Consider the following 57671-nt stretch of genomic DNA (forward strand, 5'->3'; position numbering starts at 1 on the left):
TCCGACGACGGCGACGGCGACGACGGCGGCATCTCGAACGGCAGCCTGGCTCTCGCAGGTCTCGCGCTCGGCAGCCTCGCGTTCGGCATCCTGAGCTAGCTGACCCCAAGACACCGAAGGCCCCGCCGCTTGGCGGGGCCTTCGGCCGTTCGATCGGACTTCCATTCGTTCGGGGCACGGAACCTCCGACCGCCGTTGTCCGGCAGTTCATCCGGATGTCACCAGAACTCCGTTCCCGACTTCTACGGTGCGTGCGTTGCCGGCAACCTACCGCCGGTATCCGTACTCGACCTCGGGAGTCCAACGGTGAACCTGAAACCCCTCGCGTTGTTCGTCAAGCACGACGGAATGTCGTCGCGTGCCACGATCACCTGCCAGTACAAGTGTGGAAATGCCTGTGCCCACGATGTTCCCAACACCTCGGATGGGGAGTACTTCGGCGACATCGTTCGTGCCGCCGTCTCACGTCGCGGCGTCCTGCGTGGGGGAGCGGCGACGGTTCTCGCTGTCGGTGCGGGCGCTGTCCTGCCCGGTAACGCTGCAGCCGCGCCGGGCTGGCTCGACTTCGGATCGCTCGGTACAGGTTCCGCTTCCGGATCGCTCTCGGAACCGCCGGTCCCGGGCACTGTCTTCGCACCCGTGGCGCCCAACGAGGAGGACGCCGTCGTCGTTTCCGACGGATACGAGCAGGCTGTGGTGATCCGTTGGGGTGATCCGATCTTCGACGACGCCCCGGCGTTCGAGTTCGACAACCAGACCGCCGAGGCCGCCGTAAAGCAGTTCGGGTTCAACAACGACTTCGCGGGCCTGCTCCCGATCCCGGGTCAGCCGAACGCCTACCTGCTGGTGGTCAACCACGAGTACACCACTGAGCCGTCGATGTTCCGTGGCTACAACGCCGAGAACCCCACCGAGGAGCAGGTGCGCATCGGCTGGGCCAACCACGGCCTGTCCGTCGTCCAGGTACAGGGCGAAACGGGCTCCGGCAGGCTGACGCCACAGTTCGGTCAGTACAACCGACGCATCACCGCACTCACCGAGTTCGTCATCACCGGTCCCGCCGCGGGCAGTGCACTGCTGAAGACGTCGTCCGATCCCACCGGTACCCGGGTGAAGGGCACACTCAACAATTGCGCTGGGGGTGTAACACCCTGGGGCACAGTGCTTTCTGGTGAGGAGAACTTCAACCAGTACTTCGCCAACGGCGCACAGGTGGCCGATCCGACTACCTCGGCCCGTCTCGAGCGCTACGGCATCAGCGGCAACGCATCGCGCCGGAAGTGGGAGTGGTTCGATTACCGTTTCGACGTCGCGGCCGAGCCCAATGAGGTGAATCGCTTCGGCTGGGTCGTCGAGGTCGATCCGTGGGACCCGGAGTCCACGCCGGTCAAGCACACCGCCCTCGGACGCTTCAAGCACGAGGCGGCGACCATCCACGTCACCGACGACGGCACTGTCGTGGCGTATTCCGGCGACGACGAGCGCTTCGACTACATGTACAAGTTCGTGTCGTCCCGCAAGATGCAGCCCGGCCACAGCCGAGCAGCGATGCGGCACAACATGACCCTGCTCGACGCCGGCACCCTGTACGTCGCGAAGCTCAGCGGAAACGAACCCGACGCCATCGACGGCTCGGGAACGCTCCCGCCATCGGGCGTGTTCGCCGGGACGGGGCAGTGGATTCCTTTGCTGCGCACCGGCGAGGACGGCAGTGGCGAGTCGCTGGTCGACGGGATGACCGCCGACGAGGTCGCGGTGTTCACGCGTCTGGCGGGGGACAAGGTGGGTGCCACCAAGATGGACCGCCCCGAGGATTTCGAGCCCAACCCGCGCACCGGCAAGGTGTACGTCGCGCTCACGAACAACTCGAAGCGCGGGGCCTCGGGCCGGCCGCCGGCCGACTCCGCGAACCCGCGCAACAACAACAAGAACGGCCAAGTCCTCGAGATCGACGACCAGCACGCCGGCACGTCGTTCACGTGGAATCTGCTGCTGGTGTGCGGTGACCCCGCCACCGCCGACACCTACTTCGGCGGTTTCGACAAGTCGCAGGTCAGCCCCATCTCGTGCCCGGACAACCTGGCGTTCGATCCGTACGGCAACCTGTGGATCTCCACCGACGGCAACGCCCTGAAGTCCAACGACGGCCTGTTCTCCGTCGTGCTCGAGGGGGAGCGTCGCGGCGAGACGAAGCAGTTCCTCACGGTGCCGGTCGGCGCCGAGACGTGCGGCCCGATCATCGACGACAAGCGCGTCGTCGTCTGCGTCCAGCACCCCGGCGAGACCGACGATGGGAGCATCGACTCGCCGTCGTCGCACTGGCCTGACGGCGGTAGCGCTCAGCCGCGGCCATCCGTCGTTGCGGTGTGGAAGTCCGGTGGGGGTCAGATCGGGCTGTGACGTCCGAGAAGCCCCCAATGGCTGATGGGGTGGGAGTCGCGTCTCCCACCCCATCCCTGTGTCGTATCTCCGTGTCGGGCTACGCCTGCTCGGCCGCGTGCGCACCGACGAAGTCGGCGATGGAGGGGTTGCGGCGGAGGGTTTGCCCGCCACTCACGTGCAGAACCTGACCGGTGACGAAGCTCGATTCGTCACCGGCCAACCACGCCGCCGCATTCGCGACGTCCTCGGAGACACCGACCCGTCCGAGCGGGATCTCACGAAGATAGAGAGACCGGATCGGCGGGTAGTTCAGCCCGCCCGCCGACATCGGGGCGTCCGCGACGCCGCCGGGTGCGATGGAGTTCGCCCGGATTCCGCGGTGCCCGTACTCGTTGGCGATGCAACGGATGACGTGGTCGATTCCCGCCTTGGTCCCCATGTATGCGGCGTGGTTCTCGAACATGATCGACGCGGTGACCGACGAGATCTGGATGATGGACCCGCCGTCCGTCATGTTCCGCACCAGGCGCTGGAAGAACTGGAACGGTCCGACGAATTGGGTAGCCGCCATCCTCTCGAGGTCGTCCTTCGACGTCTCCTCGAAGGGTGCGAGCAGCCCCCACCCCGTCGCGTTGACGCCCACGTCGATGCGTCCGAACAGGTCTCGCGCAGTGGCGACGAGCGAATCGAGATCCTGCTCCGAGGTGATGTCGCACTGGTGCCACTGGGCGCCGATCTCTTCGGCCACCGACACGAGCGCGTCCTTGCGCCGTCCGGCGATCAACACCGCGGCGCCGTCGTCGACGAAGCGGCGGGCGATGGCGTGTCCCATGTTGCCCGGTGTCACACCGAGGACGATGGCGGTCTTGCTGCTCAATTGGTTTGTCATGCCGTCGACTGTTCCCGATTGATGGGCCGCAACGCCAGACCGAGTCGTCAGCTGCCGAAGAAGTTGTTTGCGTACGCGTCGAGGTCACCCATCGCGCCGCTGTAGACGTTCAGGTCGACATTGGCGGCGACTCCCGGGATACGGCCGCTGTCGGTGTACTGCCAGAACGCCCAGTTCGTCCATCCACCAGGCAGCGGGCCAGGAGCGTTTCCACCGTTGTAGTCCGCGATCCACAGCGGGTAGTTCGAGAACTCGGTGGTGTTGGCCATCGCGGTGCGCCAGAAGTAGGGATACGTGTAGATGATCGGTGTACGGCCCGTGAGGAGCTGGACCGTGTTGAGGTAGCGGCGGGTCCAGTCGATCAACTGCTGCGGCGCCAGGCCACCGGTGGTCTCGATGTCGAGCACGGGCGGCAGCCCGCCCAGCTGGTTGACCGCCAGTGCGTTGGCCGCAAAGAAGGCCGCCTGCGCCTCGGGGGATGTCGACGGGTCGGCGTAGTGGTAGGCACCACGCGCGACGCCGGCGATGCGCATCGCGAACGAATCCTGCGCGAAGTACGGGTTCGTGTAGTACAGGCCCTCGGTGGCCTTGACCAACCCGAACTCGTATCCGGCCGCGCGCACCTGGCCCCAGTTGATCGGCGCACCGCCCGGGTGCTGCCAGGAGGCCACATCGACACCCGGGCTGGCCGTAGCGACCGCGGGAGCCGTCAACGTCAGTGCCCCAGCCAGGAGAAGTGCAGCGGCACGTGGTATAGAGCGATGGAGGTTGCTCGGCATTGCCGAAGACTAGACGACGCAAATACCGAACGAGCGGATTTCGAGCGGAATTCAGAATTGTGCCAGCAAGTTCTCAGCATTCCCAAATAGTTCTCAGCATTCTCAAAACCGGGTAATTGTTTTAAACCGGGTGATCTTTCTAAATCGCATGCTAACCGAGCCAGTCCAGTACCGCGGCCGCCGTCCAGGACTGCTGCATGCTCCCGAGCGGATCCCCGGTGAACGGTTCGTAGTACTCAGCGAAAGTCCCGTCCGCGGCCTGCCGCAACCCCTCCGCGCGCAGCATCGACGACCGTTCCGCCCACCCGCGCCGCGCGAATGCCCACGAGAACAGCCACGTCATCACCGGCCAAACCGGGCCACGCCAGTACTCGCGGGGACGGAAGTCGGCGGAAACCGGCGATGTGGACGGCGGAACCGCATACCGCAGGTCGGGATGGGTACAGAACTTCGGGCCCTCGAACGTGCGCAACAGCGCCCGCTCCGTGTTCCGGTCCAACCCGCCACACAGCAGGGGCGCGAACATCGCGATCGTCTCGGTCTCGATCCACCGCCCACCGCGCACATCGAAATCACGTGCAGTCCCGTTCCGCTCGTCCGTCGTCATGACGACACCCGCCCGGAATCGGTCTGCCCAACAGTGCAGTTCGCGCACATCGGCATGTGGGCGCGAGTGTTCCTCGCCGATCACCGCGAGCACATCGCACGCAAGTGCGAAGATCGCGCTGACGAAGACGTCCTCGACCGCGAAGCTCATCTTGTCGGCCAGCGCCTCGTCGTCGTAGTTGACGCTCGCCATCTCCTCGAGTAGCCACAGGTACCGGTCGTACTCGCCGTCGGTGGGACGTTGCGCGGTGTCGGTGACGACCGAAACGTCCTCGCGGCGGTAAGGCGGCACCGGACCCGGAATCACGTTGGCATACACGGCATCCCATCGGGGTGAGTTGTCCATACCGGATTCCCACCCGTGATAGATCGTGATGCGCCCGTTCCCGTCCCGGTCCCGCGCGTGCGCGAGCCAGCGGTGCCAACGCATGAGGTCGGCCCAGCGACGGTCGAGGAACTCCTCGGCGACCGCCCGGGTGCTGCGCCCGTGCCGGCGGGCGTGGTCCAGGATTCGCTGCACCGCGATCGCGTGCACCGGTGGCTGAGTGATGCCCGATGTGTCGACGTCGACCGGCGCGTGGGCGGCCAGCTCCCGAGACCTCCAGCGGCTCGGACCCGGGAAGTACCCGTCGCCGCCGTTCGCGAAGACGATGTGCGGAATCATCCCGTTGTCCCACTGCGCCGAGAGCAGCGTGTCGAGCTCGGTGACCGCGCGTTCGACGCTCAGGGGCGCCAACCCGACGGCGACGAACGCCGCATCCCAGCTCCACATGTGTGGATAAAGGCGGGGCGCGGCCGTGGTCATCGTCCCCAGGTCGTTGCCGCGTAGCAGGTACGCGGCACGCGCCGCGAGCTGGGTCGGCGTGAATCCGGGGTCGATCATCGTCCTATTCTGCGACTCACCCGGCGAACGCGCGTGTAAAGGCGAGCAGATCGTCGACCGGCCACGTGTTGACCACCCGGTCCACGTCGACTCCGCATCGGATCGCGCGTTCGCAGCCGAGCCCCTGCCATGCGAGCTGGCCGGGCGCGTGCGCGTCGGTGTCGATCGCGAACAGACACCCGACGTCGACTGCCAGATCGATCAGCCGACTGGGCGGATCCCGCCGTTCGGGTCGGCAGTTGATCTCGATCGCCACATCGTGGTCCCGGCAGGCCTGGAAGACCCGCTCGGCGTCGAACTTCGACTCTGGGCGGGTGCCGCGCTTCCCCTCGACGAGGCGGCCGGTGCAGTGACCGAGCACGTTCACCCGCGGATCTCGGACGGCACCGAGCATCCGACTGGTCATCTCGCCCCGATCCGCTCGCAGATGCGAGTGGACGCTCGCCACCACCACGTCCAGTTCGTCCAGCAGACCCGAATCCTGGTCCAGCGCACCGTCGTCGAGGATGTCGACCTCGATGCCGGTGAGAATGCGCAGCGGTGCCATCTCGAGGTTCAGGTCGTGCACCACCGCAAGCTGGTCCCGCAGACGCTCCGCGGACAGCCCGTTCGCGACCGTGAGCCTGGGGGAGTGGTCGGTGAGCGCGCAGTACTCGTGGCCGAGCGCGGCAGCAGTGTGCATCATCTCGTCGATTGGACTGCCGCCGTCGGACCAGTCCGAGTGCACGTGCAGGTCCCCGCGCAGCGCCGGTTGCAGCGTGCCGCCGTACCCGATCGGCTGTGCCGCATCGCGCAGTTCCAATAGGTATTCGGGTACGTCTCCGGCCATGGCCTGCTCGACGATCGCCGCGGTCTTCGCACCCAGACCCGGAAGAGCGGTCCAGCCGCCGGTACGTTGACGCGACAGGCGCTGTTCGGCGGTCAGTCCCGCCACGACGTCCGCGGCGCGGCGGTAGGCGCGCACCCGATATGTGTCGGCCCGACCGCGCTCGAGCCAGAACGCGACCTCCCGCAGTGCCTCGACCGGCCCCGGATTCGCCATGTCTCCATGGTGCCTCCGGGGCCGGCGGGAACATCCCTATTCGTCTGTGACGGTCAGGGTGACCTCGATGTTGCCGCGCGTGGCGTTCGAGTACGGGCACACCTCGTGCGCCTTCTCGGTGAGCGCGAGGGCCTCGCCGCGTTCGAGGTGCGGCAACGAGACCTCCAACGTCACTGCCAGTCCGAAGCCCCCGGAATCGTTGGGGCCGATACCGACCCGTGCGCCGACCGCGGAATCGGTGGTGTCGGCGCCGGCCTGGCGGGCCACCAGCTGCAGCGCGGAATGGAAGCACGCTGCGTATCCGGCTGCGAACAGCTGCTCGGGGTTGGTGCCGTTGCCGCTGCCACCCATCTCCTTCGGGATCGCAAGATCCAGGTCGAGCCGTCCGTCGGACGTCGCGGCGCGGCCGTTGCGGCCCTCACCGGTTGCCAGTGCTTCGGCGGTGTAGAGGATGTTCATGGTGCCTCTTCTCGATCGTCGTTCGATGGTGTGCCCGACTCGGCCGCGTGCATATTGCGACCGATGTTCAGGAGGACGCCACGAAGGTCCTCCAGCTCTGGGGCAGCAAGCCCGGTGGCCCGCGCAAGGCGGGTCGGGATGTCGGAGGCCTGGGCACGCATCGCGACACCCGACTCGGTGAGCCGGATAGTCACCCGCCGCTCGTCGGTGACTAGCCGCCGCTTCTCGATCAGCCCGGCAGCCTCGAGCCGCTTGAGCAGCGGTGACAGCGTGCCGGTGTCGAGTTCGAGCGCATCACAGATCTCCTGGACGCCGCGACCGTCCTTCTCCCACAGCACCAACATCACCAGGTACTGCGGGTAGGTGATGCCCAGCTCGGCGAGCAGAGTCCGATACACCGCGGTGGTGGCGCGCGACGCCGAGTACAGCGCGAAGCACACCTGCCGGTCCAGAGCGAGGTCGTCGGTCACGGCGACTAATGTAGACCACAATTCTGTTGTGCACAATATTGTTCGACGCTTCTGGGTGTTTGGTGACAACCTGAGGATTTGATGACATCCTGATAAGGGACTGCCCACGACGAATCGAAAGGCAGGACCAATGAGGCAGAAGTTCAGGAAGAGCGCCCGGGTGGTCGCGGTTGCCGCAGCCATAACCCTCGCGACCGGCCTCGGCAGTGCGGCCACCGCATCCGCCGCCGAGATCGAATCGACTCCCTCGGTGCCCAACACCCAACCCCAGCAGCGAAGTGGACCCGATCCCTTGCTGCTAGAGGAGGGGCTGCTACTCGAGCAGGCTCCGCTGCTAGGCGGGCTAGGCGGGTTCGGCGGAGGCGGGTTCGGGGCCGTGCCGTTCGGCGGAATGCCGTTCGGCGGATTCCTCTTGTAGGCGAGGCGCGCGCCCGGGTGCAACACGCACCGGTCCATTGATCATCGGTCTACGCTGACGGCATGACGCCTCAGCGGCCGACAACTCTTCTCACCGGTGGAAGCCGCAGCCCGGGCGCCGGCATCGCCCCTGAGCTCGCCTCCGACCACCAATTGATCCTCGTTGGACGCAGCGCCGAATCGCTCGAACCGATCGTGAGGGAATCGACCCCGTCGCGGACGCCGGACTGAACAAACTGAACACGGGACTGCTGCCCAAGCTGACGACTCGAAGGCAGGGACGAATCGAAAGGCAGGGATCATGAGGCAGAAGTTCAGAAAGACCGCCCGAGTGGTCGCAGTAGCCGCCGCCCTAACCCTGGCGAGCGGTCTAGGCGGCGCAGTCACCGCATCCGCAGCTGAGTTGGAATCGACTCCGTCGGTGCCCGGTACCCAATCCGAGCAGAGTGGACCCGATGCGTTGCTGCAGGAGGAGGGGCTACTCCTCGAGGAGGGGCTGATCCTCGACGATGGTGGCGGGCTGTTCTTTGGGCCCGGTGGCGGGCCCGGCGGTGGCACGAACTTCGGGTTCCCGCTGCTGTAGGCAAAGCACGCGCTCCGGGTGCAAGCGACACCGGTCGGTTGATCATCGGTCTACGCTGAAGGTATACCGCCTCAGCGTCGGATGACCCTTGGCATCGGTGGAAGCCGCGGCCTGGGTGCCACCCTCGCTGACGAATCGTAAAGCAGGGACGAATCGAAAGGCAGGGGATCATGAGGCACAAGTTCAGGAAGAGCGCCCGGATGGTCGCGGCCGCAGCCGCCCTGACCCTGGCGATTGGTGTCGGTGGTGTGGCCACTGCATCCGCCGCCGAGGTCGAATCGACTCCCTCGGTGCCCAACACCCAACCCCAGCAGCAAACCGGACCCGGTCCCTTGCTGCTAGAGGAGGGGCTGCTACTCGAGCAGGGTCCGCTACTCGGCCTGCTGTAGGCAAACCGCGCGGCCCCGGCTGCGAACGACACCGGCGGTTTGATCATCGGTCCACGCTGACGGCACGCCGCCTCAGCGTCCGATAGCCCTTCCCACGATGGAAGCCGCGGCCCGGGCGCCACCATCGCCCCGAGCTCGCCTCCACCGACCGATTGATCTCCGTTGGACGCAGCGCCGAATCCCTCTACCCGATCGCGAGGGAATCGACCCCGACGCCGAACTGAACAAACTGAACACGGGACTACTGCCCGCGCTGACGACTCGTAAGCAGGGACGAATCGAAAGGCAGGGGATCATGAGGCAGAAGTTCAGGAAGAACGCCCGGGTGGCGGCGGTAGCTGTCGCCCTAGCCCTGGCGACCGGTGTCGGAGGTGCGGCCACCGCATCCGCCGCCGAGTTCGAATCGACTCCCTCGGTGCCCGGCACCCAACCCGAGCAGGGTGGACCCGATGCCTTGCTGCTGGAGGAGGGCCTGCTACTCGAGGACGAGCTGATCCTCGACGAGGGTGCGGGGCTGTTCTATGGATTCGGGATCGGCGGCGATGGCGTGAACTTCGGGTTCCCGCTGCTGTAGGCGAAGCACGCGCCCCGAGTGCACGCGACACCGTCGGTTGATCATCGGCCTGCGCTGATGGCAAACCGCCTCAGCGTCGATAGCCCTTGTCAGCCCTGGTCACCAACGGAAGCGGCGGCCTGGGTGGCATCCGCGCTGACGAATCGAAAGGCAGGGACGAATCGAAAGGCAGGGACATGAGGCACGAGTTCAGGAAGAGCGCCCGGATGGTCGCGGCCGCAGCCGCCCTAACCCTGGCGATCGGTGTCGGTGGTGCGGCCACCGCATCCGCCGGCGAGTTCGAATCGACTCCCTCGGCACCCAGCACCCAACCCCAGGAGCGAACCGGACCCGATCCCTTGCTGCTCGAGGAGGGGCTGCTACTCGAGCAGGCCCCGCTGCTCGGCTTGCTGTAGGCAAACCGGGCGGCCTCGGCTGCGAGCGACACCGGCAGGTTGATCATCGGTCTACGCTGACGGCATGCCGCCTCAGCGTCCGATAGCACTTGTCACCGGTGGAAGCCGCGGCCTGGGCGCCGCCATCGCCCGCGAGCTCGCCCCCACCCACCAGTTGATCCTCGGTGGGCGCAGCGCCGAGTCGCTCGAACCGATCGCGGGGGAATTGGCCGCGGCACCGTGGCCAGTCGACCTCACCGACTACGCGGCCGTTGAGGAGGCCGTCGCCGAGATCGACCGGCTGGACGTGTTGGTACACAACGCGGGCGTCGCCGAGTTGGGGACCATCGAGGAGACGTCGGTCGACACTTGGCGTTGGACGTTCGAGGCCAACGTCATTGCCGTCGCCGAACTGACCCGGCTACTGTTGCCCGCGCTGCGGGCGTCATATGGGCATGTGGTGTTGATCAACTCAGGTTCGGGCCTGCGCGTGAACGCAGGCTGGGGCGCGTACGCGGCGAGCAAGTTCGCGCTGCGCGCGTTCGGTGACGCCCTGCGGCTCGAAGAGCCGGCGCTGCGGGTGACGTCGATCCACCCAGGACGGATCGACACCGATATGCAGCGCGCACTCGTCGCGACGGAAGGCGATGAATACGACGCCGACCGGTTCCTCACTCCGCAGACTGTGGCGCGCGCCGTCCGCAACGCCATCGAAACGCCAGGGGACGCACACCCCACCGAGATCGTGTTGAGGCCGATACCGCGTCGGAAGTGACCACAGAGGGCAGTGATCCCGACTCGCGGACACTCCCGACAATCCGCCTAAGCACGCTGTTCGGCACCTCGGCGGTGCTAGCGTGCCGCGCATGCCAGGAAATCGGGGGGGATTCCGGGACAGAATGGTCGTCACCATGCTCGCGGTGATCTTGGTGATCGGGGGCGGGGCGATCGGGGGTGGCTCGACGGGCACGGCTGCGGCCCAGTCGATCGGCAGCACCGGCAGCGCCGGTGGAGAGGGTTCGGTCGGCACCGGCTCCTGGACGGACGGAACCGGCTCGGACGGAACCGCATCGAACGGCACCACCTCTGTCACCGGCTCACTGGGGACAGCGTCGTACGCCAGATCGCCGCTGGGCTCCTGGATGCCGGGCGTGGTCGGCTCGTTGATCTCGGAACCTGATCTTGACCCACCGGGACTCGAGACACTCCGCGCGGAGATGATGCCCTCCCCGTTGGGTGAACCCTTCTTCGACGAGTACCCGCCTGGATTGGATGCGATGGAAAACGGCGAGGTCATCGAGACCCGCGACGTGACGCCGGTCGCACGGCAACTCCTGAGCGAACCGGTACGCGAGGTCCGGCAGTTCAAGGTGAAGACCACCGACGCGGCCGACGAGCCGTCGTTCGCGACCGCGACGCTCATCGTCCCCGCCGCTCCGTGGCCCGGTCCCGGTCCCCGACCGGTCGTGGTGAACAACGTGCCGATCAACGGACTCGGGCGAGCCTGCACGCCCTCGTACACCCTCGCGCACGGCATCACCCCGTCGACGAACCCCTACGAACGACTCCGGCCAGTCACGACGCAGGCAGAACAACGCGGTTACGCAGTGCTTATCACCGATCACGAAGGCCCCCGGATGGCCTACGGGGAACCAATCGTCGCCGGACGCGCGATCCTCGACACCATCCGCGGCATGCGAAACCTGTACCCGGCGGAGTTCGGCGACAGCAAGCTCGCGTTGACCGGCTACTCGGGGGGTTCGATCGCCACGCACGGGGCGGTCAAGCTGATCGACTCGTACGCACCCGAACTCGCCGACGATATCGTCGGCGCCGCACTCGGGGGACTGCCGGCCGACTTCGAGATGCTCGGGCGCACCATGAACGGCAATCTCGCCAGCGGGTACTTCCTCGCCGCACTCTTCGGGGTCATGCGGGAACACCCCGAGACCCTCCCGTTGATCAACGATCTCGGACAGCGCCTGCTCATCTCGTCCCTGAAGGACCAGTGCATCAGCGATCTCGCCCTCCTGGGCGTCCTGCACATCCCGGTAGAAGCCCTCGCGAACGTCAAGAGTGCACTGAATACTCCTGTCGCACACGACATCTACACGGACCTGAAAATGGAGGACCTCAAGTCCGGCACCCCGCTGTACATATTCCACGGCGGGCAGGAGTTCTGGGTCCCCGTACTGGGCGCGCGCAACCTGTTCGACGAGCAGTGCGGGTATGGAGTCGACACTGTGTACCGGCAGGTCCCCGGTGAGCACATCATCGCCCCGTTCACCGGCACCCCCGGCGCGTTCGACTGGATCGACGCCCGGCTTGCCGGAGAACCCGCACCATCCGACTGTTGAAACGTCTCCGACGAACAGAGCACCACCGACGGGTTCCATCACCCGCTCACTGCGCGTGACGGAACCCGTCAGCGGTTACCTCTAGAGAACGACGTTGACCATCTTGCCGGGAACGACGATCACCCTGCGGGGGTCCTTGCCGTCGAGCAGCGCGACGATCTTTTGGTCCGTCAGAGCGACCTTCTCGATGTCCTCACGGGCGGCGTCGACCGCGACGTTGATGCGGCTGCGGACCTTGCCGTTGACCTGGATCGGATACTCGACGGTGTCCTCGACCAGCCACTTGTCGTCGGCGGTCGGGAACGGTCCGTGCGCGAGCGACTCGGAGTGACCCAGACGCGACCACAGCTCCTCCGCTAGGTGCGGCGCGACCGGACCCAGCATGAGCACCAGCGGCTCCACCGCTGAGCGTGGCGCACCTGCCGGGTACTCCTTGGTGAGGTGATTGGTGTACTCGATCAGCTTGGCGACGGCGGTGTTGTCGTGCAGCGCCGCGTAGTCCGCGCTGACACCGGCAATCGCCTTGTTGAGCGCACGCAGCGTGTCCTCCGACGGTTCGGCGTCGGTGACCCGCACATCACCGCTCTCCTCGTCGACGACTACACGCCATGCGCGCTGCAGGAAGCGGTGCGCACCGATGACGTCCTTCGTCGCCCACGGCCGGGACGTGTCCAGCGGCCCCATCGCCATCTCGTAGACGCGCAGGGTGTCGGCGCCGTACTCGTCGCAGATCTGGTCCGGCGAAACGGAATTCTTGAGACTCTTGCCCATCTTGCCGTACTCGCGCTTGACCTCGGCGCCCTCGTAGAAGAACTTGCCGTCCTCCTCGGTCACCTCGGCCGCCGGCACGTACACGCCACGCTCGTCGGTGTACGCATACGCCTGGATGTAGCCCTGGTTGTAGAGGCGGCGGTACGGCTCACTCGAACTGACATGACCCAGGTCGAACAGGACCTTGTGCCAGAACCGTGCGTACAGCAGGTGCAGCACCGCGTGCTCGACTCCGCCGACATACAGGTCGACGCCACCGGGATCGTCGGGGCCGTGGATGTCTGGACGCGGACCGGTCCAGTAGGCCTCGTTCTCGGAGGCGACGAACTGCTCGTTGTTCGTCGGGTCGATGTAGCGCAGTTGGTACCACGAGCTGCCCGCCCATTGCGGCATCACATTGGTGTCGCGGTGGTAGATCTTCAGCCCGTCGCCGAGATCCAACTCGACATTGACCCACTCGGCCGCCTTCGCGAGCGGGGGAGAGGGCTCGGACCTGGCGTCGTCCGGGTCGAACGACACCGGCGCATAATCCTCGACTTCCGGAAGTTCCACCGGCAGAGCCGATTCCGGTAGCGGATGCGCGACGCCCTGGTCGTCGTACACGATCGGGAACGGCTCGCCCCAGTAGCGCTGGCGCGCAAACAGCCAGTCGCGCAGCTTGTACTGGATGGTGCCCACGCCGAGACCATCCGCCTCGAGCCGCTCGATGACCGCCTCCTTGGCATCCGCGACGCCACGGCCGTTCAAGTAGTCGGAGTTCACGAGCGGTCCGTCGCCAGTGAACGCGGCCTTGGACAGGTCGCCTCCCTTGATGACCTCGACGATGTCGAGGTCGAACGCGGTCGCGAACTCCCAGTCACGCTGGTCGTGGCCGGGGACGGCCATAATCGCACCGGTGCCGTAGCCGGTGAGCACGTAATCGGCAATGAACACAGGTAGTTCGTGGCCGTTCACCGGATTCACGGCGTGGACGCCGAGGAAGACGCCGGTCTTCTCCTTGCTCTCCTGGCGTTCGAGATCGCTCTTGGCCGCGATCGAGGCACGGTACGCCTTGACGGCCTCGGCCGGGGTGGACTTGCCGCCGGTCCAGCGCGGGTCGACACCGTCGGGCCACTCGGCCGCCACCAGCCGGTCCACCAGCTCGTGCTCGGGCGCCAGCGTCACGTACGTGGCACCGAAGAGGGTGTCGGGACGAGTGGTGAACACCTCGATGTCGATGTCGTGGCCGGCGGTGCCCGATCGCTCGTCACTCCGCTCGCCCCGCACCGCGAACTTGACCTGGGCTCCGTACGAGCGCCCGATCCAGTTGCGCTGCATGGTCTTGACCTTCTCGGGCCAGTCCAGGTGCTCGAGGTCGTCGACGAGACGGTCCGCGTAGGCGGTAATCCGCATCATCCACTGCTGCAGTTGCTTCCGGAACACCGGGAAGTTCCCGCGCTCGCTGCGACCGTCTGCGGTGACCTCCTCGTTGGCCAGCACCGTCCCCAGGCCCGGACACCAATTGACCATCGAATCCGAATGGTAGACAAGGCGGTACGAGTCGAGCACCCTGCTGCGCTCGACAGCGTCCAACGAGGCCCAGCTGCGTCCGTCGTCCAGAGTGCGTTCACCCGAGGCGAATTCGGCTTCGAGCTCGGGGATGCGACGCGCCTTGCCTTGCGCGGTGTCGTACCAGGCGTTGTAGATCTGCAGGAAGATCCACTGCGTCCAGTGGTAGAAGTCGACATCCGTCGTCGCGACGCTGCGACGCTCGTCGTGACCGAGACCCAGACGGCGCAGCTGACGCTGCATGTTCGCGATGTTGGTCTCTGTCGTCGTCCGCGGATGCGTGCCCGTCTGCACCGCATACTGCTCGGCCGGCAGACCGAACGCGTCGTAGCCGAGGGCGTGGAGGACGTTGTGGCCCTGCATCCGGTGGTAGCGCGCGAACACGTCGGTGCCGATGTAGCCGAGCGGGTGCCCGACGTGCAGACCCGCACCAGAGGGGTACGGGAACATGTCCTGCACGAACAGCTTGTCGGCGGGCACATTGACGGCGTCCCCCGTCGCATCGCTCGCCTGCGGCGCCAGCGGACCCACCGGGTTGGGGGCATTGAACGTCCCCCGCTCGCTCCACAGCTCCTGCCAGCGCCGCTCGATACGGCCGGCGAGTTCGGCTGTATAGCGGTGCTGCGGCGTCGAGTCGTCGGTCGATGCGGCTTGCTGAACTGGCTCGGTCAATGTGGTCGCTATCTACTTGGATGACGGAAATTCCGCAAACCAGGGTAAAGGCTGGTCGGCCCCGGGGGCACATGCCCGTCGGACCGGGCTTATCGTGGATGCGTGCTCATTGTCGCTGTCGTCCTGTTCTTCGCCGCTGTCGGCCTCGCCGCGCTGGGCATCGCCGGACTGACCGGTCGGCTCAGTCGCAACCGCTGGGCCGGGGTGCGTACCCCCGAATCGCTCCGCGACGACGAGGCGTTCGCGCTGGCCAACAAGGTCGCAGCACCCACGATACTGGCGTCCGCCGTGGTCCTGGGGATCGGCGGTGTCGCCGCCACCCTGCTCGACGGCATCCTGCCGATCTTCGCGGTGAGCGTCTCCGTCGTCGCCGCCCTCCTCACCGCCGCCGTCGGCGGCACCCTCGGCTCACGCGCCGCCGGTGCACTGCCCGAGGAGACCAGCGGTTGCGGCACCTCGTGCGGCGCCTGCAGCCTCCAGGGCGCCTGCGAGCCTGCCTGACTGGTTGAATTTCGAGTGTGACCACCCCGCCAACCGGCCCGCGTGTCGTCGACCACGCCGGCGCCATCTTCGGTCTCGCCGTTCCGGTGCTGGCCGCGGCCGCGGGCGTCGCGGTGACATACGTCCTCGAACCCCGCCTGCCCGAACTGATTGCCACCCCCTGGTCCGGTAGCGCGCCGGAAGCCCTCGTGAGCCCCACCACGAGCGCATGGTCCCTCGCGGCGATCGTGCTGATCGTCGGCGGCGGCTGCGGCGCCATCGCCGCACTCGCCCAGGCCCGGCTGATGATGCGCCGGATCATGTTGCTGCTCGGGCTGACCATCGTCGGGGGTCTTCTCGCCGCCGCCGTCGCGACGACCGTGCGGCAACTCGATGCAACGACGGTGGTCGACGCGCCCCTGCACGTCGGCGCGATCGGTCTCGGCCTCGCCGTCGGCGCCATCGTGGGCTTGGTCGGCGCTTCGCTGTTGCGCGACCATCGCGTCCGTACCACCGCCACCGAGGCACCGGCGGCGGATCTGCCCCGGGGCGCCGTCGAGTTGCCCATCACCGGCCAGGTCGGGATGAGCGCGGGCGAACTCGCCGCCACGGGCGCGGCCCTCGTCGCACCGGCGGCGCTGGTGTGCTGGCTGGCGGACACATGGTGGCCGCTGGGCATGTACCTGCCGTTCGTGCTACTCGCGATGACAATCCTGCAGTTCCGCCTCGTCGTCGACGCGGAGAGCATCCGCGTGCAGAACATGGGCATGTCGGCGATCGAGTACGGCACCGAAGAGGTGCTCGGCGCGAAGGTCGCGCAGGTGCGCCCGTTCCAGGACTTCGGCGGCTGGGGCTTCAAGTCGAAGGGGCGCGGCGACCAGGGCGTCGTCACACGCACGGGACCGGCCGTCGTGATCACCTTCGCGTGCGGCGATCGACTCACCGTCACCACGCCCCGGGCCGAGGAGATCGCCGGGGCCCTCAACACCCTCGCCGACCAGCGCCTGACCCGGTCCTGACCGCCGCCGCGCGACCGCCCGATGGCTTGAACGCCGTACGGCACCGTGCTGCGGGCCTGGTCCTGGAACGTATACCGTTTGACGGTGAAGTTTCTGAACAGGCTCTACATCGACGGCTTCATCCTTTCGATCGCGGCCGTCGCGATCCTCGGGAGCCTGTTCCCCGTCTCCGGCACTGGCCAGACGGTGCTGGACTGGACCACCAAGATCGCGATCGGACTCCTTTTCCTGCTCTACGGCGCGCGACTGTCCCCCGCCGAGGCACTGCACGGTCTCAAGCACTGGCGACTGCACTCGGTGGTGCTCGCTGCGACTTTCGTGCTGTTTCCGCTCATCGGCCTGGCGCTGCGGATCCTGGCGCCGACCGTGATCAGCGACGACTTGTACACCGGCATCCTCTACCTGTGCCTGGTGCCGTCGACGGTTCAATCGTCGATCGCGTTCACCTCGATCGCGCGGGGCAACGTCGCAGGCGCGATCGTGAGCGCGTCACTGTCCAACCTTCTGGGGGTCTTCGTCACCCCACTGCTGGTGATCCTGCTGATGAGCACGACCGGTCAGGCCACCGTCGACCCCTCCTCGGTGATCGACATCATGCTGCAGTTGCTACTACCGTTCATGGTCGGACAGCTCATTCGGCCGCTCGTCATCGACTGGCTCATGAGGCACGCCGAACCGACCAAACTCGTCGACCGCGGCTCGATCCTGCTCGTGGTGTTCTCGGCGTTCAGCGTTTCGATGGCGGACGACATCTGGAGCACCGTGACCGCTATCGAGATCGTTGCCGTGGTGGCGGTGTGCGTGTTGATCCTCGCGGCGGTGCTCGGGATCACCGCGTTCGCCGGTGCGAAGCTCGGATTCTCCCTGCCGGACCGCATCGTCATCATCTTCTGCGGCTCCAAGAAGAGTCTGGCGACAGGCCTGCCGATGGCGTCGGTGCTGTTCGCGGGGCAGCCCATCGGTCTGATAGTGCTACCACTGATGATCTTCCACCAGATCCAGTTGATCGTGTGCGCCGCGCTCGCGCAGCGGCTCGCCAAGCGCTCGGATCCCGAGGCCGTCACCTCCTGACCGAACCGTGAGTTCACGCCCGCCTGAGCGATGGCTGCGGTTCAATGAGTGCGGGCGCGCCTGCGCTGTTCAGGTGCGCGCTGTTCGGGTGGTCCCAGGCAGCTGTGTATCGGAGGCGAGCATGAGCGAGAACCATCACCATCGCGAACCCCAGGACGTCATCGCGCCCGCCTACACGGGTCGACTCGAGACGAACCCGGTTCCCGCGCTTCGCCTGCCCCACGATTCGATGGACCCACGGGCCGCCCACCGGTTCATCCACGACGAACTGATGCTCGACGGCAGTTCTCGCCTCAACCTCGCGACGTTCGTGACGACGTGGATGGACCCCGAGGCCACAGCTCTGATGGCGGAGACGTTCGACAAGAACCTCATCGACAAGGACGAGTATCCGGCGACGTCGGCCATCGAACAGCGTTGCGTCAACATGGTCGCCGCGCTGTTCAACGCACCGGGGCTGTCGGACACCGATCCGGGGGCGGCAACCGGCGTCTCGACGATCGGCTCGAGCGAGGCGGTGATGCTCGCCGGGCTGGCGATGAAGTGGCGCTGGCGGCAGGCGCGCGAGGGCGCCGGACGGGACGCGTCCAAGCCGAAACTGGTGATGGGCAGCAATGTTCAGGTGGTCTGGGAGAAGTTCTGCCGCTACTTCGACGTCCAACCGGTATACCTGCCGATGGAACCGGGCCGGTATGTGATCACGCCCGAACAGGTGACGGCAGCGGTCGACGAGAACACCATCGGCGTGGTCGCGATTCTCGGAACCACCTACACCGGCGAACTCGAACCGGTCGAGGAGATCGCCCTGGCGCTCGACGAACTCGCCGCGGGCGGCGGCCCCGACGTCCCGGTACACGTGGACGCCGCCAGCGGCGGATTCGTAGTCCCCTTCGTGAATCCGGATATGTTGTGGGACTTCAGGATTCCTCGTGTCGTGTCGATCAACGTGAGCGGTCACAAGTACGGCCTCACCTATCCCGGTATCGGGTTCGTAGTCTGGCGCGATCCCGAACACCTACCCGAGGAACTGGTCTTCCGGGTCAACTACCTGGGTGGCGACATGCCGACGTTTACTCTCAACTTCTCGCGGCCGGGAAGCCAGCTCGTGGGGCAGTACTACAACTTCCTGCGGCTGGGCCACGCCGGGTACCGGCGCATCATGAGGGCTCTGCGTGGTACCGCAATGTGGTTGAGTGACAGGCTCTCCGAGGCAGGCGACTTCCACGTCATCAGCGATGGCTCGGCGATCCCGGTCATCGCATTCGAACTCGCCGAGGAGCTGGGCTTCACCGTCTTCGACATCTCCCACGAGCTGCGTTCCCGCGGCTGGCAGGTCCCCGCCTACACAATGCCCGCCGCCGCCACGGAAGTAGCGGTACTGCGCATCGTCGTACGCGAGGGCTTCAACGCCGACCTCGCCCGTCTGCTGTTCGATGACATCGTCACGGTCTGCGGCTACCTTCGCCGGGGCGCCGCATACCGCCCGGAGGCTCGACACTTCGCGCACTGACCCCGCCGGGTGGTAATCCTGGACGGTTACAACAAGGTTCGTGGACGATGAAGCTGCGACATTGCACTAGTTCGGGGAGGATGGGATGCAATGGGTGTAATGATCTTCGTAGCAGCCGTATTGGCTGGAGCCATCATTCTCGACCAGTTCGGTCTGTGGGCGGAACGTCGTGGATGGATCTATTGGCGAAAGAAGAAGGGGACTGGCGGCTCGCCGGGAGCGCTCGAGTACATGAACACCCTGTTCTCCCCTTCGACACAGAACGTCGTGGAGGAACGAGAAAGCAAGAGGGTGACCCGAGTCGATTTGGCAACAGGAGACGAGCTGGATCTCGACTCGCCCACTGTATTTCTAGAGATGCGCGAGTGGGAGAGAGAATCAGATAGCCCTCGTTCGTCCGAGCGTTGAACAAGATCTCAGGGGTTGACGTGAAGGCGGTGGGGGAGACCCAGGTCCGGTCGGGACGCCGTCAGTTCAGGTCGATATCGACCGGGTGCGTCGCGAGCAGCGTCAGCGGCATGGGCTGCCGGCGCAGCACCTGACCCCAGACGTCCACACGGGGCGGACTGACGATGTCGGAGGCCAAGGCCGACAACACGATCCAGTCGTCGTTCTCGATCTCGGAATCGAGCTGACCGAAAGTCCAGCCTGCGTAGCCGGCGAAGACCCGCAGCCCGTCGATGGCGGGGGAGATCTGCTCGGGGTCCGCATCGAGGTCGACAATCACGACACGACCGTCGACGCGGCGTAGCCCGGGAACACCGGTGACATCAGCACCGGTCCGGAGCGTTGCCAGGCACAGCGCGGCATCACGTGTGACCGGACCACCGACATAGATCGACTTCGGGTCGGCGGCTAGGCCGGCCCACTGCGGCAGCACCTCCTGTACCGCGGTGTCGCTGCGGCGGTTGATGACGACACCGAGGCTGCCGGCGTCATTGTGCTCGATCATGTACACGACGGTCCGACGGAACGTCGGCTCGAACAGATCGGTTGACGACACCAGCAAACTGCCCGGCCGTACCACAGGCTGTGCCGACGCCGTTCGGTCCTCAGGTTCCTCCGAGTGCGCCACCGGGTCATCATCTCATCGACGACGCCCCGGCGGGAGATGGGAATCGCGTCCGACGGCTCACGCCTTCACCGGACAGGCGGCGGTACGGGGTACGCCGAGCTTCTGCAGGAACAGGCTCATCGGGCACCAACCGGCGACTCCGTACAGGACCAGGTTCGCCGACACGAACGCGGTCAGCCCGCGCCACTTCGGCGAGCGGTTGCGGCCGAGCAGCAGGCTCGCGCCCGCCACCGATCCACCGAGCAGCGGCACGATGCGCTCGATGGACCAGCCGGAATGCTTCGGTAGTGCCACGGCGGGGATCTCCTTGCGATTCGTGGTGTCGAGGGGCTGCGTCCCGTGCCCGCGTCGGTGCCGGACGCGCTGCGGGCAGCGGTGCGTCCGGACCGTCGGGCCGGCACGATCCGAACTGTATACCCCGTGGGGTATTTAGTCGACGTGTCGTCGACCACGTCCGGCGCGCTGAACCAGGCCCAGGATCTGGTCGAGGACCTCGAGGTGATGCTCGAACAGCACCGCCGGCTCTGTGAAGGTGTCGGCGCCGAACTGCTCGAACACCTCGGAACTCACCATCCCGAACAGCGCGCTCCACACCATCACTCCGCGGACGAGGACCTCGTTCGGCAACGTCGATCCCATCTCGCTGCGGATCCGCCCCAGATCCACGGCCAGGCCTGGCTCGAACTCGGCCTCGGGAACCTCGATCGCACCGGCCCGGTAGGCAGACTCGATGATGGTCACCATCGCGACGATGACCCGGGTGCCCGGGCCTGTCGTGCGCTCAGCGGGGGCGTGGTAGCCAGGGACCGGACTGCCGAACAGCAGCGCATACCGAGCCGGTTCGCGCACCGCCCACGCACGGACCGCGCGGCCGAGGGCGTGCAGTCGCCCCCGATGGTCCGCCTCGGGCAGTGCGTCGATGGCCGCGTCCACCTCCGCAGCCAGTTCGTTGTAGGCGTCGATGACCAGCAGCGTGAGTAGCTCGTCACGGCTTGCGACGTACCGGTACACCGCCGAGGACACAACCCCGAGATCCCGCGCGACCGCCCGCAGCGACAGCGCCGCGGCACCATGCGCCACCAGGTGCTCGCGTCCTATGCGGGTGATCTCGGCGAGGGTCTGCTCACGCGCGCGCTCGCGTGGGGTGGACGTCATGGTTCCACCCTGCCCGACACGCGAGAGCACTGTCAACGAAAGAGAGCAGCGCTCTTGACAATGTGGGGTGCGAGCCACATCCTGAAAAGGAGAGCAGCGCTCTCGAATCCGAAAACTCTCGAGAAGGTGGGCCCGACATGTCGAATCTGCAGGTAGTGACCGGAGCAGGACCCGTCGGCTGGACAGTCGCCGAGCAGCTGACCGACGCCGGCCACGACGTTCTGGTGCTGACCCGCTCCGGCAGCGGGCCGGTGAATCCCCGGATCGAACGTCGCAAGGTGGACGTTTCCAATCCGGCCGCCCTCGCCCCCGCGCTCGACGGGGCCGCCGCGGTCTTCCATTGCATCCACGGCTCCGCGTACGACGCTCGCGCTTGGGAACGGGAACTTCCGGGCGCCGAGCGGGTGGTGATGGACGCCGCCGAGCGGACCGGCGCCGTGGTGGTGTTCCCCGAGAGCCTGTACTCGTACGGCCGCCCCGACGGCCCGATGACCGAGGACAACCCACGCGACGCCACCGCTGGCAAGCTCGGCGTCCGCACCCGACTGCTCGCGGCCCGCGCCGCGCACCCGGTGCCCACGGTGAGCGTCGTCGCGTCCGACTTCTTCGGGCCGCGAGTCCGCGACGCACACGCAGGGGAACGGATGGTTCCAGCGGTCCTGAACGGGAAGACCATTCGGGTGATGGGGCGGCCCCACGTCGTGCACTCGTTCACCTACGTGCCAGATCTCGCCGCGGCGATGATCGCGGCGGCACACGACCAGCGGCTGTGGAACACAGTGCTGCACGCACCCACCGGCCCCGCGGTGACCCAGCGGCAGATGGTCGAGGGCTTCGCCGCCGCCGCAGACGTCCCCGCCCCGAAGGTGGGAACGCTGCCGAGCTGGCTGCTGCGCACGATCGGTTCGGTGCACGGCCCCACCCGGGAGCTGGCCGAGATGCTCTACCAGTTCGAGGCCCCGTACGTCATGGATTCGCGCCGAAGCGAGCGGTTGCTCGGACTCGCGCCGACCCCACTCGAGGAGGCGGCCTTGCAGACCGTCCGGTGGTGGGAGAACGAGCTGGCGGCAAAGACCGCCCGATAGGGTCACGGTGTGCGCAGACGGAGGTCGATTCGGCAATCGTGGACGATCGCCGTCACGACGCTGCGTCACTCGCCGGGACTCGCGCGTCTGACGACGGTCCGGTTCGCGAGCCAGTACGGTGACGGGCTGTTCCAGGCCGCCCTCGGTGGCGCCATCCTGTTCAATCCAGAACGCGAGACCGAACCACTGGCGATCGCGGCCGGGTTCGCGGTGCTGCTCCTGCCGTACTCCGTGATAGGCCCGTTCGCGGGTGCCCTGCTAGACCGCTGGGATCGACGCGCGGTCCTGCTGTGGGCAAACCTGTTGCGTGGCAGCCTCATCCTCGTGATCGCAGCCCTGCTGATCGCAGGAGCGGGGGAAACACCTCTGCTCGTCCTGGCTCTCGCCGCGATCGGCGTGAGCCGCTTCGTCCTCGCGGGAGCGTCCGCGTCCCTTCCCCACGTGGTACGCCAGAGTTGGCTGGTACCAACCAACTCCGTGCTCGCAACCGTGGGATCGGTGTTCTCCGCCCTCGGCGCCGGCACAGCCCTGACCATCATCGGGGTGGTGGGCCCAGGGAACCTGGGCTCGGGCATCGCGGTGGCCGTCGGCGCCACCGGATCAGTGATCGCGGCGTGGACCGTGAGCGGTTTCGCGCTCAACGCCCTCGGACCGGCCGAGCCCGGGACCAGAAGGCCGAGCACACGTGGCGTCGTGGCCGCCGTGCTGTCGGGTCTGCGCATCGGCGCGACAGCCGTCTGGCAGGCGCCCGGTGTGACCACGCCGATGATCGGAATCGGCGCCCACCGCATCGTCTTCGGGATCAACACGCTGCTGATGGTGCTCATCCTGCGTCATCCAGCAGCAGGCGGTGCACTGCCCGGCGGCCTGGCCGGGTTCGGTGTCGCAGTGGGTGCCACCGCCGTCGGGATGCTGCTCGCGGCGCTCGCCACGCCATGGTTGATTCCCCGCCTCGGACGCCCTCGTACCGTGACCCTCGCACTCGTCTTCGCAACGCTCGTACAGGCGACGCTCGTCGCGTCGCTGTCACAACCGCTGCTGCTCGCCGGCGCGTTGCTGCTCGGATTCGCCGGCCAGACCATCAAGCTCACAGGTGATGCGGCGATGCAGATCGAGATCGACGACGGCCGTCGCGGGCAGGTGTTCGCACTGCAGGACACCGTCTTCAACGCCGCCTTCTGTGCTGCACTGGCCGCCGCGGCGACGGTCGTCGCACCGGATGGGCGCTCACTCGGTTTGGTGTTCGTCGGCGCTGGAACCTACGCCCTCGCCCTGCTCGCGATCGGCCTGAACTCACGCCGCGCCGCCGCGTGACAGGTCAGGCCCTGACTCGCCACACGGTGTCGAGACGCCCGTCGGCGTCGGTGTCGCCGAGCCGCACCGTCAGTCGACCAGGGTCCTCCTCAGCCACCAGGACCGTGTCGTAGCGGCCACCGTCGCGGGTCGAGGTCAGCACAACGTCTGGTGTGCCGTCACCGTCGAAGTCGGCGACGGCGTCGTCCGACTCCCCGTCGCCGTCGTAGTCCACCGTCCGCCACTCGGACGGAGACGGCGCTGCGGGCGGAGAAGCCCGCTCACGTGAGACCTCCTGAGCCCACACCCCGTTGCGTACCGGGTCGGCGAAGTAGCGGGCCGTCGACTGCCCGGCGTCCAAGACCGCTCGGTCGACCACCGAATCGCCGTCGACATCCCACATGGCGTCGTCGAACAGACCGTCGCCGTCGAAGTCCAGGCGCACCGCATCGAACACGCCGTCACCGTCGAGGTCCAGATCGGCAGCCGAGGTCCAGGTGCTCAGCTCGCCGTCGCCGGTGCCGAACCAGTACTCGAGTGCTCCCATATCTGGGTGGACGTCGGGAGAGATCAATCGGTTCCGTCGGTCGCGTACGGTCTCCCGCCACACTCGCTCACGCGGTCGGGTACACCGCCACCTCGGTCGCCTTGACGGCGAACCACACGTCCTCACCGGTCGCGAGGTCGAGCTCGGCGACAGCACCGGCGGTGACGTCGGCGATCAGACCGGGGGAGCCGTCGGCGTGGTCCTCGGCACGGACACGGATCGTGTGCCCACCGATGCCGGTGATCTCGGTGATCCGGACGCGGAACACGTTGCGTGGACTTCCTTCCGGGTGAGCGCGGTGGACCGCGACCGCGGTGGGGCCGAAGACGGCGACCGCACCGTCGCCGGGCGTGCACGCGTCCTCGGTGGTGCCGTGGACCAGGCCTGCAACGGTCTCTACCCCGTCGGCGCCGAGCTTGCCTGACAGCAGGTTGATGCCCGCGATCCGCGCCGCGAAGGTACTGCGCGGACGCGTCAGCACCCGCTCGACCGGACCTTCCTCGACGATCTTCCCGCGGTCGATCACCACCGCGCGGTCGGCGAGCGAAAGTGCATCCAGCACATCGTGAGTCACGAGGATCGCAGTACGGTCATCGCTCCGTAGCACCCGTCGCAGCAGCGCTCGGACGGCCGGCGCGGCACCGACGTCGAGCGCAGCCATCGGCTCGTCGAGCAGAAGCAACCCGGGTTCGGCGGCCAGGGCACGGGCCACCGCCACCCGCTGCGCCTGGCCGCCGGACAGCCTGCGGGGCCGGCGATCCGCGAAGCCTGCCATCTCGACCTCGTCGAGCCAGCGTGTCGCTGTTGCGTAGGACTCGTGCCTGCCTCGCCCGGCGCTGCGCGGCGCGAAGGCGACGTTCTCCCGAACGGTCAGGTGCGGGAACAGCAGCGGTTCCTGGGCGAGCAGCCCGACCGACCGCTGATGCGGCGGCACCGCAACATCTGTCTTGGTGTCGGTGAGAACGCGGTCGTCGAGCACCACACGTCCGTCGTCGGGGCGCAGCAGACCCGCGACGACATCGAGGAGCGTCGACTTGCCGGCGCCGTTGGGCCCGAGGACCGCGAGAACCTCGCCCGGCGCGACCGCGAGTTCGACGTCGAGGCCCCTCGACCCGACTCTCGCCCGAGCCGTGAGCCCGCTCATAGCGCGCCTGCCGCGCGTCGGGTTCGGGCGCCGAGGACGATCGCGACGGCCACGAGGACCAGCAACAGAGAAAGCGCCACGGCAGCCTCCGGGTCTGTCTCCCGCTGTAGGTAGATCTCCAGCGGCAGCGTCCGGGTCACCCCTTGGAGGCTGCCGGCGAATGTGAGTGTGGCACCGAATTCCCCGAGCGCGCGGGCGAACGCGAGCACCGCGCCCGACACCAGGCCGGGCAGAACCAGTGGCACGGTCACCCTTCTCAGCACCGTCGTCGGACGGCCCCCGAGTGTCGCGGCGACGTCCTCGTACCGGCGTCCGGCGGTACGCAGGGCCCCCTCGAGGCTGATCACGAGGAACGGCAGCGCCACGAAGGTCTGCGCCAGCACCACCGCGGTGGTCGAGAACGCGATCTGGATGCCCGCGACCTCGAGGTGCCGGCCGATCAACCCATGTCGTCCGAAGGTGTAGAGCAGCGCGAGGCCGCCGACGACGGGCGGTAGCACCAGCGGCAGCAGCACCAGGGCCCGAAGTGCGGCGAGACCGGGAAAGCGGCACCGCGCCGACACCAGTGCCATCGGGACCCCGAGAAGAACACACAGAAGCGTACTCGCCGACGCGGTCCTGATGCTCAATGCCAATGCATCCAAAGAGGATTCGGATGTCACGAGCTGAAGGAAATTGGGCCAGTCCACCTCGACGAGCATCGCCACGAGCGGGAGCACCACCAGAAGGCTGCCCACGGCCGCGGGGACGAAGATCCAGGCGGGGAGTCCGGCCGGAATCCGGGCCGTCGGCCGAGCGGTCACGGTGTCCCGAACCCTGCGTCGGACAGTACTCGGCGCCCTTCCGGACCGAGCACGAAGGCGACGAAACTCTCTGCCGTGTCCACGTTCCCGGATCTCCGCAACACCGCGATGGGGTAGGTGTTGACGACCCTCGCCGCCTCGGGGAACGGAACGGTGGCGACCTTGTCGCGCGCAGCTGCGGCATCGGTCACATACACCAGACCGGCGTCGGCCTGACCGGTGACGACCTTCCCCAGGACGTCGGTGACCGAGGACTCCTCGCTCACGGGCGAAAGGTGGATTCCGGTAGCGTCCTCGATCCGCCGGGTCGCCGTACCGCACGGCACCTGCGGCGCGCAGACCACCGCCTTCACTTCCGGCCTGGTGAGATCTTCGAACGACACGATGTTCGCCGGATTACCCGGCGGGACAACGATCGTCAGCACGTTGGTGGCGAAGTTCACAGGTTCGCTCGCTGTCAGCCCGGCACCGGTCGCCTTGGTCATGTTCGCCGTGTCGGCTGATGCGAAAACGTCTCCCGGAGCTCCCTGGTCGAGTTGTGTGGACAGGTCGGACGATCCGGCGAAGTTGAACACGACCCGAGTCCCGGGATGCTGGGCCTCGAAGAGCCGGCCCACCTCGGTGAACGTCGAACGCAGCGACGCCGCGGCAAGAATGGTGATCGACTGCCCTTCCGTGGTGTCGGCGTCGAGGGAACCACTGCAGCCCGCCAGTATCGCCGCCGCGATCCCGACGGCCACCACATGCAGCAGTCTCACGCCTGTGATCCCGGGGTCTCGACGATCACGGTCGTCGCCTTCACCACGGCGACTGCCACGCTGCCCGGCTCGAGCTTCAACGCCTCTGCCGACTCGGCACTCATGAGCGAAACGACGGAGAACGGGCCACACTGCATCTCGACCTCTGCCATCACGCCGTCGATCCGTACCCGGGTGACCAGGCCGACGAAGCGGTTGCGCGCTGAACTGCCCACTCCGAGTGGGTTCTCCGGCCCGGGCGCGGCGTTGGCGCGCGCGAACTCGGCGAGCTGCTTGCCGTCGACGACCATGCGTCCGGCGTCGTCCTTGTGGGAGGCGAGGGTGCCGGCGTCGACCCACCGCCGGACGGTGTCATCACTGACGCCGAGTAGCTGGGCCGCGTCGCGGATCCGAACGTCGGGCATGCGACAGAGTCTATAACCGTAGATACGGACAATCCAATAGCAATTGTCCGCATCTGCGGCTACTCCTGCGCCTGTTTGCCCTCTCCCCACCACTTCAGCAGTTCTGCCTCCGCCTCTTCCCGGCTCAGGGGACCGCGATCCAGACGCAGTTCCTTGAGGTACCGCCACGCCTGGCCCACCTGCGGTCCAGCGGGGATGCCGAGCAGATCCATGATCGCGTTTCCGTCGAGGTCGGGGCGCACCCGCGCCAGATCCTCCTGCTCGGCGATCCGAGCGATCCGGGCCTCGAGGTCGTCGTAGGTGGACTGCAGGGCGGCCGCCCGCCGCTTGTTGCGGGTGGTGCAGTCCGCGCGAACCAGCTTGTGCAGCCGCGGCAGCAGGTCACCGGCGTCCGTGACGTAGCGGCGGACCGCCGAATCCGTCCACTGGCCCTTGCCGTAACCGTGAAATCGCAGATGCAAGAACACCAACTGGCTGACGTCGTCGACCATCTGCTTGGAGTACTTCAGGGCTCGCATCCGCTTGCGGACGAGCTTGGCGCCCACCACCTCGTGGTGATGGAAGCTGACGCCGCCACCGGGCTCGTTGCGCTTGGTATCGGGCTTGCCGACGTCGTGCAGCAATGCGGCCCAGCGCAGTACCAGATCCGGATCGCCGTCCTCGAGATCGATCGCCTGCCGGAGAACGGTCAGCGAGTGCCAGTACACGTCCTTGTGCTGGTGGTGCTCGTCGATCTCGAGCTTCATCGCGGGAATCTCGGGAATCACCCGGTCCGCAAGCCCGGTCTCGCACATGACATTGACGCCGTCGATCGGGTACTCGCCGAGGATCAGCTTGTCGAGTTCGGCGCGCACGCGCTCCGCAGTGATCCGCTCGATCTGCCCGGCCATCTCGACGATCGCCTCACGCACCCGGGGCGCGAGAGTGAACCCGAGCTGCGAGACGAACCGGCAGGCCCGCAGCATGCGCAGCGGGTCGTCGTTGAACGAGATCTCCGGTGCCACGGGCGTGTCCAGCACGCCGGCGAGCAGCGCGTCGATGCCGCCGAGTGGGTCGACGAACTCGACGGTGCCGTCCGGGTCGATCCGCACGGCCATCGCATTGACGGTGAAGTCACGTCGGACCAGATCCTCGTCGAGCGTCGTGCCGTACTGCACCTCCGGGTGCCGGGTGACCCCGTCGTACGTGTCGGTGCGATACGTCGTGAATTCCAGCTGATCGTCGCCCTTGGAGGCACTGACGGTCCCGAACGCGATGCCGGTGTCCCATTGGTTGTCGGCCCACCCCCGCAAGATCTCCTGCACCTGCTCGGGGCGGGCGTCGGTGGTGAAGTCGAGGTCCGTGCCGAGGCGCCCCAGGACGGCGTCGCGCACGCTGCCACCCACCAGGTACAGCTGGTGTCCGGCCTCGGCAAACCGGGCCCCGAGCGGGGCCAGCACGTCCGACAGGGCGCCCAGGGTCTGATGCGCACCGCGGAGCAGTCGGGCACGCCGTTCGGCGTCGGGAGGGGTGGCGTTCACGTCAGCAGACCTTACCGAGGCCGACAAATGCTGGAGCGCCGCGTACGCGGCGGCGATACGGCGACACCGCCGCCACCCTGGAGTGGAAGTACGGCCGCCCTGAATTTGTCAACTACGATCAATGGGGTGTCCGCAGCCAAGCCCGCAAACCGCAACCGCCGCCCTTCGCGGCGGCGCGGCTCAGGCACGCAATCGGGCGCACCGCGCATGCGAACCGTGCGCGAAACGTCAGCCGGGGGATTGGTCGTCGACGGCCTCGGTGGCCCCAAGGACAAACTGTGCGCAGCCCTGATCGGGCGCACCGATCGACGCGGCCGGTTGCTTTGGTCGCTGCCGAAGGGGCACATCGAGAAGGGCGAGACCGCCGAGCAGACGGCGATGCGTGAGGTCGCCGAGGAGACCGGCATCCGCGGCGCCGTCGTCGCGGCACTCGGAAGCATCGACTACTGGTTCGTCACCGAGGGCCGGCGGGTCCACAAGACCGTGCACCACTACCTCATGCGATCGCTGGGCGGTGAGCTGTCCGACGCCGACCTCGAGGTCACCGAGGTGGCCTGGGTTCCGTTGTCGGAACTGGACTCACGGCTCGCCTACGCCGATGAGCGCAAGTTGGCCGGGATCGCCGGGCAGCTCATCGCGGAGATGGAACACACACGCGTCGGGGGGACCGGCACGGAATGACAATGGCATCGCGTCCGGCATGGCGACGTTCCGGTGCCACGATCCTTACGGCGCTGACGCTCGTCCTGATGCTGTTCAGCGCCGTCCTGATCGGTACCGGAACCGTGTCGGCCCAGACCGACACACACGCGACGGCACAACACCCCCAGTTCCTGAAACTCAGCATCGACCGCGTCACCCCGACTGCGGTGACCACGACGACCGCCCCCACCGTCACGGTCACCGGAACCGTCGCGAATGTCGGCGACCGCCCCGTCGCCGACATCGCGGTGCGCCTGCAGCGGGCCGCCGCAGTGGACTCGAGTGAAGAGTTGCGCACCTCACTCGACCTGTATCAGGGCGAGTTCGACACGGTCGGGCCCTTCGTCCAGGTCGCGTCGAACCTCGAGCAAGGTGAGCAAGAACAGTTCACGCTGTCGCTGCCGCTACGCTCGCAGACCGATTGGTCTCTCGACATCACCGAACCTGGTGTCTATCCGATGCTCGTCAACGTCAACGGCACTCCCGACTACGGCGGTCAGGCCCGTCTCGACGACGCCCGCTTCCTGCTCCCGGTGCTGGGGCTGCCGCAGGCCGACGGCGCCACCGACACCGCCCCGCAGGGTTCGGACTCCGCGTCCGCGACCGCGCCCGTCCCACCCGACACCTCGAACCCGGTCCCGGTCACGATGCTGTGGCCGCTGGCGGACGAGCCGCAGCTGGCCGCCGGGATCCCCGGATCGATCAACGAGCAGGTCCGGCTCGTCGACGACGACCTAGCTCGCTCGCTGTCCCAGGGAGGCCGCCTCGACCAACTGCTCGCCGCCGCCGAGTTCGCGACCGAGCCGGACGTGGACCGGGACGGCGAACTCACCGACAGTCTGTGCCTGGCCATCGATCCGGACCTTCTGATCACGGTCAGCAACATGACCAGGGGCTACCTGGTGGTCGAGGATCCGGCGAACCCAACCGGTCCCGCCCGCGAGGGCGATGGAAGCGACGCGGCCGCCGCGTGGCTGCAGCGCCTCGAGTCGCTCACCCGGAGGATCTGCGTCATCGCACTACCGTTCGCGCAGGTCGATCTCGCGGCATTGAGCACTGTCGACGACGAATCCCTCACCTCGAGCGCGTTGCTGGCGCCGGCCGACATCGTCGACTCGATCCTCGGCGTGACTTCACTGCGGAACATCACCTGGCCCGACGCCGGCGTCCTCGACGAGACCTCCGCGGAAATGCTGCACGAACTCGGACCCGCCATGACACTGCTCGCGGCCAACGCGGTCGAGGCGACACCTGCGCCGGGCCGGAAGATCACCCTCATTGGCGAGGGTGAGGACTCCCTCGACGCCGCTCTGTTCGACGTCTCGGCCGCGACCGCCCTGGCCGCCGTCGGCTCGGCTCCGCAGACTCCGTCGTACGTTCCCGAACAGGCACGCTACGACCTCGACCGCGACTCACGCACGGCCCGATTGCAAGATGCGCTGGGCGCCGTCACCTGGCGGTCGCTGCAGGAACTGGGCGGCGTGAACCGGGCGGGGGACCGGTCGATGCTCATCGTTCCGCCGCAACAGTGGTCAGCCGACGGTGACGAGGCCGCAACCGTCCTGTCGACGATCTCGACACTGCTCCGATCCGGTCTCGCGACCCCGCAGCCGTTGACGGCGATCGTCGCGCAGCCGCCGACGAAACCCGCCGTGGCGGACCTGGTCTATCCACAGCGCGCGATTCTCGACGGCATCCCCGAGTCCGTCGAGTTGGGGGTGGAGGCGCAGGCGTCGCGCATCGACGAGCTGGTCACGACGCTGGTCGACGACCCGCAGGTGCCGTTGACGCCGACCCAGTTCATGGCGCCGCTGTACGAAGACCTGCTACGGGCGATGAGCCTGTCGAACCGGCGCGACGAGGGCGCCTCCGACGCGATGGACGGGGGCTCCTCCGGCGCGGTGGACCAGGCTGCTCACACACGCGTGAGAAACGTCACCACCGCGATCGACGGCATGTACCGGGCGGTCACGATCCTGGCCCCCGGCGGGGTCTACACGCTCGCGTCGGAGCAGAGCCCCCTATTGCTGGTGGCACGAAACGACCTCCCGGTCGGGATCACGGTGCAACTGCAGGTCGACGCCCCTGAGGAAATGCAGATCACCGACATCGGGCCACAGCAGCTGCCACCTCGCGGCAGCCGGTCGCTCCAGGTACCCGCGGAGATCTCGGATTCACGGACGATGGTCGTCAGCTTCTCTCTGACTACCGAGAACGGCCAGAACCTCGGTGAGCAAACTTCGGTCACTGTTCGGTCGAACGCGTACGGTCAAGCTTTGGCGATAATTACCGCGGGCGCTGGTGCACTACTGCTGTTCCTTGCGGGACGACGGCTCTGGCACCGGTTCCGTGGCCAGCCCGACCGAGCCGACGAAGGGTACCAACGTCCATGACCGAGAACTCTCCCGGCGAGGGCGATCGGCCGAAAGGACGGCCGGCTCCGTGGGGACGAGGTCCGGCACCATCGCAGCCACCGCGCCCGGTGCCACCGGGTGCGGGGCCACCGGGTGCCCGGCGCCCGATGCCCCCCGCCGGACCCCGCCCCGTCCCACCGAACGGCCCCCGCCCGCCGCAACCGGGTGTCCCGCCTCGGATGCCGCCGCGCCCCGGACCTGCAAACGGTCCGCGCCCGACGCCTCCCGCCGGACCACGCCCCGCTCCGCGCGGTGGTCCGCCGCCTCGGCCGCCGAGACCGATGCCCGCAGGTCCTGTCGCCGCACCACCGCCCCCGCCGGGTCCCCCGGCCGGTCGGGAACCGGAGAAGACCAGCGAGGAACCGGAGAAGAAGAGCCTGCTGGCCGCGACCGGTTCGATCGCGTTCGCGACGCTGGTCAGCCGGGTTACCGGGTTCCTGAAGCAGCTGTTGCTGCTCACAGCGCTCGGTCCCGCCGTGGCCAGCGCTTTCACCGTCGCCAACCTGATCCCCAACATGATCTCCCAGCTGGTGCTCGGCGCGGTGCTCACCGCGATCGTCGTGCCAGTCCTGGTCCGGGCTGAGAGTGAGGATCCGGACGGCGGCTCGGCCTTCGTCCGCAGGCTTTTCACCGCGTCCATCACGCTGCTGGGTGCGGCCGCTCTGCTGACGACCGCGGCCGCCCCGATCCTGGTCAAGTATGTATTCCTCCCGGAGAACGGCGACGTCAACATTGCACTCGCCACAGCGCTGACACTGCTGCTGCTGCCGGCGATCCTGTTCTACGGGCTCTCGGCATTGTTCACGGCGATCCTGAACACGCAGCAGGACTTCAAACCCGGGGCGTGGGCACCCGTCCTGAACAACGTGGTCGTACTCGGCATCCTCTCCGCGTACTGGTTGATACCGGGGGGTATCTCGCTCGACCCGGTCCGGGTCAGCGATCCGCACGTGCTGCTCCTCGGTCTCGGCGTGACCGTGGGTGTCGTGGCCCAGGCCGTGTGCCTGGTCCCGGCGATCCGCCGGCAGGGCATCTCGCTGCGACCGCTGTGGGGCATCGACGACCGCCTCAAGCAGTTCGGCGGCATGGCCGCCGCGATCGTGTTGTATGTGCTGATCAGCCAGGCCGGCATGGTGTTCGCTACCCGTGTCTCGGCGCAAGTCGACGAGGCCGGCCCAGCGATCTACAACAACGCCTGGTTGCTGCTGCAGTTGCCCTACGGCGTTCTCGGCGTCACCGTGCTGACCGCGATCATGCCGCGTCTGAGCCGCAACGCAGCCGCCGACGACACCCCCGCCGTCGTCGACGATCTGTCGGTAGCCACACGGCTGACGATGATCGCGCTCATCCCGGTCATCACCTTCCTCACATTCGCGGGCCCGCAGGTCGGCCAGGCGCTGTTCGGGTACGCCAACTTCGCGGGAGATGCCGAACGGCTCGGCGAAGCCGTCAGTTGGTCAGCGTTCACGCTCATCCCGTACTCGCTGGTGCTGATTCATCTGCGGGTGTTCTACGCACGCGAACAGGCGTGGACCCCGACGTGGATCATCCTCGGGATCACCGGTGTGAAGGTGGCGCTGTCGGCGCTGACGCCGTACATCGCTTCGGACGCCCAGCAGGTGGTGATCCTGCTCGGCGCGGCCAACGGGCTCGCGTTCGTGACGGGCGCGTTCATCGGTGGTTACCTGCTGCACCGCAGCCTCGGCAACCTGCAGATGGCGAACGTCGGAAAGACGGTGTGGGTGGTGCTGCTCTCGTCCGCGGCCGGTGCCGTGGCGATGTTCGCAGCGGACCGACTGCTGGGTCTGGACCGGCTGTCGGAGTCGTTCGGTGGCCCGGGCGCGATCATCCGCGTCGCGATCACCGGCGCGTTGATGCTCGTCGTTACGTTCGTCCTTCTGTGGCTCGCGAAGGTCCCGGAGATCATGGCGATCACGGTGTCTCTCCAGCGGAAGATCCCGGGACTCCGTGGCCGCGTTGCGCCCGAGGCGGAAGGGGTGGCGCCAGCGGCGAGGGCGGCGGCGGCATTGTCATACGAACCTGAAACCGAGTTGATCCCGGTGATCCGCAACATCCCCCGGTCTATCGATCGACCGGACGGGCTCCCGTACCCTGGACGCAGCGAGGCGGACGTCGGTGGAGATTATATACCCGACGAGTTCATGGAAGGAGCGCGTGTGAGCGACGACGACGTTGCCGACAGGAAGACCGGCACGTCCACTGACGTCACTGACGTCGCGGACGTCACCGATGCAACGGGCGCTACTGGCGCTACTGGCGTCGCGGATGTGAATCCGGCGGACCAACAGTTGACCCCCTCCACCCCAAACGACACGGACGAAAATGGCTCTGCTGCAGCAACTTCCGACTACGATTCCGCACATCATCCGACCGAGCGAACTCGCCGACGCGACCCGAACGTCGACACCGGCGTGCTTCCGATCGGCTCGCCGCAACTACCACCGCTGCGCGTGACCGGCCCGGCCCCCGAACCTCGTCGGCCGCTGCGTGGTCCCCAGCTGATGCCGGGCGTGTCCGTGGCCGGAGGGCGCTACCGGCTCCTGGCGCCGCACGGCAGCGCCCGCGGGCTCGAGTTCTGGCAAGCTCTCGACATCAAACTCGACCGCGAGGTGGCGCTCACCTTCGTCGATGCCGACCAGCAGGTGGAGGGTGCCGCCGCAACCGGCCCCGACGGTCCGCAAGCGATCCTGTCCCGCACCCTCCGGCTGGGGCGACTCAACTCGCCCGGTCTGGCCCGCGTCCTGGACGTGGTGCGCGGAAGTTCCGGTGGCATCGTCGTCGCGGAGTGGACCCCCGGCCGGTCTTTGAAGGAGATCGCAGCGACCGAGCCTTCGCCGATCGGGGCGGCCCGGGCTGTACGGGCACTCGCCGCGGCTGCGGAGGCCGCGCACCGCAGCGGCAGCGCGCTGTCGATCGACCAGCCCGACCGGATCCGCATCAGCACCGCCGGTGACGCAGTCCTGGCATTCCCCGGAACCCTGTCCGACGCCGACCCTGCCTCCGACGTCAAGGGACTCGGAGCGATGCTCTATGCCCTCATCACGGCGCACTGGCCGGTCACCGAGACCGCGGACGAACCCAGCGGCATGGACCCCGCCCAGCGAGACCCATCCGGCCGCCCCGTCGAACCGCGGGCCGTGCGTCCCGAGGTTCCGTTCGAGATCTCCGCGGTCGCGGTGCGAGCGCTCGGGGGTGACAGTGGTATCCGTGCCGCGGCGACGGTTCAGCACATCCTCGAACAGGCGACAGTCGTCGACCAGAAGACCGAACTCATGCCGGCCCTGCGGCTGGGGCAGAAGGCGCAAAGCGAAGACGAGCACGGCTTGGCCGATCCCGAGGCGGTAGCCGCCGAGAAGCGGAAGTCGAACCGCACGTTGGTCGCCCTGGTCTCGCTCGGTGCCCTCACCGTGGTGCTGCTCGCTCTGATCGGCTGGTGGCTGGCGAACCTGCTGGCCGGTGGCAACAGCGACGAATCGCTCACGAACCAGAACATCGGTCTGACGACGTCGGTGGAGGCGCCCGAGCCGACGGCCGCGGTCCCGCCTCCGGCTCCTCTGCCACCCGCGGCCGCGTCCATCATCATCCCTTCGTCGGCCTCAGCGTTCTCGCCGCAGGGCACGCCGGACAACGCCGCCACCGCAGATCTCGCGATCGACGGCAACCCGGAGACGGTTTGGGAAACCGATACGTACTTCCAGCCGTTCCCGGCGCTCAAGCCCGGCGTGGGCCTGATGGTGACGCTGCCTGACACCGCGCAGCTGGCGAGCATGGAGATCGTTTCGCCGACGCCTGGAACGCAGGTCGAGATCCGGTCGGCGCCGGCGCCGGACACAACGCTCGACCAGACCCACGTGATCGGAAACGCCACCCTGAGAGAGGGCGCGACCGAGATCCCCCTGACGCCCGACGGCGCAACCAAGAACGTTCTCGTGTGGATCACTGATCTGAGTACGGCAGACGGAAAGAACCAGTCGGCCATCGCCGGGGTGTCGTTCACCGCCGCACCCTGATCCGGCGGACCGAACGTCCGATACGGCCCGACGAGATCAGCCGGACGCTCGACGTGCCAGTCACCCACTGATGGGCTAACATCCGCCCGGTGCGAATCTTCAGGGGGGTCGCCAAGGCCGGTCCGTCGGATTCGGAACTCTTGGCAGCACACGCGTCGGGTGACGCGGGCGCGTTCGCAGAGTTGCTGAGTCGGCACTACGACCACCTTTGGCACGTTGCGAGGAGAACGAGCTACACCGTCGAGGACGCTGCAGACGCGCTGCAGGAGGCGCTGCTGTCCGTGCACCGCACAGCGGGGTCGTTTCGGAAGGACGCGGCTGTGCGCAGTTGGCTGCACACGATCGTGGTCAATGCGTGCCTCGACCGGATCCGCCGGAACCGTGTCCGGCCAACGGTATCCCTGTCGTCCGACGACGCGGTCGATCCGCGCGATGAGCGGGACTACGTCGCGGAGCGGGAGGTCAGCCTGCTCGTCGACCAGGCCCTGCTGCGGTTGCCGGTCGAGCAGCGCGCCGCGATCGTCGCAGTCGACATGGAGGGCTATTCGGTCGCCGAAGCCGCCCGGCGGCTCGGCGTGCCCGAGGGGACCATCAAGAGTCGCTGTGCCCGTGCGCGGACCAAGCTCGCATCACAATTGGAATACTTACGAGAGGTGGGGAACCGATCCTGACCTCCTCGCGTCTGAACCAAGTGAAGGCACAAAGGCGTGCCGAAACTTGCAGGTAGGAGGTGGGGATGGCGGTCCACGACGGTGACGAGACGCTGAGCCCCCCGTTCTCGACGGACTTGCTCGCCGACCTGCATGCCGGCGTCCTACCGCACGACGAGAGCACTCGGTTGTGGCCGCTCGTGCGCCAGGATCCGGCCGCGCTCGCCGTGATCGAAGCCCTCGACGCCGTCTCTGCCGATCTCGGCGAGGCGGGCCGCGACCACAGCCTCGGGACACGCGTCCCTCCGGAGATCGCGACTCGTATCAATGAAGCTCTGGCAAAAGAGGATTCGTGTTCGAGTGTAGGCGTGACGGAGCTGGTGGGCGTTCGGACCCGGCCCTCAGCTCGCACCTGGATCGCGGTGGCGGTCGCGTCGACGGCCGCGGCGGCCGGTGTGGTGTTCACGCTCGACCGAATCGACCCCGCAGAACCGGCCGCACCCACGGTGCTCGCAACACCCACGGCGGCCACGCCACAGCCCCCAGTCGTCGACCTCGGGGCCGACATCGACGGCGGCCAGGTCCTCGCACTGGTGGGTGACTCGGACTCGTCGAGCGCGGACGGTGTCGGGCACCTCGCCGACCCTGAAGTCCGCGCTGCTTGCCTGCAGGCCAACGGCATCGACCGGTCGACCCCCGTTCTCGGAATGCGGGAAGTCCGGTTCCGCGGCGACGACGCCGTGCTCCTGCTCCTCCCCGGACCCCGTCCGCCGGCACTCACAGCGCTTGTCGTCGGCGCTGGCTGCGATTCAGCCAACCCCGAGTTGCTCTCACGAACCGAAATCGGCTGAGCGTCTCGAGGAGACGAGGCTCCGAGATCATCGAAAGGGCGATTTCCCTTTCCCGCAATGTATTACGCCGCCACCCTCATCGTGAGGGTAGCGGCGCAATCGTTGACGGCGCTCCGATGTCAGCTGGTGGTGCTACCCGCCGACCCGGCACCCGCTCCGGCACCCGCGAACGACCCGCCACCCGTAGAACCGGCACTGCCCGTCGACCCGGCCCCCGCGCCCGCGAACGAACCGGTGCCGAAGCACAACGATCCGGGGCACTTCTCCACGGCGATCACCGATACCGTGTCGTCGTTCTGGTTGGTTACATAGACACGGGAGCCGTCCGGAGACACCGCCACCCCGGCCGGGAAGTCCCCGACCGGGATGGTGTCGACGACCGCGTCGGTCAGCGTGTTGATCACCGAGACCGTGTCGTCGCCCTGGTTGGGGACGTAGACACGCGTCCCGGTCGGGGACACCGCCACGTCGGTCGGACCGGCCCCGACCGGGATGGTGTCGACCACCGTGTTGGTCAACGTGTTGATCACCGACACCGTGCTGTCTCCGGCGACAGTGACGTAGACGCGGAACCCGAACGGGGACACCGCCACCGCGGACGGGGCGGGCCCGACCACAATGGCGTCGACCACTGTGTTCGTGGCGGTGTCGATCACATCCACCGTGCCGTTGGACTGGTTGGTGACGTAGACGCGGGACCCGAGCGGGGACACCGCCACCCCGAACGAGAAGGCCCCGATCGTAATGGTGTCGACCACCGTGTTCGTGCCGGTGTCGATCACATCCACCGTGCCATCGAAGAGATTGGTGACGTAGACGCGGGACCCGTCCGGGGACACCGCCACCCCGAACGGGGCGATCCCGACCGCAATGGTGTCCACCACCGTGTTCGTACCGGTGTCGATCACCGACACCGAGGCTGCACTGGAGTTGGTGACGTAGACGCGGGACCCGTCCGGAGACACCGCCACCTCGGACGGACCGGCCCCTACCGCAATGGTGTCCACCACCGAATTCGAGGCGGTGTCGATCACGGACACCGAGGTGCCGCTATTGTTGGCGACGTAGACGCGGGACCCGTCTGGAGTCACCGCCACCCCGGCCGGGCGGGCCCCGACCGGGATGGTGTCGATGACGGTGTCCGCGGCCGCGGCCCCCGACCCCGTACCGGCCATACCCAGCACCATCGCCGAAACAGCTGCCGCACTGAACACCAGACGCGCTACACGCCCCCCGATCGTGCGGCGTTCTCGTAAACCACTGAGCCAATTCACATTTCTCTCCCACCGTCGAGGAACAGAACGCACAGGCAACGCAGTGACACGAACCGGCACCCGGATCGGACACCGGACGCAGGGAGGCTAGCAACCACAACCCCGAAATACCCTGAGAAACACCGAAACCCAGCACAAGCACCAGTCCGGTTGTTGCTGCAGCAGATCGGTCAATGGACCTGGGCGCCGCCACCCCCACATTCGAGGTGACGACGCCCCAGCTCACCAGGTGGAGGTTCAGCTGGATGTGCTGCCCGCCGACCCGGCACCCGCCCCGGCACCCGCGAACGACCCCGTACCCGAAGAACCGCCACTGCCCGTCGAACCGGCCCCCGCGCCCGCCAAAGAACCGGTGCCGAAGCACAACGAGCCCGGGCACTTCTCCACGGCGATCACCGACACCGTGCCGTCGCCGGTGTTGGTGACGTAGACGCGGGACCCGTCCCGGTTCACCGCCACCCCGAACGGAGCGTTTCCGACCGGAATGGTGTCGACCACCGTATTCGAGAGGGTGTCGATCACCGACACCGTGCCGTCAGGGCGGTTAGTGACGTAGGCGCGGGCCCCGGATGGGGTGACCGCCACGCCCCGAGGGAGGTTCCCGACCGTGACGGTGTCGATGACGGTGTTGGTGAAGGTGTTGATCACCGACACCGTGCCGTCGGCCAGGTTCACAACGTAGACGCGGGACCCGTCGGGGTTGACCGCCACCCCGAACGGGTCGGCCCCGACCGGAATGGTGTCGACCACTGTATTCGTGAAGGCGTCGATCACCGACACCGTGCCGTCCCCACTGTTGGCAACAAAGATGTGTGACCCGAGAGGGGACACCGCCACCCCGGCGGGGGTGGCCCCGACCACAATGGTGTCCACCACCGAGTTCGTGAAGGTGTTGATCACCGACACCGTGCCGTCACTCACGTTGGAGACGTAGACGCGGGCCCCGAGCGGGGACACCGCCACCCCGGACGGGGCAGCCCCGACCGCAATGGTGTCCACCACCGCATTCGTGAAGGTGTTGATCACCGACACCGTGCCGTCACTCTGGTTGGTGACGTAGACGCGGGCTCCTAGCGGGGACACCGCCACCCCGAACGGAGCGTTTCCGACCGGAATGGTGTCGACCACCGTGTTCGTGACGGTGTCGACCACGGACACCGTACCGCCAATGTTGTTGGTGACGTATGCGCGGGACCCAAATGGGGACACCGCCACCCCGATCGGCTCGCTCCCGACGGGAATGGTGTCGATGACGGTGTCCGCGGCTGCGGCCCCCACTCCCGCACCGGTCACACCCAGCACCATCACCGACACCGCTGCCACACCGAACACCAGACGCGTCGCACGCCCCGCGATGGTGCGGCGTTCTCGTAAACCACTGAACCAATTCACGTTTCTCTCCCACGTAGAAGAACAAAACGGACAGGCAATGCAGTGACACAAACCGGCACCCGGACCAGACGCCGGACGCGGGGAGGCTAACAACCACAAACCCGAAACAGCCGGAGAAACACCGAAACCCAGCACAAGCACTAGTCCGGTTGCTGCAGCAGATCGGTCAATGGAGTTGGGCGCCGCCACCCCCACACTGGGGTGACGGCGCCTCAGGTCACCTGGGTGGCGGTTCAGCTGGTAGCGCTGCCGGCCGACCCGGCACCGGCCCCGGCACCCGCGAACGACCCCGTTCCCGAAGAACCGGCACTGCCCGTCGACCCGGCCCCGGCACCCGCGAACGAACCGGCACCGAAGCACAATGAGCCCGGGCACTTCTCGACGGCGATCACCGACACCGTGCCGTCACCGGCGTTGGCGACGTAGACGCGGGACCCGGACGGGTTCGCCGCCGCCGCGAACGGGTCGTCCCCGACCGTGATTGTGTCGACCACCGCGTTCGTGCCGGTGTCGATCACATCCACCGTGCCGTCACCGGCGTTGGTGACGTAGACGCGGGACCCGTCCGGGGCGACCACCACGCCCCGGGGGAAGACCCCGACCGTGACGGTATCGATGACAGCGTTCGTGGCGGTGTCGATCACCGACACCGTGCCGCCGAGCTGGTTCGCGACGTAGACGCGGGACCCGGACGGGTTCACCGCCACCCCGACGGGGTTGGCCCCGACCGTAATGGTGTCGACCACCGCATTCGTGAAGGCGTCGATCACCGACACCGTGCCGCCGAGCTGGTTGGTGACGTAGACGCGGGCCCCGAACGGGGACACCGCCACCCCGAACGGGCCAGCCCCGACCGTGGTGGTATCGACCACCGCATTCGTGAAGGTGTCGATCACATCGACCGTGCCGTCAGCCTGGTTGGCGACGTAGGCGCGAGCCCCGAACGGGGACACCGCCACCCCGGCCGGGCCAGCCCCGACCGTAATGGTGTCGACCACCGCATTCGTGAAGGTGTCGATCACATCCACTGTCCCGTCACCCTGGTTGGCGACGTAGGCGCGAGCCCCGAACGGGGACACCGCCACCCCGAACGGACTGTTTCCTACCGGGATGGTGTCGACCACCGAGTTCGAGGCGGTGTCGACCACCGACACCGTGCCGTCACCGCTGTTGGCGACGTAGGCGCGAGCCCCGAGGGGGGACACCGCCACTGCGACCGGATCGGCCCCAACGGGAATGGTGTCGATGACTGTGTCCGCGGCTGCGGCCCCCGCTCCCGCACCGGCCATAGCCAGCACCATCGTCGAAACCGCTGCCGCGCCGAGCACCAGACGTGTGGGATGCCCCCTGGCCGCATGCAGACCATGAAAACCACTGAGCCAATTCACATTTCTCTCCTACCAATGAGGATCAAGACGGACAGGCCATGCAGTGACACAAACCGGCGGCCGGACCCAGATACCAGCCGAAAAGAGGCTAACAAGCACAAACCCGATGCAACCGGAGACTCGCCGGGGGCGACACACAACCCAATGCGCGGCCAGACCGGTTGCGGTAGTAGTGAAGTCGTAGTCAGCCTAACTACCAGAATCAGCTGGTAAAGCTGCCCGTCGAAGCAGTGCCGGCCAACGACCCACCGCCGGCCAACGACCCTCTCCCGAGCGATCCGGCACCCACCAGCGAACCACCACCGACCAGGGACCCGGTGGCGATACACAGCGATCCGAGGCACTTCTGGACGGCGATAACCGACACCGTGTCGTCCGAACGGTTGGTGACGTAGACCCGGGACCCGTCCGGGCTCGCCGCCACACCGAACGCGTCGCTTCCCACCGGAATCGCCTCGACCACGGTGTTGCCGGCTGTCTCGACCACCGACACCGTTTCATCAATACCGTTGGCGACATAGACCCTGGACCCGTCCGGGTTCGCCACCACCCCCTGGGGGAGGTCTCCGACCGTGATGGTATCGAGCAGCGTGTTGTCGGCGGTCTCGATCACCGACACCGTGTCGTCGAAAGCGCTGGTGACGTAGACGCGAGACCCGTCTGGGGTCACCGCCACACCGAACGCTCCGGCCCCGACCGTGACCGTATCGATGACGGTGTTGCCGGCGGTCTCGATCACCGACACCGTGCCGTCGAAAGCGTTGGAAGCGTAGACGTGGAACCCGTCAGGTGTGACCGCCAGCATGTTAGGGGCGTCCCCGACGGTGACGGTATCGACCTCGGTGTTCGTACCGGTGTCAATCACCGACACCGTGTCGTCGCCGCTGTTGGTGGCGTACACGCGAGACCCGTCCGCGCTCGCCGCCACACCGGACGGTCCGATCCCCACCGTGACGGTATCGACCACCTTATTCGTGAAAGTGCTGATCACCGAAACCGTGTCGTCGAACTGGTTGGTGACGTAGACACGGGAGCCAAGCGGGTTCACCGCGACCCCGACCGGGAAGTCCCCAACCGTGACGGTGTCGACCACCGTGTTCGTGAAAGTGCTGATCACCGACACCGAATTGTCGCCACGGTTGACGACGTAGGCGCGGGCCCCGAACGGAGACACCGCCACACCGCTCGGTGAGCCCCCAACCGGAATGGTGTCGACCACCGTGTTCGCTGCTGCCACGCCCACCCCGGCCACACCCAGCACCATCGCCGAAACAGCCGCCGCGAAGAACGCTAGACGCGCGGCACGTCCCCCAGTCGCGTGTGGACCACGAAAATCGCTGAGCCAATTCACATTTCTCTCCCACCGCAGAGGAACGAGACGCAGGCCATGCAGTGACAAAATCGGCGGCTGGACCCAGACACCAGCCGAAAAGAGGCTAACAACCGCAAACCCGATGCAACTGAGCTTTCCGCCCATTTGCGCATACCCCGCCACTGCGCGCGCGAGGGACCGGCTAGGGACGGAGTGCGCACGACTCCCCAGCGAAGCCCGCCTCCGGGGACAGCATTCTCTTGGGAAGAGGTGCTGGACAACGGATTACAGCTTTGGTTGGTGCGCGGCGGTCCCGAGAACGCGACCAGCTCACCGGTGGATCCGCCGCACCTCGACTGCCAACGCCCGCATCCGTGGTGGAGCGGCATCCATGGGGCCTATCGAGCGTCGGAGGGCAGCGAGGCGCCACAGGTCCCGCCCCTCGGCGAAGTCGCTACTGCGATCACCGGAGCTGCCGGCAGCCGCAGGACTGCGCGACGATGTCCGCCTCGTGTCCGACGCGCTGAGCGAGTTCGTGTCCCGGACCTGGCCACGTGGCACGTGCTGCGGGGAACGCCGAGCTGCTCCCGCGCAAGGCGAAGCCCTGGTCCGCCCTGGTATGACCCAGTACACACCGTCGGTTCCACGTGAAACGGTCTACGTGGTCGGTCGTGCGCGTCCCCCGAAGCCCTGGGAACAACACCAACTAATCTGGTGTTGAGCTGACCAACCCCGCGAGATGCACCGTCAGCGTTGCACCCGCGCGACCACAGCAACGAAGGCTGTCTAGCGGACGGCCCCAGAGGACAGGAAAGGCCCGCATGACTACTCCGACCACGGTCCGTGACCTCATCATTGTCGGCTCGGGACCCGCCGGATACACCGCCGGCGTGTATGCCGCCCGCGCGGAACTCGAGCCCCTCCTTTTCGAGGGAACGCAGTTCGGCGGAGCTCTGATGACCACCACCGAGGTTGAGAACTTCCCGGGCTTCCGTGAGGGCATCATGGGCCCCGACCTGATGGAGGAGATGCGGGAGCAGGCCAAGCGCTTCGGCACCGACATCCGTACGGAAGACGTCGAGGAGATCGAGCTGGACGGTCCGGTCAAGAAGGTTGTGGCGAATGGTGAGACCTACTACGCCCGCGCGATCATCCTGGCTATGGGCGCTGCCGCTCGCTATCTCGGCATCCCGGGCGAGGAGAGGCTCCTCGGCCGTGGTGTGAGTGCGTGCGCGACATGCGACGGCTTCTTCTTCCGTGACCAGGACATCGTCGTGGTCGGGGGTGGTGACTCTGCGATGGAGGAGGCCACTTTCCTGACCAAGTTCGCTCGTACCGTCACTCTGGTGCACCGGCGTGAGGAGTTCCGCGCGTCACGCATCATGCTCGAGCGCGCCAAGGCGAACGAGAAGATCCGCTTCGTGACCAACGCCGTGCCGGTCGAGGTGCTGGGCGACAACAGTGTCACCGGCCTGGTGATTCGCGACACCGTCACTGGCGAGGAGTCCACGCTGGATGTCACCGGCATGTTCGTCGCGATCGGCCACGACCCGCGCAGCGAACTCGTCAAGGGCCAGGTGGACCTCGACGCAGCCGGCTACGTGACGGTGCAGTTGCCGACCACCGCTACCTCGGTCGAGGGTGTCTTCGCCGCCGGCGACCTGGTGGACCACACCTATCGCCAGGCGATCACGGCCGCCGGCACCGGCTGTTCGGCGTCGATCGATGCCGAGCGCTGGCTGGCCGAGCAGGGTGAGATAACTGCGAACACCCTCGACGCTGCCGGCAAGCCCGTCGACTCCCGCGTCTGACCAGTACCCCCTCCAGCAGTCTTCTACTCGACATCCAGTCTTCTACTCAAGGTCCAGGAGGATCCGTGGCGAACACAATCACGATCAGTGACGACTCGTTCAAGCAGGAGGTTCTCGATTCCGAGAAGCCCGTGCTGGTCGACTTTTGGGCCACCTGGTGCGGCCCATGCAAGATGGTGGCTCCGGTGCTCGACGAGATCGCCGGCGAGCACGCTGACAAGCTCACGGTTGCGAAGCTGGACATCGACCAGAACCCCGGAGCAGCCCGCGACTTCCAGGTGATGTCGATCCCGACGATGATCCTCTTCGAGGGCGGCAAGGCCGTGAAGACGATCGTCGGCGCGAAGGGCAAGGCGGCCCTGCTCAAGGATCTCGCCGACGTGCTCTGATCTCACCCCGCTCCGTTCGGCCCGATGGGCCTCGATTCGGCCACAGTGTGACCTGACCGCCACTACAGCCTTGTCACACTGTGGCCTACTGGACTGCCGACCTCCCGGAGCAGTCTGAGAGAATCGAAACGACGTCAGCAACGAAAGGCCACGAGCATGCAGCTACTCCGTCACGGCGATCACGGCCCCGCCGTCGCCGAGATTCGGGGTACTTTGACTGGCCTAGGTTTCCTCCACAACGGTGTTGCGGACACCCACCGCGAGGCGGTGCAGGGCTCGCACTGGGTGGCACCCGATGCTGTGTTCGATCACCATCTCGACTCCGCGGTTCGCGCGTTTCAGCAGCAGCGCGGCCTGCTTGTCGACGGCATCGTCGGTCCGGCGACATATCGATCCCTCAAGGAAGCGTCGTACCGACTCGGCGCCCGCACCCTCATCTACCAGCTGTCCGCCCCGCTGTACGGCGACGACGTCGCCGCTCTCCAGACTCGTCTTCAGGACCTGGGCTTTTACATCGGGCGCGTCGACGGCTTCTTCGGCCCGCAGACCCATGAGGCGCTCAGCTCGTTCCAGCGTGAGATCGGCATTGCCGCCGACGGTATTTGTGGCCCAGCAACGCTGCGCTCGTTGCAGTTACTGGGCACGCGTGTCTCGGGCGGTTCTCCACACGCCATCAGCGAGCAGGAACTGGTCCGTCGATCGGGCCCGCAGCTGAGCGGAAAGCGGATCGTGATCGACCCCGGCCTCGGTGGCCCCAATACCGGCTCGATCGTGCACACGCGGCGCGGTCATATTAGCGAGTCCGAGATTCTATGGGATCTCGCCAGCCGGCTGGAGGGCCGAATGGCCGCGACGGGCATGGAGACCTTCCTGTCACGTCCGCAGTACGCCGACCTGAGCGATGCCGAGCGCGCCGAGACAGCCAACAAGTTCGACGCCGACCTGATGATCGCGCTGCGGTGCGACAACCACACCAGTCCCGCTGCGAGCGGTGTCGCCAGCTTCCACTTCGGCAACTCGCACGGATCGACATCGACGATCGGGCAGATCCTCACTGGTTTCATCCAGCGTGAGATCGTGGCGCGAACTCCGTTGCGGGACTGCAGAACTCATGGACGAACCTGGGACCTGTTGCGACTCACCAAGATGCCGACCGTCCAGGTCGACATCGGTTATCTCACAAATGATTTCGATGTCGCGGTGCTCACCGATCCGCGACAGCGGGACACGATCGCCGAGGCTATCCTCATCTCGGTCAAGCGCCTGTACCTCCTGGGGCAGGACGATGCACCCACGGGAACGTTCACCTTCGCAGAGTTGCTCGCTGAGGAACTGTCCAGCGCTCAGCGGCTCGGGTAGACACGCCACCGCTCTTCGCGCCGGGTTGGACAAGGCCCGAAACGAGGCCTAGCAGGCCCCCACGGCACTTCGTTCGCCGATATCGACCACTGACAAGGTAGCGACCTCCAGTAGCCGTTCAAGGGCTGCCTCGACGTCCGCCTTCCACAGGTGGTCCCGATCGAGTTCGAGTCTCAGGCGTGGGAACCGGTGGTGCGGTGCGACCACTTCGAATCCGACGTCCTCCAGGAAGTCGGCATTGATCATGCACTCCTGCGGCGAGCACTCCAAGGCTGCCGTGGCGGAAGGGACGTCGCTGGAGGATTCGGCGCCGCGAATCCCGAATGCCTCGAGGGCGCGGACGCCGCGTCGGATGAGATCACCGACGGCGGCCTGGATCAGCGCCGCGCCCAGGCCGTGCTCCTCACCGATGGGTTCGAGTCGCATCGTCGTCAGCAGGACGGCATCAGCGCTGACAGGGGAAGTGGGGAAAAGGTCGGCCCGGGGCACCATGCTCGGCGGGGCGTACAGGGCGCAGCCCGCGGGCTTGTCATCGACCAGCGCCACCTGTCCGCAAGATCCCCATTCGAGCATGACCATCGACAGCCATGCTTCCTTCTCGAACTCGGGATCCTGGAGATCGCGGAACTCGGGAGAGGTGCGCACCGCGGGGTCCATCTCCCAGAAGACGCACCGCCGCGCGTGCGATGACAGCTTGTCGAGACCCTCCAGGGTAAGTGAAGTGATGCTAGTCGACACCGTGTTCGCCAGCCTCCATGCCCCCAGCCTCCATACCACTCGGGGAGTCTCACCCGCGCCTCGACGGAACTACCCTCCAGGATAGGGGATAGTTCCGTCGCCAGCGCAGCAGCGACATTCGACCGGGCCGCTGCGTCGGTGGCTCCTACGCCTACCTGTATTGCTCGCCCATCTAAGATCTCGCCCGCCTTGATCGTCACTGTGACGTATTGATTGCGGGAACTAGGCGGTTCGGGAAGAGCGTCAGTCGCCTGCCTGCGTCTCCATCATCGTCACGATCCGTTCCAGATCCTCGACCGAGCCGAACTCGACCACGATCTTGCCCTTCCGCTTGCCGAGGCTCACCGTGACACGAGTATCGAACGAGTTCGAGAGCCGCTCGGCGACATCCTGCAGACCCGGCATCTGGATGGGCTGCCGTTTGGCCGGTGGGGTAGGGGAGGGGCCCTCCCGGTTGGCGAGGATCACCGCCTCCTCTGTTGCCCGGACCGACATCCCCTCCGCGACGATCCGGGCCGCGAGGGCCTCCTGCGCGTCGGCTCCGGCCTCGAGTGAGAGCAGTGCCCGCGCGTGTCCGGCAGACAGGACCCCGGCCGCCACCCTGCGCTGCACCGGGATGGGGAGCTTGAGTAGCCGGATCATGTTCGTCACGACAGGACGCGAGCGACCGATCCGGGCAGCCAGCTCCTCGTGGGTGACCTCGAACTCCTCCAGAAGCTGCTGGTATGCGGCGGCCTCTTCGAGCGGGTTGAGCTGGACCCGGTGGATGTTCTCCAGCAGCGCATCACGCAGCATCGAATCGTCGGCCGTCTCGCGGACGATCGCCGGGATCGCCTCGAGTCCCGCGATCTGGCTCGCCCGCCAACGTCGCTCACCCATGACGAGCTGATACTGCTCGGGGCCCATCCGACGGACCACGACCGGCTGCATCAGCCCGAACTCACGGATCGAGTGCACCAGCTCGGCGAGTGCCTCCTCGTCGAAGACGGACCGTGGCTGCTTGGGATTCGGCTCGATCAGGTGCGGAGGGATCTCGTGGTACACCGCACCGGTGGGAGAGAGCGTTTCCTCATCGGTTCCCGCAGACGGCGTCGGAGCCGCAGCGACCGCGACGACACTGTCCGTCACGGCGTTGTCCGTCACGGCGTTGTCACTGTGCGTCCCTGTCTTACTCTCCGCTTTCCCCTTCACCGACTCGGACGCGGCTTCACTCTCTGACTTGGCAGGCTCGGTGACCGCCGGAACGGAGGATCCGATGATGAGATCCGCGGCAGCATCGCCCAGCCCTGGCCCTCCGTTGGATGGGCCGGTGGGGATTAGTGCTGCAAGTCCCCGGCCGAGTCCTCCCTTGCGTGTCTGCGCCATCTCTACTGCTCCTGCGTCGTGGTGGTCATCCCGCGTGCTGCGAGTTCTCGGCCGGCGTCAAGATAGCTCAGCGCCCCCCTCGACCCAGGATCGTAGTCGAGGACGGTCATACCGTAGCCGGGAGCCTCGGATACCTTGACCGAACGCGGAATCACGGCACGTAGGACAGCGTCCCCGAAGTGGTTACGCACCTCGTCGGCCACCTGGTCGGCGAGCTTGGTCCGCGCGTCGTACATCGTCAGCAGGACAGTGGAAACGTGCAGTTCCGGATTCAGGTGTGCCTGCACGAGTTCGATGTTTCGGAGTAGCTGTCCGACGCCCTCGAGCGCGTAGTACTCGCACTGGATCGGAATCAGCACCTCCTTCGCCGCGACCAATGCGTTGACGGTCAGCAACCCCAGCGACGGCGGGCAGTCGACGAGGATGAAGTCCGCATCAACATCGGCGAGCGCCGTCTCTGACAACGCATTCTTGAGTCGGTTCTCGCGTGCCACCATCGACACGAGCTCGATCTCGGCGCCGGCCAGATCGATGGTCGCGGGGATGCAGTAGAGGCGCTCGCTGTGTGGGCTCTGCTGGATCGCTTCCTTGGCAGTCACCTCGCCGAGGAGCAGTTCGTAGCTCGACGGCGTTCCGGATGTGTGCGGGATGCCGAGCGCGGTACTCGCGTTGCCCTGTGGATCGAGATCGACGACCAGCACGGTCAACCCCTGGACCGCGAGCGCCGCTGCCAGATTGACCGTCGAGGTCGTCTTGCCGACGCCACCCTTCTGATTTGCGACCGTGAATACGCGACGCTGCGTTGGCTTGGGCAGAGTGGCCGCCCCGGGATGCAGCACCTGACTTGCCCGCTGCGCGGCGGCCCCGATCGGGGTGTCCGCGAGCGAGATTTCTTCGTAGGGGGCGTGGGTGAAGTCTCTTTCTCGACTGTCGTCCGTCGAGTCCGGCGGCGTTGCAGTTTCACGTGAAACGGCGGATTCAGCTCCAGCCGACATCTATTGCTCCTTCACTTGATGACCATCCATGACGCAATTCTCAACTATCAAACCCTCGAGTCCCCGTAGCCTCGCGGTGCCGGCGATTGTGGTGTGCGACGCGTTCTGCTCGCACCACAATCGTCGGCACCGGCAACACACCACCACCACACTCGACCACCTCGAGCTTGCCGGCCCCCAACCGCGCAAGGGAAGCACGATCCCGGGAAACCTCCTCCGCCGCACTCGAACCCTTCACCGCCAACATCCTCCCACCCACACGCACCAACGGCAGCGACCACCGCACCAACCGCTCCAACGGCGCCACCGCACGAGAGGTCACCACATCGGCGCCCCCCACCTCCTTCACCACCCCCGCCTGCTCCGCGCGCCCCCGCACGACCCTCACATTCGACAACCCCACCGAATCCACGAACTCCTGCAAGTACACCGACCGACGCAACAACGACTCCACCAACGTCACCTGCACATCCGGCCGGGCAATCGCCAACGGAATCCCCGGCAACCCAGCGCCGGACCCCACATCCACCACCGACTCGCCGACCCCCACCAACTCACCCAACACCGCACAGTTGAGCAGATGCCGCACCCACAACCGCGGCACCTCACGCGGGCCGATCAGCCCCCGCACCACACCATCCGACGCCAACGACGCGTGATACGCCCGCGCCAACTCCACCCGGTCACCGAACACCCGCCCCGCGGCGCCGACAACATCCCACTGCTCATCAACCAGTTCCACGTGAAACATCCTCCCCAACCCACCACCCCGCAACCAACTCGGGACGCCGATCCTAGATGCGGGTATTCGCTTTCCTCGTCGGCGCCCGCCAGGGGCGCTTCAGATCTGACAATCACACGGGCCTGGGCAGTTTCACGTGAAACAGCAACTCGGACCGACGCGCGCACGAGCTATCTCGAAGACGCGATAGGGAGATGATTCGCGGTGCCGCCGCGTGTGGCGGTCCGGTACATCACCTCATGCGAGTGTTTCACGTGAATCACGGCCACGGCAGAATTTCCCGCAAGCACCCGGCCTACAGATCGTCCATCGCGACAACCGGATGGGATGGACGCTCTCTGCTGCGAGACCCCGCTCCGACTGGGGGCGCGCGGATGAGAGTTGTGCAATCGTAGTCGCCGTCACAGTGACGAAATCCGTTGGAGTCCAGATATGGGGAGAAACTGCGTCCCAGAATGATGCCGCCGGTGATCTACAGCTCTCTTGCCGTGCATCGTGATTCACGTGAAACATCGATCGGCCTGCTGACCAGGATCCGCCGCACGTCACGCCGAAGCCGAGTCCCGTTCCGGGTACGCACTTCGATCCGAACGGAGTTACCGCCCCGCGCATCCTCGACAGGATCCGAAGGCTCGACCTCGCCCTTCTGAACGTAAGGCGGATCGACTGGCGGGGTAGGGGTTCACGGTCACGACATCAGCGCCGACCACGATGGCGGTGGTGTGCGACGCGTTCTGCTCGCACCACAATCGTCGGCACCGGCAACACACCACCACCACACTCGACCACCTCGAGCTTGCCGGCCCCCAACCGCGCAAGGGAAGCACGATCCCGGGAAACCTCCTCCGCCGCACTCGAACCCTTCACCGCCAACATCCTCCCACCCACACGCACCAACGGCAGCGACCACCGCACCAACCGCTCCAACGGCGCCACCGCACGAGAGGTCACCACATCGGCGCCCCCCACCTCCTTCACCACCCCCGCCTGCTCCGCGCGCCCCCGCACGACCCTCACATTCGACAACCCCACCGAATCCACGAACTCCTGCAAGTACACCGACCGACGCAACAACGACTCCACCAACGTCACCTGCACATCCGGCCGGGCAATCGCCAACGGAATCCCCGGCAACCCAGCGCCGGACCCCACATCCACCACCGACTCGCCGACCCCCACCAACTCACCCAACACCGCACAGTTGAGCAGATGCCGCACCCACAACCGCGGCACCTCACGCGGGCCGATCAGCCCCCGCACCACACCATCCGACGCCAACGACGCGTGATACGCCCGCGCCAACTCCACCCGGTCACCGAACACCCGCCCCGCGGCGCCGACAACATCCCACTGCTCATCAACCAGTTCCACGTGAAACATCCTCCCCAACCCACCACCCCGCAACAACAAGAGAGGGCCTCGGCCCCAGTCTCACGACTGGGATCCGAGGCCCTGTGCATGCCGCACTGGCGTGCGCCTGCCCGAGAGTTAGTCCTTGAGGATGACGACGCGTCGGTTCGGCTCTGCACCTTCACTCTCGCTGGAGACGCCGTCGACGCTCGCGACGGCGTCGTGCACGATCTTGCGCTCGAACGGCGTCATCGCCGCCAGTTCCTCCCGTTCACCGGACGCGAGTACGCGCTCGGCCGCAGCCTTACCCAGCTCGCTCAGTTCTGCGCGACGGCCGGCGCGCCAGCCTGCGACGTCGAGCATCAGGCGGCTGCGCACCCCGGTGGCCTGCTGGACCGCAAGCCGCGTCAACTCCTGGAGGGCGTCGAGAACGTCGCCTTTTCGGCCGACCAGCTTCGACAGGTCCTTGCCGCCGTCGATGCTCACGATCGCGCGATCACCCTCGACGTCGAGGTCGATGTCGCCATCAAAGTCCAGAATGTCGAGCAACTGTTCGAGGTAGTCGCCGGCGATCTCGCCTTCCTCGATCAGGTCGTCCTCAACCTCGGTGTCCGCTTTGCCCTCGGTGTCCACCTTCTGATCGGCATCCTGAGTCTCGAGTTCCACGTCTGCGCGCTCTCCGCTCTCCCCGTCCCGGGCAGTGTCCTGCTCACTGGTCATCGTCGTTCTCTCTTCTCGAGGTCAGCGCCGCTTGCGCTTGTTGCTCCTAGGGCGATTGGTGGAGGGCCGCGGTTTCTGAGGCCGGGGCTTCGAGCCGTCCCCGTTCGTGCTCTCGCCGGACGAGTCGGCACTCTCGGTCTTGTCCGTGTCTCCCTTGTCCGTGTCTCCCTTGTCCGTGGCCCCCTTGTCCGTGGCCCCCTTATCGGTGGCCCCGGACTTCGACTCGGCGGCGGGGGAGGACTTCGGTGGCGCCTGCCGTTTGCGCTTGTCCCGTGTGGGCCTGGCCCCGGGTTTAGGCGCGGTGTCGGCGCGGCGCTCTATCGCGGCCTGCTTCTTGGCGTCTTCCTCCGCATCGATCCGACGGAACACGATGTGCTGCTGCGCGTACGTCCAGATGTTGTTCGCCACCCAGTACAGCAGGATCGCGATCATCAGGAAGGGGCCACCGACGAGCACGCCGAGCGGGAACACCCACAGCGCGAGCTTGTTCATGATCGCGGACTGCGGGTTGGCGGCCGCTGCGGGACTCTGGCGTGCCACCGACGCCCGAGAGTTGAAGTGCGTAGCGACCGACGCGAGGATCATGAGCGGAATCGAAACGGCCGCAATGGTCGCGATGGTCGGCACAGAGCCGTAGGCACCGAACGACTCGAGTGTCTCCCTCGGCATCGTGATGTACGAGGAGATCGGAGCGCCGAACAGGCGCGCACTCAGGAACGACTGGACGTCGTCAGCGCTGAAGAAGTAGTTCGGGGTGTTCGCATTCTCCTCCACCGACATCCCGAGCCCACCGAAGCCGGTACCGGTGCGGTTGAACGAGCGCAGGACGTGGAACAGACCGATGAACACCGGGGCCTGCAACAGGACGGGCAGGCAGCCCATCACCGGATTGAAGCCGTGCTCCCTCTGGAGCTTCTGCATCTCCGTCGCCATGCGTTGGCGATCTTTGGAGTACTTCTTCTGCAACGCCTTGATCTGCGGCTGCAGTTCCTGCATCTGCCGCGTCGTACGTACCTGCCTCACGAAGGGCTTGTAGAGGATGGCGCGCAGCGTGAACACCAGGAACATCACCGACAACGCCCACGCGAAGCCGTTGTCGGCACCGAGAACGGCTCCGAACACCTTGTGCCAGACCCATAGGATCCCGGACACCGGATAGTAAATGAAGTCGAGCACGGCTCTAAGCACTCCTCTGTTCGTCCACGTTCACCACACCGTGGTGTTGGGCAAGTTCTGGGCGAGCGGGGCGCATCATTCCCGGCTCACATGGTGGAGATGCCGACCTCGACGTTCGGGGACCGGGTCCCATCCACCAGGGTGCCAGGGCGCGCACTTCACCAATCGCACCACGGTGAGCGCCGAACCCTTGATCGCACCGTGCGTGCGTAGCGCATCGACCGCATACTCGCTGCAAGTGGGCGTGAAACGGCATGTCGGCAGCCGAAGTGGGGACACGTAGGTTCGGTACAGCTCGATCAGAAAGATCAGGACGCGCGCGGGAAGACTTCGCAGCGACGTCCACAGGTTTGCCGCGAACAGCGAAGAGCGCGAACCGGATTCGGTTCGCGTGACATCGTGTTCGTTGCTCATGCCGGATCACCTTCGCCAGCCAGCAGATCCAGCTTCCGGAGCACGGATCGCAGCTGTTTATCGAGTTCCCGGGAACTTGCGGTTGCCGATCCCGGCAACGCGCGGATCACCACGTCGGTATCGACCGGAACGGTGTCGATCAACCCGGCGCAGATATGCCGAAACCGGCGAGCGACTCTATGTCGAATCACCGCCGGCCCGACAGCCTTGCTTACGACGAGCCCGAAACGGGGCCCATTGACACTCACCAACGAGTCTGCGGCGTCACGCTCGAGGACGTGAACAACGAGATCTCGCCTACCCATTCGCCGCCCACTACGCACCGTTGCGGAGAAGTCCGCGCTGCGGCGAAGGCGATACGGCTCAGGTAACACCCCGAGCTCCCGGAGGCAGGTTCGGAATCAGGCGGTGAGCGAAGCGCGGCCCTTGCGGCGACGCGCCGAAACAATTGCGCGGCCCGCCCGGGTCCGCATACGGAGACGGAAGCCGTGAACGCGCGCGCGGCGGCGATTGTTCGGCTGGAACGTCCGCTTGCCCTTGGCCACGGTCAACACTCCTCGAAGTTCTGACGCCAGTCGGCATCGGTCTGACATTGAACGGAAAATTGGTGGTCACACGATGGGCCAGGCACCGACCTCCGGCCAGCACGCATCCTTCACCATTGGGTGACTGTTCGAGGGTACTGACACGCCCGAGTGAGGTCAAACCGAGATCGGCCCTCGAGCTGCTAGTGACACGCCACGATCGCCAGGATCCTTGCGCCGAGAGGGCCTCTGTGCGGTCCGCGCGACCGATTTCCATGAAATCCCCGGGAAATGCTGAAAACCAACCTCTTGGTTGTTACCGTCCCTGCATGGCACAGCCACAGGTTCCGGCGCTCGCGCTGCGACATGGACGTCGTGTGGCGCGCGGCAGCAATCCCCGACCGCGGCACGAGAACCGTGTCTGGACCAGAACCAGTACACGCGCGCGCGGACCGAACCGACGCGGGTAACATCGAACTTCTTCATTCACCAAGGCGTTCCGCCAGGTGAAAGCCTAGAGGGCTTCGAAAGACTCGGGTCCGGACCCGTAGACCCCGGACTCGAGTCGTTGTCCACATCTGTGGATAATTATGTGGAAACACAGCTCGGGTGGCATATTCGTTGCCCAGTAGGGGGTCTGGCCTCTCCGGGGGAGCTCATCCGACAGACGACCGTCGCGGCGGGCCGACGCAGGCCCGGGGAGGACACACAGTGAACGACGATCCGAACGCCTTGGCGAATGTCTGGCGCGACGTCGTTGCAGAACTGACCTCCGGCTCCGAGGACGACACCACCCTGAGCAAGGCCCAGAAAGCGTGGCTCGCACTCGTCAGGCCGCTGACGTACGCGCAGGGCTTCGCGTTGCTGTCGGTACCGTCGCCACTCGCACAGGAAGCAATCGAAAGAGACCTGCGGGAACCGATTCTGCGGGCCCTCAACCTGCATCTCGGCCAAAGGGTCGAGGGCCTCGGAGTCCGCATCGCCCCACCCGAAGACACCCACGAGCAGAACGCGCCGGTGAAGGTCGACGACGCCGAGCCAGTGTCCAGCGAATCTGCCTCTCGAGAATCAGGGTCTCGAGACTCGGGCCCCGCCGAGGACTCGGAGCACCCTGAGTACCCCGGGTCGGAGTACTCGAGCACGACGGTCGCCGATGACCCCGGCCCGCTGCGCCGACGTCACCTCGCTATGGGTACGGCCGAACCAGCCGTGACGGACCCGGCCGAGCAGGAGGAGGTCGACGACGAGCGTGAGGCGCTCGACAGCGTCCACGAGTCGTGGCCGTCCTACTTCACGCAGCCGCCGAAGGGCCCGTCGACCGAATCCTCGGGCGGCAACAGCCTGAACTCGAAGTACACGTTCGACACGTTCGTCATCGGCGCCTCGAATCGATTCGCTCACGCGGCCGCGGTCGCGATCGCGGAGGCACCCGCACGCGCCTACAACCCGTTGTTCATCTGGGGTGCGTCGGGCTTGGGCAAGACTCATCTCCTGCACGCCGCCGGCCACTACGCACAACGCCTGTTCCCCGGGATGCGGGTCAAGTACGTCTCCACAGAGGAATTCACGAACGACTTCATCAACAGCCTTCGTGACGACCGCAAGGTCGCGTTCAAGCGCCGCTACCGTGAGACTGACATCCTGCTCGTCGACGACATCCAGTTCATCGAGGGCAAGGAAGGTATCCAGGAAGAGTTCTTCCACACCTTCAATACGCTCCACAACGCGAACAAGCAGATCGTGGTGTCGTCGGACCGGCCGCCGAAGCAGTTGGCCACCCTCGAGGAGAGGTTGCGCACTCGCTTCGAGTGGGGCCTCATCACCGACGTCCAGCCGCCCGAACTCGAGACACGGATCGCGATCCTGTCGAAGAAGGCCCGGATGGACCGGCTGGACGTCCCGTACGACGTCCTCGAGTTGATCGCGAGCCGCATCGAACGCAACATCCGCGAACTCGAGGGTGCACTGATTCGGGTGACGGCGTTTGCGTCACTCAACCGGCAAGCACTCGATCTCAAGCTCGCCGAGGTCGTGCTGCGTGACCTGATGCCCGATTCCGCGACACTCGAGATCAATGCGGCCACGATCATGGCGGTGACTGCCGAGTACTTCAACACGTCGATCGACGACCTGTGCGGCCCCGGCAAGGCCCGCCCCCTCGCGCAGGCCCGCCAGATCGCTATGTACCTGTGTCGTGAACTCACCGACCTCTCCCTACCGAAGATCGGCCAGACGTTCGGCAGGGACCACACCACGGTCATGTACGCGGACAAGAAGATCCGCAAGGAGATGACCGAGCGCCGCAAGGTGTACGACCAGGTGCAGGAGCTCACGGCCCGCATCAAGCAACGCTCCAAGAGCTGAGCGTTGAGCTGACCATTCGGGCGCCTCGAGGAAGTCTCGAGGCGCCCGAATGTTATCCGGCGTCTCCATCGAGCACGGGAACGCCGTGTGGTGTCGCTGTTTTGTCAGGCACTCGAGACACGAATTCCATTGAACTCACACCTGTGGATAGGCGTGTGTATAAGCTGTGATCGCTGTGGAGAACGGTAGGACAACTTCGAGCCATCTCGAGATGTCCACACCCGCGCCGGATTTGTCCTCGAGAACGTCCTCGAGAACTCCCCATGTCTCGAGGGGTCGCGACCAGCGGATGCTTGCCTCGATCCACAGATTCCACAGTGCCTATTACTACGATTGAAATCTTCTCGAGAGAGATCCCTTAAAAACAGGCCTTGTGAACATCCGGTGCGCCCTGCCTGTTCATGCCCGCTCGAGGTGTCTCGAGGAGCCGGTGCTCGCTTTCCAACACGATGTCCGAACGCATACGGTGTCCCCTGGTCGTTGTGTCAGACTGCTAGCGCAGCCGTTGCCGACCCGTCCATGCCTACCGAGAGGAATACCTGAGCGATGGAGCTTGGAAGCATGAAGTTTCGCGTTGCTCGGGAGGACTTCGCCGACTCCGTGGCATGGGTCGCGCGGAGCCTGCCGTCTCGGCCGCCCGTGCCAGTGCTC

General features: G+C 66.5%; 56 protein-coding genes (1 of these 56 only partly in view). 26 read left to right on the forward strand and 30 right to left on the reverse strand.

From position 1 onward, the window contains the following. Positions 1-306 precede the first annotated feature (306 nt). Positions 307-2400 (forward strand): PhoX family protein, encoded by a 2094-nt coding sequence (locus tag EGT50_RS11225; RefSeq protein WP_127954482.1) that lies wholly within the window; start codon positions 307-309, stop codon positions 2398-2400. 79 nt (positions 2401-2479) lie between these two features. Here EGT50_RS11225 and EGT50_RS11230 read toward each other — a convergent pair whose 3' ends face one another. The 6 genes from EGT50_RS11230 to EGT50_RS11255 all read right to left on the reverse strand — a co-directional run bounded on the left by EGT50_RS11230 (position 2480) and on the right by EGT50_RS11255 (position 7510). Then, positions 2480-3271 carry an SDR family NAD(P)-dependent oxidoreductase gene (locus EGT50_RS11230; RefSeq protein ID WP_127954484.1) on the reverse strand — a complete coding sequence of 264 codons (792 nt, stop codon included), beginning with the start codon at positions 3269-3271 and terminating at the stop codon, positions 2480-2482. A 47-nt stretch (positions 3272-3318) separates the two neighbouring features. Then, positions 3319-4050 carry a glycoside hydrolase family 25 protein gene (locus EGT50_RS11235; protein ID WP_164873393.1) on the reverse strand — a complete coding sequence of 244 codons (732 nt, stop codon included), beginning with the start codon at positions 4048-4050 and terminating at the stop codon, positions 3319-3321. Positions 4051-4201: 151 nt separating this feature from the next. Continuing rightward, positions 4202-5539 (reverse strand): glucosylglycerate hydrolase, encoded by a 1338-nt coding sequence (ggh, locus tag EGT50_RS11240; RefSeq protein ID WP_127954487.1) that lies wholly within the window; start codon positions 5537-5539, stop codon positions 4202-4204. A gap of 16 nt (positions 5540-5555) precedes the next feature. Continuing rightward, positions 5556-6581: a PHP domain-containing protein gene (locus EGT50_RS11245; RefSeq protein ID WP_127954490.1), complete on the reverse strand. Its 1026-nt coding sequence runs from the start codon at positions 6579-6581 to the stop codon at positions 5556-5558. Positions 6582-6617: 36 nt separating this feature from the next. Next, a complete protein-coding gene (locus tag EGT50_RS11250) occupies positions 6618-7040 on the reverse strand; it encodes an organic hydroperoxide resistance protein (protein ID WP_127954493.1) in 423 nt (140 codons plus the stop codon). Beyond that, positions 7037-7510: a MarR family winged helix-turn-helix transcriptional regulator gene (locus EGT50_RS11255; protein WP_127954496.1), complete on the reverse strand. Its 474-nt coding sequence runs from the start codon at positions 7508-7510 to the stop codon at positions 7037-7039. Before EGT50_RS11255 ends, EGT50_RS11250 begins: the two co-directional genes overlap by 4 nt. A 130-nt stretch (positions 7511-7640) precedes the next feature. Between EGT50_RS11255 and EGT50_RS11260 the strand changes: the two genes are divergently transcribed. From EGT50_RS11260 to EGT50_RS11295, 8 genes are all read left to right on the forward strand, one after another. Further along, the gene (locus EGT50_RS11260; protein ID WP_127954499.1) at positions 7641-7928 is read left to right on the forward strand and encodes a hypothetical protein; all 288 of its coding nucleotides are present in this window, start codon (positions 7641-7643) and stop codon (positions 7926-7928) included. Positions 7929-7990: 62 nt separating this feature from the next. Then, positions 7991-8158 (forward strand): hypothetical protein, encoded by a 168-nt coding sequence (locus tag EGT50_RS11265; protein WP_206615801.1) that lies wholly within the window; start codon positions 7991-7993, stop codon positions 8156-8158. 70 nt (positions 8159-8228) lie between these two features. After that, positions 8229-8510 (forward strand): hypothetical protein, encoded by a 282-nt coding sequence (locus EGT50_RS11270; RefSeq protein WP_127954503.1) that lies wholly within the window; start codon positions 8229-8231, stop codon positions 8508-8510. 170 nt (positions 8511-8680) lie between these two features. Further along, the gene (locus tag EGT50_RS11275) at positions 8681-8899 is read left to right on the forward strand and encodes a hypothetical protein (protein ID WP_127954505.1); all 219 of its coding nucleotides are present in this window, start codon (positions 8681-8683) and stop codon (positions 8897-8899) included. Between the two features lie 295 nt (positions 8900-9194). Next, positions 9195-9473 (forward strand): hypothetical protein, encoded by a 279-nt coding sequence (locus EGT50_RS11280; RefSeq protein ID WP_127954508.1) that lies wholly within the window; start codon positions 9195-9197, stop codon positions 9471-9473. Positions 9474-9649: 176 nt separating this feature from the next. Further along, complete coding sequence (locus tag EGT50_RS11285) at positions 9650-9868, forward strand: hypothetical protein (RefSeq protein WP_127954511.1); 219 nt, start codon at positions 9650-9652, stop codon at positions 9866-9868. A gap of 64 nt (positions 9869-9932) precedes the next feature. Beyond that, positions 9933-10622, forward strand: a complete 690-nt coding sequence (locus EGT50_RS11290) for an SDR family oxidoreductase (RefSeq protein WP_127954514.1) — start codon at positions 9933-9935, stop codon at positions 10620-10622. Between the two features lie 91 nt (positions 10623-10713). Next, complete coding sequence (locus EGT50_RS11295; protein WP_235870704.1) at positions 10714-12204, forward strand: lipase family protein; 1491 nt, start codon at positions 10714-10716, stop codon at positions 12202-12204. An 81-nt stretch (positions 12205-12285) separates the two neighbouring features. On the opposite strand, the gene leuS is transcribed toward EGT50_RS11295, so the two are convergent. Beyond that, positions 12286-15195 carry a leucine--tRNA ligase gene (leuS, locus tag EGT50_RS11300; RefSeq protein WP_127954517.1) on the reverse strand — a complete coding sequence of 970 codons (2910 nt, stop codon included), beginning with the start codon at positions 15193-15195 and terminating at the stop codon, positions 12286-12288. A gap of 102 nt (positions 15196-15297) precedes the next feature. Here leuS and EGT50_RS11305 point away from each other — a divergent pair, with 102 nt between their 5' ends. The 5 genes from EGT50_RS11305 to EGT50_RS11325 all read left to right on the forward strand — a co-directional run bounded on the left by EGT50_RS11305 (position 15298) and on the right by EGT50_RS11325 (position 19683). Next, positions 15298-15696: an SdpI family protein gene (locus tag EGT50_RS11305; protein ID WP_127954520.1), complete on the forward strand. Its 399-nt coding sequence runs from the start codon at positions 15298-15300 to the stop codon at positions 15694-15696. 17 nt (positions 15697-15713) lie between these two features. After that, complete coding sequence (locus tag EGT50_RS11310) at positions 15714-16694, forward strand: DUF1648 domain-containing protein (protein WP_127954523.1); 981 nt, start codon at positions 15714-15716, stop codon at positions 16692-16694. A gap of 84 nt (positions 16695-16778) precedes the next feature. After that, positions 16779-17765, forward strand: coding sequence for a bile acid:sodium symporter family protein (locus EGT50_RS11315; RefSeq protein WP_127954526.1), 987 nt, complete (start codon positions 16779-16781; stop codon positions 17763-17765). A 121-nt stretch (positions 17766-17886) separates the two neighbouring features. Next, a complete protein-coding gene (locus EGT50_RS11320) occupies positions 17887-19275 on the forward strand; it encodes a glutamate decarboxylase (RefSeq protein WP_127954529.1) in 1389 nt (462 codons plus the stop codon). Between the two features lie 90 nt (positions 19276-19365). Next, the gene (locus EGT50_RS11325; RefSeq protein ID WP_127954532.1) at positions 19366-19683 is read left to right on the forward strand and encodes a DUF6191 domain-containing protein; all 318 of its coding nucleotides are present in this window, start codon (positions 19366-19368) and stop codon (positions 19681-19683) included. Positions 19684-19744: 61 nt separating this feature from the next. Here EGT50_RS11325 and EGT50_RS11330 read toward each other — a convergent pair whose 3' ends face one another. From EGT50_RS11330 to EGT50_RS11340, 3 genes are all read right to left on the reverse strand, one after another. After that, positions 19745-20350, reverse strand: coding sequence for a YqgE/AlgH family protein (locus tag EGT50_RS11330; protein WP_127954535.1), 606 nt, complete (start codon positions 20348-20350; stop codon positions 19745-19747). Positions 20351-20407: 57 nt separating this feature from the next. Continuing rightward, entirely contained in the window at positions 20408-20644 is a 237-nt protein-coding gene (locus EGT50_RS11335) for a YgaP family membrane protein (RefSeq protein WP_127947496.1), read from the reverse strand. 135 nt (positions 20645-20779) lie between these two features. Next, entirely contained in the window at positions 20780-21505 is a 726-nt protein-coding gene (locus tag EGT50_RS11340; protein WP_127954539.1) for a TetR/AcrR family transcriptional regulator, read from the reverse strand. Between the two features lie 137 nt (positions 21506-21642). Here EGT50_RS11340 and EGT50_RS11345 point away from each other — a divergent pair, with 137 nt between their 5' ends. After that, a complete protein-coding gene (locus tag EGT50_RS11345) occupies positions 21643-22590 on the forward strand; it encodes an NAD-dependent epimerase/dehydratase family protein (RefSeq protein ID WP_127954542.1) in 948 nt (315 codons plus the stop codon). A 9-nt stretch (positions 22591-22599) separates the two neighbouring features. Continuing rightward, complete coding sequence (locus EGT50_RS11350) at positions 22600-23904, forward strand: MFS transporter (RefSeq protein WP_127954545.1); 1305 nt, start codon at positions 22600-22602, stop codon at positions 23902-23904. A gap of 4 nt (positions 23905-23908) precedes the next feature. Here EGT50_RS11350 and EGT50_RS11355 read toward each other — a convergent pair whose 3' ends face one another. Genes EGT50_RS11355 through EGT50_RS11380 form a run of 6 tightly spaced genes read right to left on the reverse strand, consistent with a single transcriptional unit; the run spans position 23909 to position 29059 of the window. Then, entirely contained in the window at positions 23909-24457 is a 549-nt protein-coding gene (locus EGT50_RS11355; RefSeq protein WP_235870705.1) for a hypothetical protein, read from the reverse strand. A gap of 40 nt (positions 24458-24497) precedes the next feature. Further along, complete coding sequence (locus tag EGT50_RS11360; protein ID WP_127954548.1) at positions 24498-25574, reverse strand: sulfate/molybdate ABC transporter ATP-binding protein; 1077 nt, start codon at positions 25572-25574, stop codon at positions 24498-24500. Beyond that, positions 25571-26377: an ABC transporter permease gene (locus tag EGT50_RS11365; protein WP_127954552.1), complete on the reverse strand. Its 807-nt coding sequence runs from the start codon at positions 26375-26377 to the stop codon at positions 25571-25573. The genes EGT50_RS11360 and EGT50_RS11365 overlap by 4 nt, the downstream gene beginning before the upstream one ends. Beyond that, positions 26374-27135 carry a molybdate ABC transporter substrate-binding protein gene (modA, locus tag EGT50_RS11370; protein ID WP_408014633.1) on the reverse strand — a complete coding sequence of 254 codons (762 nt, stop codon included), beginning with the start codon at positions 27133-27135 and terminating at the stop codon, positions 26374-26376. Before modA ends, EGT50_RS11365 begins: the two co-directional genes overlap by 4 nt. Further along, positions 27132-27539, reverse strand: coding sequence for a TOBE domain-containing protein (locus EGT50_RS11375; RefSeq protein ID WP_127954555.1), 408 nt, complete (start codon positions 27537-27539; stop codon positions 27132-27134). The genes modA and EGT50_RS11375 overlap by 4 nt, the downstream gene beginning before the upstream one ends. A 59-nt stretch (positions 27540-27598) precedes the next feature. After that, positions 27599-29059, reverse strand: a complete 1461-nt coding sequence (locus EGT50_RS11380) for a CCA tRNA nucleotidyltransferase (protein WP_127954558.1) — start codon at positions 29057-29059, stop codon at positions 27599-27601. 126 nt (positions 29060-29185) lie between these two features. Here EGT50_RS11380 and EGT50_RS11385 point away from each other — a divergent pair, with 126 nt between their 5' ends. From EGT50_RS11385 to EGT50_RS11405, 5 genes are all read left to right on the forward strand, one after another. Further along, the gene (locus tag EGT50_RS11385; protein WP_127954562.1) at positions 29186-29740 is read left to right on the forward strand and encodes an NUDIX hydrolase; all 555 of its coding nucleotides are present in this window, start codon (positions 29186-29188) and stop codon (positions 29738-29740) included. Next, a complete protein-coding gene (locus tag EGT50_RS11390) occupies positions 29737-32154 on the forward strand; it encodes a DUF6049 family protein (protein ID WP_127954565.1) in 2418 nt (805 codons plus the stop codon). Before EGT50_RS11385 ends, EGT50_RS11390 begins: the two co-directional genes overlap by 4 nt. Before the next feature lie 302 nt (positions 32155-32456). Then, positions 32457-36206, forward strand: coding sequence for a murein biosynthesis integral membrane protein MurJ (locus tag EGT50_RS11395; protein WP_235870706.1), 3750 nt, complete (start codon positions 32457-32459; stop codon positions 36204-36206). Between the two features lie 89 nt (positions 36207-36295). Next, the gene (sigM, locus tag EGT50_RS11400; RefSeq protein WP_127954571.1) at positions 36296-36877 is read left to right on the forward strand and encodes an RNA polymerase sigma factor SigM; all 582 of its coding nucleotides are present in this window, start codon (positions 36296-36298) and stop codon (positions 36875-36877) included. 65 nt (positions 36878-36942) lie between these two features. Continuing rightward, positions 36943-37707 carry a hypothetical protein gene (locus tag EGT50_RS11405; RefSeq protein ID WP_127954574.1) on the forward strand — a complete coding sequence of 255 codons (765 nt, stop codon included), beginning with the start codon at positions 36943-36945 and terminating at the stop codon, positions 37705-37707. A 119-nt stretch (positions 37708-37826) separates the two neighbouring features. On the opposite strand, the gene EGT50_RS11415 is transcribed toward EGT50_RS11405, so the two are convergent. The 4 genes from EGT50_RS11415 to EGT50_RS11430 form a co-directional block, all read right to left on the reverse strand. Further along, positions 37827-38981: a YVTN family beta-propeller repeat protein gene (locus tag EGT50_RS11415; protein WP_206615802.1), complete on the reverse strand. Its 1155-nt coding sequence runs from the start codon at positions 38979-38981 to the stop codon at positions 37827-37829. Positions 38982-39218: 237 nt separating this feature from the next. Next, positions 39219-40373: a beta-propeller fold lactonase family protein gene (locus EGT50_RS11420; RefSeq protein WP_206615803.1), complete on the reverse strand. Its 1155-nt coding sequence runs from the start codon at positions 40371-40373 to the stop codon at positions 39219-39221. A gap of 233 nt (positions 40374-40606) precedes the next feature. Further along, complete coding sequence (locus EGT50_RS11425) at positions 40607-41761, reverse strand: beta-propeller fold lactonase family protein (RefSeq protein ID WP_206615804.1); 1155 nt, start codon at positions 41759-41761, stop codon at positions 40607-40609. 202 nt (positions 41762-41963) lie between these two features. Next, positions 41964-43112, reverse strand: a complete 1149-nt coding sequence (locus tag EGT50_RS11430) for a YVTN family beta-propeller repeat protein (RefSeq protein WP_235870707.1) — start codon at positions 43110-43112, stop codon at positions 41964-41966. A gap of 782 nt (positions 43113-43894) precedes the next feature. Between EGT50_RS11430 and trxB the strand changes: the two genes are divergently transcribed. The 3 genes from trxB to EGT50_RS11445 all read left to right on the forward strand — a co-directional run bounded on the left by trxB (position 43895) and on the right by EGT50_RS11445 (position 46632). Then, positions 43895-44884: a thioredoxin-disulfide reductase gene (trxB, locus tag EGT50_RS11435; protein ID WP_127954577.1), complete on the forward strand. Its 990-nt coding sequence runs from the start codon at positions 43895-43897 to the stop codon at positions 44882-44884. Positions 44885-44949: 65 nt separating this feature from the next. Then, on the forward strand, positions 44950-45273 hold the full coding sequence (gene trxA, locus EGT50_RS11440; protein WP_127954580.1) for a thioredoxin: 324 nt from the start codon (positions 44950-44952) through the stop codon (positions 45271-45273). 156 nt (positions 45274-45429) lie between these two features. Next, positions 45430-46632, forward strand: a complete 1203-nt coding sequence (locus EGT50_RS11445) for an N-acetylmuramoyl-L-alanine amidase (protein WP_127954585.1) — start codon at positions 45430-45432, stop codon at positions 46630-46632. A gap of 48 nt (positions 46633-46680) precedes the next feature. On the opposite strand, the gene EGT50_RS11450 is transcribed toward EGT50_RS11445, so the two are convergent. The 10 genes from EGT50_RS11450 to rpmH all read right to left on the reverse strand — a co-directional run bounded on the left by EGT50_RS11450 (position 46681) and on the right by rpmH (position 54677). After that, positions 46681-47370 (reverse strand): GNAT family N-acetyltransferase, encoded by a 690-nt coding sequence (locus EGT50_RS11450; RefSeq protein WP_127954588.1) that lies wholly within the window; start codon positions 47368-47370, stop codon positions 46681-46683. Between the two features lie 243 nt (positions 47371-47613). After that, complete coding sequence (locus tag EGT50_RS11455) at positions 47614-48735, reverse strand: ParB/RepB/Spo0J family partition protein (protein WP_127954591.1); 1122 nt, start codon at positions 48733-48735, stop codon at positions 47614-47616. A 2-nt stretch (positions 48736-48737) separates the two neighbouring features. Next, entirely contained in the window at positions 48738-49730 is a 993-nt protein-coding gene (locus EGT50_RS11460) for a ParA family protein (protein ID WP_127954594.1), read from the reverse strand. Between the two features lie 40 nt (positions 49731-49770). Next, positions 49771-50481: a 16S rRNA (guanine(527)-N(7))-methyltransferase RsmG gene (rsmG, locus tag EGT50_RS11465; RefSeq protein ID WP_127954597.1), complete on the reverse strand. Its 711-nt coding sequence runs from the start codon at positions 50479-50481 to the stop codon at positions 49771-49773. A gap of 687 nt (positions 50482-51168) precedes the next feature. Beyond that, positions 51169-51852, reverse strand: coding sequence for a 16S rRNA (guanine(527)-N(7))-methyltransferase RsmG (rsmG, locus tag EGT50_RS11470; protein WP_127954600.1), 684 nt, complete (start codon positions 51850-51852; stop codon positions 51169-51171). Positions 51853-51960: 108 nt separating this feature from the next. Then, positions 51961-52542, reverse strand: a complete 582-nt coding sequence (locus EGT50_RS11475; protein WP_127954602.1) for a Jag family protein — start codon at positions 52540-52542, stop codon at positions 51961-51963. A gap of 21 nt (positions 52543-52563) precedes the next feature. Then, complete coding sequence (gene yidC, locus EGT50_RS11480) at positions 52564-53718, reverse strand: membrane protein insertase YidC (protein WP_127954605.1); 1155 nt, start codon at positions 53716-53718, stop codon at positions 52564-52566. 75 nt (positions 53719-53793) lie between these two features. After that, complete coding sequence (gene yidD, locus EGT50_RS11485) at positions 53794-54132, reverse strand: membrane protein insertion efficiency factor YidD (protein ID WP_127954608.1); 339 nt, start codon at positions 54130-54132, stop codon at positions 53794-53796. Beyond that, positions 54129-54506, reverse strand: a complete 378-nt coding sequence (rnpA, locus tag EGT50_RS11490) for a ribonuclease P protein component (protein ID WP_127954611.1) — start codon at positions 54504-54506, stop codon at positions 54129-54131. The genes yidD and rnpA overlap by 4 nt, the downstream gene beginning before the upstream one ends. 27 nt (positions 54507-54533) lie before the next feature. Then, on the reverse strand, positions 54534-54677 hold the full coding sequence (gene rpmH / locus EGT50_RS11495; RefSeq protein ID WP_006550910.1) for a 50S ribosomal protein L34: 144 nt from the start codon (positions 54675-54677) through the stop codon (positions 54534-54536). Positions 54678-55367: 690 nt separating this feature from the next. On the opposite strand from rpmH, the gene dnaA reads away from it, so the two are divergent. Continuing rightward, positions 55368-57020, forward strand: coding sequence for a chromosomal replication initiator protein DnaA (dnaA, locus tag EGT50_RS11500; protein WP_127954614.1), 1653 nt, complete (start codon positions 55368-55370; stop codon positions 57018-57020). A gap of 546 nt (positions 57021-57566) precedes the next feature. Continuing rightward, positions 57567-57671, forward strand: the beginning of a protein-coding gene (gene dnaN, locus EGT50_RS11505; RefSeq protein WP_127954617.1) for a DNA polymerase III subunit beta. It continues 1080 nt past the right edge of the window; 105 of the gene's 1185 nt are visible here — the first part of the coding sequence; its start codon is at positions 57567-57569; the stop codon falls past the right edge of the window.

This window comes from Rhodococcus xishaensis (genome assembly GCF_004011825.1).
Lineage (GTDB): Bacteria > Actinomycetota > Actinomycetes > Mycobacteriales > Mycobacteriaceae > Prescottella > Prescottella xishaensis.

Bases quoted from the DNA above. Each gene is read 5' to 3' on its own strand.
- EGT50_RS11230 (WP_127954484.1), bottom strand. From the start codon at position 3,271: ATGACAAACCAATTGAGCAGCAAGACCGCCATCGTCCTCGGTGTGACA.
- EGT50_RS11235 (WP_164873393.1), bottom strand. From the start codon at position 4,050: ATGCCGAGCAACCTCCATCGCTCTATACCACGTGCCGCTGCACTTCTC.
- ggh (WP_127954487.1), bottom strand. From the start codon at position 5,539: ATGATCGACCCCGGATTCACGCCGACCCAGCTCGCGGCGCGTGCCGCG.
- EGT50_RS11245 (WP_127954490.1), bottom strand. From the start codon at position 6,581: ATGGCGAATCCGGGGCCGGTCGAGGCACTGCGGGAGGTCGCGTTCTGG.
- EGT50_RS11250 (WP_127954493.1), bottom strand. From the start codon at position 7,040: ATGAACATCCTCTACACCGCCGAAGCACTGGCAACCGGTGAGGGCCGC.
- EGT50_RS11260 (WP_127954499.1), top strand. From the start codon at position 7,641: ATGAGGCAGAAGTTCAGGAAGAGCGCCCGGGTGGTCGCGGTTGCCGCA.
- EGT50_RS11265 (WP_206615801.1), top strand. From the start codon at position 7,991: ATGACGCCTCAGCGGCCGACAACTCTTCTCACCGGTGGAAGCCGCAGC.
- EGT50_RS11270 (WP_127954503.1), top strand. From the start codon at position 8,229: ATGAGGCAGAAGTTCAGAAAGACCGCCCGAGTGGTCGCAGTAGCCGCC.
- EGT50_RS11275 (WP_127954505.1), top strand. From the start codon at position 8,681: ATGAGGCACAAGTTCAGGAAGAGCGCCCGGATGGTCGCGGCCGCAGCC.
- EGT50_RS11280 (WP_127954508.1), top strand. From the start codon at position 9,195: ATGAGGCAGAAGTTCAGGAAGAACGCCCGGGTGGCGGCGGTAGCTGTC.
- EGT50_RS11285 (WP_127954511.1), top strand. From the start codon at position 9,650: ATGAGGCACGAGTTCAGGAAGAGCGCCCGGATGGTCGCGGCCGCAGCC.
- EGT50_RS11290 (WP_127954514.1), top strand. From the start codon at position 9,933: ATGCCGCCTCAGCGTCCGATAGCACTTGTCACCGGTGGAAGCCGCGGC.
- EGT50_RS11295 (WP_235870704.1), top strand. From the start codon at position 10,714: ATGCCAGGAAATCGGGGGGGATTCCGGGACAGAATGGTCGTCACCATG.
- EGT50_RS11320 (WP_127954529.1), top strand. From the start codon at position 17,887: ATGAGCGAGAACCATCACCATCGCGAACCCCAGGACGTCATCGCGCCC.
- EGT50_RS11325 (WP_127954532.1), top strand. From the start codon at position 19,366: ATGGGTGTAATGATCTTCGTAGCAGCCGTATTGGCTGGAGCCATCATT.
- EGT50_RS11340 (WP_127954539.1), bottom strand. From the start codon at position 21,505: ATGACGTCCACCCCACGCGAGCGCGCGCGTGAGCAGACCCTCGCCGAG.
- EGT50_RS11345 (WP_127954542.1), top strand. From the start codon at position 21,643: ATGTCGAATCTGCAGGTAGTGACCGGAGCAGGACCCGTCGGCTGGACA.
- EGT50_RS11360 (WP_127954548.1), bottom strand. From the start codon at position 25,574: ATGAGCGGGCTCACGGCTCGGGCGAGAGTCGGGTCGAGGGGCCTCGAC.
- EGT50_RS11375 (WP_127954555.1), bottom strand. From the start codon at position 27,539: ATGCCCGACGTTCGGATCCGCGACGCGGCCCAGCTACTCGGCGTCAGT.
- EGT50_RS11390 (WP_127954565.1), top strand. From the start codon at position 29,737: ATGACAATGGCATCGCGTCCGGCATGGCGACGTTCCGGTGCCACGATC.
- EGT50_RS11395 (WP_235870706.1), top strand. From the start codon at position 32,457: ATGCCCGCAGGTCCTGTCGCCGCACCACCGCCCCCGCCGGGTCCCCCG.
- EGT50_RS11405 (WP_127954574.1), top strand. From the start codon at position 36,943: ATGGCGGTCCACGACGGTGACGAGACGCTGAGCCCCCCGTTCTCGACG.
- trxB (WP_127954577.1), top strand. From the start codon at position 43,895: ATGACTACTCCGACCACGGTCCGTGACCTCATCATTGTCGGCTCGGGA.
- EGT50_RS11445 (WP_127954585.1), top strand. From the start codon at position 45,430: ATGCAGCTACTCCGTCACGGCGATCACGGCCCCGCCGTCGCCGAGATT.
- EGT50_RS11455 (WP_127954591.1), bottom strand. From the start codon at position 48,735: ATGGCGCAGACACGCAAGGGAGGACTCGGCCGGGGACTTGCAGCACTA.
- EGT50_RS11460 (WP_127954594.1), bottom strand. From the start codon at position 49,730: ATGTCGGCTGGAGCTGAATCCGCCGTTTCACGTGAAACTGCAACGCCG.
- rsmG (WP_127954597.1), bottom strand. From the start codon at position 50,481: ATGTTTCACGTGGAACTGGTTGATGAGCAGTGGGATGTTGTCGGCGCC.
- rsmG (WP_127954600.1), bottom strand. From the start codon at position 51,852: ATGTTTCACGTGGAACTGGTTGATGAGCAGTGGGATGTTGTCGGCGCC.
- EGT50_RS11475 (WP_127954602.1), bottom strand. From the start codon at position 52,542: ATGACCAGTGAGCAGGACACTGCCCGGGACGGGGAGAGCGGAGAGCGC.
- yidD (WP_127954608.1), bottom strand. From the start codon at position 54,132: ATGAGCAACGAACACGATGTCACGCGAACCGAATCCGGTTCGCGCTCT.